Annotated in this window: 53 protein-coding genes (1 of these 53 running past the window's edge); 25 read left to right on the top strand and 28 right to left on the bottom strand. The window is 44.0% G+C overall.

Features of this window, described 5'->3' with window-relative positions; genetic code table 11:
* Positions 1-233, top strand: part of the annotated coding region (locus BCU12_RS15965; protein ID WP_133153889.1) for a CBS domain-containing protein (this coding region is incomplete at its 5' end). The annotated region extends 539 nt beyond the left edge of the window; 233 of its 772 annotated nt are in view.
* Positions 234-297: 64 nt separating this feature from the next.
* On the opposite strand, the gene BCU12_RS15960 is transcribed toward BCU12_RS15965, so the two are convergent.
* Genes BCU12_RS15960 through BCU12_RS15950 form a run of 3 tightly spaced genes read right to left on the bottom strand, consistent with a single transcriptional unit; the run spans position 298 to position 2,229 of the window.
* Entirely contained in the window at positions 298-1,071 is a 774-nt protein-coding gene (locus BCU12_RS15960) for an aminoglycoside phosphotransferase family protein (protein ID WP_102405249.1), read from the bottom strand.
* Positions 1,072-1,100: 29 nt separating this feature from the next.
* Positions 1,101-1,535 (bottom strand): VOC family protein, encoded by a 435-nt coding sequence (locus tag BCU12_RS15955; protein ID WP_102405248.1) that lies wholly within the window; start codon positions 1,533-1,535, stop codon positions 1,101-1,103.
* A gap of 28 nt (positions 1,536-1,563) precedes the next feature.
* Entirely contained in the window at positions 1,564-2,229 is a 666-nt protein-coding gene (locus BCU12_RS15950; protein ID WP_241909850.1) for a hypothetical protein, read from the bottom strand.
* A gap of 148 nt (positions 2,230-2,377) precedes the next feature.
* Between BCU12_RS15950 and BCU12_RS15945 the strand changes: the two genes are divergently transcribed.
* Positions 2,378-2,953 carry a hypothetical protein gene (locus tag BCU12_RS15945; protein ID WP_102405246.1) on the top strand — a complete coding sequence of 192 codons (576 nt, stop codon included), beginning with the start codon at positions 2,378-2,380 and terminating at the stop codon, positions 2,951-2,953.
* 42 nt (positions 2,954-2,995) lie between these two features.
* Here BCU12_RS15945 and BCU12_RS15940 read toward each other — a convergent pair whose 3' ends face one another.
* Both BCU12_RS15940 and phhA read right to left on the bottom strand, forming a co-directional pair.
* Positions 2,996-3,331, bottom strand: a complete 336-nt coding sequence (locus BCU12_RS15940) for a 4a-hydroxytetrahydrobiopterin dehydratase (protein WP_102405245.1) — start codon at positions 3,329-3,331, stop codon at positions 2,996-2,998.
* Complete coding sequence (gene phhA / locus BCU12_RS15935; protein ID WP_347231989.1) at positions 3,321-4,136, bottom strand: phenylalanine 4-monooxygenase; 816 nt, start codon at positions 4,134-4,136, stop codon at positions 3,321-3,323. The genes BCU12_RS15940 and phhA overlap by 11 nt, the downstream gene beginning before the upstream one ends.
* Positions 4,137-4,336: 200 nt before the next feature.
* Here phhA and BCU12_RS15930 point away from each other — a divergent pair, with 200 nt between their 5' ends.
* The gene (locus BCU12_RS15930) at positions 4,337-6,319 is read left to right on the top strand and encodes an acetoacetate--CoA ligase (protein WP_102405244.1); all 1,983 of its coding nucleotides are present in this window, start codon (positions 4,337-4,339) and stop codon (positions 6,317-6,319) included.
* A 53-nt stretch (positions 6,320-6,372) separates the two neighbouring features.
* Here the strand turns inward: BCU12_RS15930 and BCU12_RS15925 are convergent, their stop codons facing one another.
* Positions 6,373-6,954: a methyltransferase domain-containing protein gene (locus BCU12_RS15925; RefSeq protein WP_102405243.1), complete on the bottom strand. Its 582-nt coding sequence runs from the start codon at positions 6,952-6,954 to the stop codon at positions 6,373-6,375.
* Positions 6,955-7,092: 138 nt separating this feature from the next.
* Between BCU12_RS15925 and BCU12_RS15920 the strand changes: the two genes are divergently transcribed.
* Entirely contained in the window at positions 7,093-7,971 is an 879-nt protein-coding gene (locus BCU12_RS15920) for a LysR family transcriptional regulator (RefSeq protein ID WP_102405242.1), read from the top strand.
* Between the two features lie 239 nt (positions 7,972-8,210).
* Positions 8,211-9,110, top strand: a complete 900-nt coding sequence (locus BCU12_RS15915; protein WP_102405241.1) for a cation diffusion facilitator family transporter — start codon at positions 8,211-8,213, stop codon at positions 9,108-9,110.
* 36 nt (positions 9,111-9,146) lie between these two features.
* Here BCU12_RS15915 and yddG read toward each other — a convergent pair whose 3' ends face one another.
* Positions 9,147-10,025: an aromatic amino acid DMT transporter YddG gene (yddG, locus tag BCU12_RS15910; protein ID WP_102405240.1), complete on the bottom strand. Its 879-nt coding sequence runs from the start codon at positions 10,023-10,025 to the stop codon at positions 9,147-9,149.
* A gap of 158 nt (positions 10,026-10,183) precedes the next feature.
* On the opposite strand from yddG, the gene BCU12_RS15905 reads away from it, so the two are divergent.
* Positions 10,184-10,804 (top strand): DUF1294 domain-containing protein, encoded by a 621-nt coding sequence (locus tag BCU12_RS15905; RefSeq protein WP_102405239.1) that lies wholly within the window; start codon positions 10,184-10,186, stop codon positions 10,802-10,804.
* Between the two features lie 211 nt (positions 10,805-11,015).
* Positions 11,016-12,500, top strand: a complete 1,485-nt coding sequence (gene nagE, locus BCU12_RS15900; protein ID WP_102405238.1) for an N-acetylglucosamine-specific PTS transporter subunit IIBC — start codon at positions 11,016-11,018, stop codon at positions 12,498-12,500.
* A 120-nt stretch (positions 12,501-12,620) separates the two neighbouring features.
* Here nagE and BCU12_RS15895 read toward each other — a convergent pair whose 3' ends face one another.
* The 5 genes from BCU12_RS15895 to BCU12_RS15875 all read right to left on the bottom strand — a co-directional run bounded on the left by BCU12_RS15895 (position 12,621) and on the right by BCU12_RS15875 (position 18,122).
* Complete coding sequence (locus BCU12_RS15895) at positions 12,621-13,922, bottom strand: HAMP domain-containing sensor histidine kinase (RefSeq protein ID WP_102405237.1); 1,302 nt, start codon at positions 13,920-13,922, stop codon at positions 12,621-12,623.
* Complete coding sequence (locus BCU12_RS15890) at positions 13,906-14,580, bottom strand: response regulator transcription factor (RefSeq protein ID WP_102405236.1); 675 nt, start codon at positions 14,578-14,580, stop codon at positions 13,906-13,908. Before BCU12_RS15890 ends, BCU12_RS15895 begins: the two co-directional genes overlap by 17 nt.
* A gap of 208 nt (positions 14,581-14,788) precedes the next feature.
* Complete coding sequence (locus tag BCU12_RS15885) at positions 14,789-15,826, bottom strand: trypsin-like serine protease (RefSeq protein ID WP_102405235.1); 1,038 nt, start codon at positions 15,824-15,826, stop codon at positions 14,789-14,791.
* 139 nt (positions 15,827-15,965) lie between these two features.
* Positions 15,966-17,099, bottom strand: coding sequence for a glycine cleavage system aminomethyltransferase GcvT (gene gcvT / locus BCU12_RS15880; RefSeq protein ID WP_102405234.1), 1,134 nt, complete (start codon positions 17,097-17,099; stop codon positions 15,966-15,968).
* 399 nt (positions 17,100-17,498) lie between these two features.
* A complete protein-coding gene (locus BCU12_RS15875; RefSeq protein ID WP_102405233.1) occupies positions 17,499-18,122 on the bottom strand; it encodes an XRE family transcriptional regulator in 624 nt (207 codons plus the stop codon).
* Between the two features lie 385 nt (positions 18,123-18,507).
* Here BCU12_RS15875 and BCU12_RS15870 point away from each other — a divergent pair, with 385 nt between their 5' ends.
* From BCU12_RS15870 to gcvP, 3 genes are all read left to right on the top strand, one after another.
* Complete coding sequence (locus BCU12_RS15870) at positions 18,508-19,803, top strand: serine hydroxymethyltransferase (protein ID WP_102405232.1); 1,296 nt, start codon at positions 18,508-18,510, stop codon at positions 19,801-19,803.
* A 48-nt stretch (positions 19,804-19,851) separates the two neighbouring features.
* Positions 19,852-20,232 carry a glycine cleavage system protein GcvH gene (gcvH, locus tag BCU12_RS15865; protein WP_102405231.1) on the top strand — a complete coding sequence of 127 codons (381 nt, stop codon included), beginning with the start codon at positions 19,852-19,854 and terminating at the stop codon, positions 20,230-20,232.
* Positions 20,233-20,357: 125 nt separating this feature from the next.
* Complete coding sequence (gcvP, locus tag BCU12_RS15860; protein ID WP_102405230.1) at positions 20,358-23,234, top strand: aminomethyl-transferring glycine dehydrogenase; 2,877 nt, start codon at positions 20,358-20,360, stop codon at positions 23,232-23,234.
* Between the two features lie 75 nt (positions 23,235-23,309).
* On the opposite strand, the gene BCU12_RS15855 is transcribed toward gcvP, so the two are convergent.
* Positions 23,310-24,233 carry a DMT family transporter gene (locus tag BCU12_RS15855; RefSeq protein WP_102405229.1) on the bottom strand — a complete coding sequence of 308 codons (924 nt, stop codon included), beginning with the start codon at positions 24,231-24,233 and terminating at the stop codon, positions 23,310-23,312.
* A gap of 402 nt (positions 24,234-24,635) precedes the next feature.
* Between BCU12_RS15855 and BCU12_RS15850 the strand changes: the two genes are divergently transcribed.
* The 3 genes from BCU12_RS15850 (at position 24,636) to BCU12_RS15840 (ending at position 26,894) form a co-directional block, all read left to right on the top strand.
* Positions 24,636-25,586 carry an AraC family transcriptional regulator gene (locus tag BCU12_RS15850; protein ID WP_102405228.1) on the top strand — a complete coding sequence of 317 codons (951 nt, stop codon included), beginning with the start codon at positions 24,636-24,638 and terminating at the stop codon, positions 25,584-25,586.
* Positions 25,587-25,681: 95 nt separating this feature from the next.
* Positions 25,682-26,539, top strand: a complete 858-nt coding sequence (locus BCU12_RS15845; RefSeq protein WP_102405227.1) for an NAD-dependent epimerase/dehydratase family protein — start codon at positions 25,682-25,684, stop codon at positions 26,537-26,539.
* Complete coding sequence (locus BCU12_RS15840) at positions 26,529-26,894, top strand: Mpo1-like protein (RefSeq protein ID WP_102405226.1); 366 nt, start codon at positions 26,529-26,531, stop codon at positions 26,892-26,894. Before BCU12_RS15845 ends, BCU12_RS15840 begins: the two co-directional genes overlap by 11 nt.
* A gap of 93 nt (positions 26,895-26,987) precedes the next feature.
* Here the strand turns inward: BCU12_RS15840 and BCU12_RS15835 are convergent, their stop codons facing one another.
* The 4 genes from BCU12_RS15835 to BCU12_RS15820 all read right to left on the bottom strand — a co-directional run bounded on the left by BCU12_RS15835 (position 26,988) and on the right by BCU12_RS15820 (position 32,141).
* A complete protein-coding gene (locus tag BCU12_RS15835; protein ID WP_102405252.1) occupies positions 26,988-27,464 on the bottom strand; it encodes a peptide-methionine (S)-S-oxide reductase in 477 nt (158 codons plus the stop codon).
* Positions 27,465-27,609: 145 nt separating this feature from the next.
* Complete coding sequence (locus BCU12_RS15830) at positions 27,610-28,839, bottom strand: extracellular solute-binding protein (protein WP_102405225.1); 1,230 nt, start codon at positions 28,837-28,839, stop codon at positions 27,610-27,612.
* A 36-nt stretch (positions 28,840-28,875) separates the two neighbouring features.
* Positions 28,876-30,846, bottom strand: coding sequence for a methyl-accepting chemotaxis protein (locus tag BCU12_RS15825; RefSeq protein ID WP_102405251.1), 1,971 nt, complete (start codon positions 30,844-30,846; stop codon positions 28,876-28,878).
* A gap of 116 nt (positions 30,847-30,962) precedes the next feature.
* Entirely contained in the window at positions 30,963-32,141 is a 1,179-nt protein-coding gene (locus tag BCU12_RS15820) for a benzoate/H(+) symporter BenE family transporter (protein WP_102405224.1), read from the bottom strand.
* Between the two features lie 88 nt (positions 32,142-32,229).
* Between BCU12_RS15820 and BCU12_RS15815 the strand changes: the two genes are divergently transcribed.
* From BCU12_RS15815 to BCU12_RS15800, 4 genes are all read left to right on the top strand, one after another.
* The gene (locus BCU12_RS15815) at positions 32,230-32,793 is read left to right on the top strand and encodes an XRE family transcriptional regulator (RefSeq protein WP_102405223.1); all 564 of its coding nucleotides are present in this window, start codon (positions 32,230-32,232) and stop codon (positions 32,791-32,793) included.
* 180 nt (positions 32,794-32,973) lie between these two features.
* Entirely contained in the window at positions 32,974-33,654 is a 681-nt protein-coding gene (locus BCU12_RS15810; RefSeq protein WP_102405222.1) for a PEBP family protein, read from the top strand.
* Positions 33,655-33,660: 6 nt separating this feature from the next.
* Positions 33,661-34,704 carry a YHYH protein gene (locus BCU12_RS15805; protein ID WP_102405221.1) on the top strand — a complete coding sequence of 348 codons (1,044 nt, stop codon included), beginning with the start codon at positions 33,661-33,663 and terminating at the stop codon, positions 34,702-34,704.
* A 53-nt stretch (positions 34,705-34,757) separates the two neighbouring features.
* A complete protein-coding gene (locus BCU12_RS15800; RefSeq protein ID WP_102405220.1) occupies positions 34,758-35,345 on the top strand; it encodes a hypothetical protein in 588 nt (195 codons plus the stop codon).
* 149 nt (positions 35,346-35,494) lie between these two features.
* On the opposite strand, the gene BCU12_RS15795 is transcribed toward BCU12_RS15800, so the two are convergent.
* Both BCU12_RS15795 and BCU12_RS15790 read right to left on the bottom strand, forming a co-directional pair.
* Positions 35,495-36,364, bottom strand: coding sequence for a delta-class carbonic anhydrase (locus tag BCU12_RS15795; RefSeq protein ID WP_102405219.1), 870 nt, complete (start codon positions 36,362-36,364; stop codon positions 35,495-35,497).
* 394 nt (positions 36,365-36,758) lie between these two features.
* Positions 36,759-37,388 carry a putative adhesin gene (locus tag BCU12_RS15790; protein WP_102405218.1) on the bottom strand — a complete coding sequence of 210 codons (630 nt, stop codon included), beginning with the start codon at positions 37,386-37,388 and terminating at the stop codon, positions 36,759-36,761.
* Positions 37,389-37,771: 383 nt separating this feature from the next.
* Here BCU12_RS15790 and BCU12_RS15785 point away from each other — a divergent pair, with 383 nt between their 5' ends.
* Both BCU12_RS15785 and BCU12_RS15780 read left to right on the top strand, forming a co-directional pair.
* Positions 37,772-38,659: a PA4780 family RIO1-like protein kinase gene (locus tag BCU12_RS15785; RefSeq protein WP_102405217.1), complete on the top strand. Its 888-nt coding sequence runs from the start codon at positions 37,772-37,774 to the stop codon at positions 38,657-38,659.
* Between the two features lie 224 nt (positions 38,660-38,883).
* Positions 38,884-40,998: a methyl-accepting chemotaxis protein gene (locus tag BCU12_RS15780; RefSeq protein WP_102405216.1), complete on the top strand. Its 2,115-nt coding sequence runs from the start codon at positions 38,884-38,886 to the stop codon at positions 40,996-40,998.
* A gap of 112 nt (positions 40,999-41,110) precedes the next feature.
* On the opposite strand, the gene BCU12_RS15775 is transcribed toward BCU12_RS15780, so the two are convergent.
* Complete coding sequence (locus tag BCU12_RS15775; RefSeq protein WP_102405250.1) at positions 41,111-43,669, bottom strand: DUF294 nucleotidyltransferase-like domain-containing protein; 2,559 nt, start codon at positions 43,667-43,669, stop codon at positions 41,111-41,113.
* Positions 43,670-44,034: 365 nt separating this feature from the next.
* Between BCU12_RS15775 and BCU12_RS15770 the strand changes: the two genes are divergently transcribed.
* Complete coding sequence (locus BCU12_RS15770) at positions 44,035-45,495, top strand: DUF3360 family protein (protein WP_102405215.1); 1,461 nt, start codon at positions 44,035-44,037, stop codon at positions 45,493-45,495.
* A 214-nt stretch (positions 45,496-45,709) separates the two neighbouring features.
* Here the strand turns inward: BCU12_RS15770 and BCU12_RS15765 are convergent, their stop codons facing one another.
* From BCU12_RS15765 to BCU12_RS15755, 3 genes are all read right to left on the bottom strand, one after another.
* Positions 45,710-46,099, bottom strand: coding sequence for a GGDEF domain-containing protein (locus tag BCU12_RS15765; protein WP_102405214.1), 390 nt, complete (start codon positions 46,097-46,099; stop codon positions 45,710-45,712).
* A gap of 12 nt (positions 46,100-46,111) precedes the next feature.
* Positions 46,112-46,648 carry a CHASE3 domain-containing protein gene (locus BCU12_RS15760; protein WP_102405213.1) on the bottom strand — a complete coding sequence of 179 codons (537 nt, stop codon included), beginning with the start codon at positions 46,646-46,648 and terminating at the stop codon, positions 46,112-46,114.
* Between the two features lie 341 nt (positions 46,649-46,989).
* Positions 46,990-47,430 (bottom strand): Lrp/AsnC family transcriptional regulator, encoded by a 441-nt coding sequence (locus BCU12_RS15755; RefSeq protein WP_102405212.1) that lies wholly within the window; start codon positions 47,428-47,430, stop codon positions 46,990-46,992.
* A 113-nt stretch (positions 47,431-47,543) separates the two neighbouring features.
* Here BCU12_RS15755 and BCU12_RS15750 point away from each other — a divergent pair, with 113 nt between their 5' ends.
* Entirely contained in the window at positions 47,544-48,128 is a 585-nt protein-coding gene (locus BCU12_RS15750; RefSeq protein ID WP_102405211.1) for a LysE family translocator, read from the top strand.
* On the opposite strand, the gene BCU12_RS15745 is transcribed toward BCU12_RS15750, so the two are convergent.
* Positions 48,125-48,997 carry a LysR family transcriptional regulator gene (locus tag BCU12_RS15745; protein ID WP_102405210.1) on the bottom strand — a complete coding sequence of 291 codons (873 nt, stop codon included), beginning with the start codon at positions 48,995-48,997 and terminating at the stop codon, positions 48,125-48,127. The genes BCU12_RS15750 and BCU12_RS15745 overlap by 4 nt on opposite strands.
* A gap of 129 nt (positions 48,998-49,126) precedes the next feature.
* Positions 49,127-50,206 (bottom strand): helix-turn-helix domain-containing protein, encoded by a 1,080-nt coding sequence (locus tag BCU12_RS15740; RefSeq protein WP_102405209.1) that lies wholly within the window; start codon positions 50,204-50,206, stop codon positions 49,127-49,129.
* Between the two features lie 245 nt (positions 50,207-50,451).
* Here BCU12_RS15740 and BCU12_RS15735 point away from each other — a divergent pair, with 245 nt between their 5' ends.
* The 3 genes from BCU12_RS15735 to fghA all read left to right on the top strand — a co-directional run bounded on the left by BCU12_RS15735 (position 50,452) and on the right by fghA (position 53,637).
* Positions 50,452-51,063: a LysE family transporter gene (locus BCU12_RS15735; RefSeq protein WP_102405208.1), complete on the top strand. Its 612-nt coding sequence runs from the start codon at positions 50,452-50,454 to the stop codon at positions 51,061-51,063.
* A 434-nt stretch (positions 51,064-51,497) separates the two neighbouring features.
* Positions 51,498-52,646, top strand: coding sequence for an S-(hydroxymethyl)glutathione dehydrogenase/class III alcohol dehydrogenase (locus BCU12_RS15730; RefSeq protein WP_102405207.1), 1,149 nt, complete (start codon positions 51,498-51,500; stop codon positions 52,644-52,646).
* Between the two features lie 151 nt (positions 52,647-52,797).
* Positions 52,798-53,637, top strand: a complete 840-nt coding sequence (gene fghA / locus BCU12_RS15725; protein ID WP_102405206.1) for an S-formylglutathione hydrolase — start codon at positions 52,798-52,800, stop codon at positions 53,635-53,637.
* Positions 53,638-53,811: 174 nt separating this feature from the next.
* Here the strand turns inward: fghA and BCU12_RS15720 are convergent, their stop codons facing one another.
* The 3 genes from BCU12_RS15720 to BCU12_RS15710 form a co-directional block, all read right to left on the bottom strand.
* The gene (locus BCU12_RS15720) at positions 53,812-54,213 is read right to left on the bottom strand and encodes an OsmC family protein (protein WP_102405205.1); all 402 of its coding nucleotides are present in this window, start codon (positions 54,211-54,213) and stop codon (positions 53,812-53,814) included.
* A 131-nt stretch (positions 54,214-54,344) separates the two neighbouring features.
* On the bottom strand, positions 54,345-55,322 hold the full coding sequence (locus BCU12_RS15715; RefSeq protein WP_102405204.1) for a Gfo/Idh/MocA family oxidoreductase: 978 nt from the start codon (positions 55,320-55,322) through the stop codon (positions 54,345-54,347).
* 75 nt (positions 55,323-55,397) lie between these two features.
* Entirely contained in the window at positions 55,398-56,375 is a 978-nt protein-coding gene (locus BCU12_RS15710; RefSeq protein WP_102405203.1) for an integron integrase, read from the bottom strand.
* A 237-nt stretch (positions 56,376-56,612) separates the two neighbouring features.
* Here BCU12_RS15710 and BCU12_RS15705 point away from each other — a divergent pair, with 237 nt between their 5' ends.
* On the top strand, positions 56,613-57,239 hold the full coding sequence (locus BCU12_RS15705) for a hypothetical protein (protein ID WP_102405202.1): 627 nt from the start codon (positions 56,613-56,615) through the stop codon (positions 57,237-57,239).
* Positions 57,240-57,671: the final 432 nt, after the last annotated feature.

Below are 57,671 nucleotides of genomic sequence, written 5' to 3'. Positions count from 1 at the left end.
ATGAAGAAGTACCGTCGGTTTCGCCTGACGATGCTATCGAGACCGTTTTACCAGAAACAATGTCTTGTGATTATTCACTGCCTGTTGTTGATGAAGATGGAAACCTTAAAGGTGAACTAGAACGTAGCGCGGTTGCAGAAATTTTTGTCGATAGCACAGCCGAGTCTGAAGCGGACCAAGAAGAGATTCCGAATTCAGAAGCCGCTGACAGTAAGGTACAAAAAGCCAGCTAGACCTTGCCGAAATTTGAGAATCACCAAAACGCTATCGCACTGTCGATAGCGTTTTTCTTTTCCACTAGCTTAGAACACGCTCAGTGATCTCTTTTCTATGTTCAGTGAGATACTCGATATCTTCAAGGTAAGCAAGGTGGTGACCATCACTCATATTACGTTGAAACTGAAGGTTGCCAGCTTTCGCTTCAGCAAACATATAGTCCACTAAAGATTGAAGACGTAAAACCATTGTATCGACTAACTGCAATCGACCTTCTTCTGAAAGCCCATAACTATCACAAAATAGTTTTGCTCGCGCTATTTGCTGTTCTATTGTACCTAGCTTGTCATTTTCATCGGTTTTAAAAGGTGCCCAGCAATAGATTGAAAATGCCACATCCCATAGCCTAGAGCCTGGGTGAGCGGTGTCAAAGTCGAAAACGCCGATCACCTTATCTCCGTTTAAAGCAACGTTATAGGGCGTAAAATCTCCGTGGCATACCACCTGAACCGGATCGACCTTAGGTAGCATCCAAATCATGTTGTCGAGATTATGATTTTTCACAAACGATGTTGAAACATCATGCAACTTTCGCAAAATAACGCCTGCTGACATGATGGCTGTTCGAGAAGCGATGGCACCCGTCAAAGGGTAGTTGTAAGTATCCCCTTCGACAAAACTCAATGTTTCACTCTCACTCGAGATACCCAATACGTGAGGAGTTTCAACAACCCCTTCTTCTTGATAGTGTTTTAGCAATTGATGAACACTTGGAGTCCAGTCATTACGAGGGCGAACAACATTATCTCCATGTCGATAAATCGCTTCTACTCGACCACCTACGAGCTCTTCCAATATTCATCCTCCTATTTTAAAATCAAGCTCTATTCTAAAATCAAGCTGCCGTCTTCATTGAACTGCCAAAAATCCGCATACGCTATTTCCCATAAATACCCGTCAGGATCAGAGAAATACCCGCTATACCCACCCCAAAAAACCTCTTGAGCTGGCTTTTCCAATGTCGCGCCCAGTTCAACGGCCAGCTTGAGTATCTCATCGACTTCGTGTTTGCTGCGTGTATTGTGCGCTAACGTAATCCCAGAAAACCCACCATGTCCAGCAGTTTTGCCAAACTCCTCAGATACATCTTTGGCCAATTCTTCGAGTGGGTACAGAGCGACACAAACGCCCTGAGTCTTATAAAAAGTGATGCTATCTTGCGAAAATGTCGAGCTCTCAAACCCGAGTCCTGTATAAAACTTTCGAGAACTCTCTAAATCGCGAACGCCTAGCGTAATGATGCTGACTCTTGGTTCCATGGTCTCTCCCTTGACTGATTTAACGTTGCTAGCGATAAAATGTTTCACCACTCTTTACGTCTAAATAAATTTTGTCGGCTTGCTTCATGCCACCGCAATAGACAAAGTACACTTCCCTTTCACTGTGGCGAATCGATCGTACCCACCCTCCTAACTCTTCGAAATCTAATGGAGTACAGGTGTCAGATTTAAGCAGTTCATCGGTCGCTTTTAGGAATGCAACCTCGTAGGTAATAAAGTCATCAGATTTATCGATATACGCCATCAACGTATCATGCCGTTCTTCTTCAGTGATCATCGGTGGCTCTTCAACCAAGGCTTCCATTGGTATCCACTCTGCTATTTCTTCACCGCCATCTTCATAAACGTAATAGACCGATATTCTTCCCCAGCCATCTCGCTGTTCTAACAAAGTGACCTTGTCTCCGCGGTACAAAACGCTCTCAATAAATGCTTCATAAACTGGTTGCTCACGTACGCCCAATTTTGGCGTGTTCACATAGTACTCGGTGATCACTTTTGGCATTTCAACGGGTTCTTCAGCCACTTCCTCTTTTTCAGGTGCTACTTCTTCTTCCACCATCGAAGACATGTTTTGTTCTTCTTGCATGGGAAGCCAGTAGAACAGATAAAAACCGGCTCCAGCACCTGCTAAACCCAGAACAAGCATTAAGATCATTATTATTTTTTTCATTAATCAAACTGACCTAAGTAGTGAATTCATTTATTTTCAAACAATTAGAACGATAAACCTTTTTGATACCCCGATTTCATGCTCACTGAACAACCATCTCAAGATATGCTTTCTATAATCTAAAGAGATATTCAACTGAATGTGTTTTATGCGACCAAAATGGCTCTTATTTACTTTATCGACGGCTTTGCTTATCTCTTTACCTAAAGAAGCAAGTAGCCAGCACTGTATTGAGGCTCAATGGAACATAGCATTGAAGGAGCAGGCGCGTATTGAAAATTGGTACAACATACAAGCTTCGCGCTTCAATCATCTCTACTCACAGTACAAACAACAAGTTCTTCTACATAAAGAGTTTAGTTTAGATGAACTTGTCTCACTTTGGCGACCAGATGCGACTGACTTTCACCTCAAGCTCACACAACAAATCGAACTATCATCACTGCATGGCAGCATGTTAGAAAAAGAAATAAAAGCGCTTCAGGTAGGTTTACCGGACGTAGAAAAAATCCGAACAAAGTGGAATCAATTCTCAGAGCACTGTCAATCTATGTCATTGAATATAAATGCGCTATCCAGTATGCATTATGTTAATTCAAATCGAGTCCTGATGAATGAGATTGAACTGCTAAAGGCAAAGCTGACAGAATTACAAAGGCTGTACATGAAGGAAGCGGAAACTCTTTCAAAAGCTCAGCTCATCGCGGATGGTAAACTAAACTAAAGGGAGAAGGAGACCCTGCCCCCTTCCCTATAAACGCATGAACTAGCTAAGCGATAGTTCATCGCACTTAGCGGCACAAATAAAATCGTTCTTGTGTAAGCCTCTTATAGAATGACTCCACCACGAAACGGTAACTTTTCCCCATTCAAGCAGCACGGCTGGATGGTGCCCTTCGACTTCGGCCAATTCAGACACTCTATTTGCAAACGCCCATGCAAGTTTATAGTTCTTGAATTTGTAGACTTTTTCTAACTGAGGCACCTCGTCAACATGGATAAGGTTCCAATCGACTAACTGGCGTAACAACCCTTGCTGCTCTTGGTCAGTCAGAGCAATAGAATCGATACTGCATGCCTCGCACTGCATGTTATTTAGCATCTAAAACTTCCTTTTTCTCAAATAATGGAGGGAATAATCCCGCTAACATCGCTTTATCAACACTGTTCATAATTTCATTCATGTTCAAGTGGTAAAGCGTTTTTAGATCTTCGATGACAAAGTAAATAGGCTGCATAATATCTATGCGATAGGGTGTTCGTAGAACTTTATCCAAGCTAAAAACGTCATGAATTGGGTTAGCACTATCTAGCGCATAAACCGTCTCACCTGGAGAGGATAAAATCCCTCCGCCATAGATTTTATTTTCGCCCTTTTCCTTTAATAAGCCAAACTCTACAGTAAACCAATACAGGCGAGCCAAATAAACGCGTTGTTCATGGTTGGATTGTTGGCCCAATGCACCATAGGTCTGAGTGAAGTGGGCAAAGTCAGGGTTGGTTAGCATAGCGCAGTGGCCAAATACTTCATGGAAGAAATCTGGCTCTTGCAAATAATCAAACTCTTCACGTGATCGTAAAAATGTCGCGACCGGAAACTGTTTATTAGCGAGCAGTTCAAAGAAGCGATCAAAGCTGATGAGTGCAGGAACAGGCGCCAACCTCCAACCGGTTTGCTTAACTAGGGTCTTATTAATCTCTTCAATTTGAGGCACTCGATCTTTGGGTAAGTTGAGTATGGACAGGCCATCAATGTAGGCTTGGCATGCTCTATCTTTCACCAACGGATACTGCCGAGCATATAGGTCAGCCCAAACACTGTTTTCCTCTTCGCTCCATTCGACTCTTCCTTTGTCGTCGACGAGTTTTGAATGATAATGATTCATAGCTCCGCCTGTTGTTTCCATCCTACTTTTAGCCTATTTCTTAACTCGTCCAAAGCAAAGACCCCACGAAGTTTTCAAACCCTAGCGTCTTGTAACATTTTATTTACATTTGTAAAATTTAGCTTAAGATTCAATAAAATGCTGATGGCACTCATTTGACACAGAGTCATTTAGCTACAACACTTATCGAAGCAAATTTCGATCGCATCTTTGAGGTTCTAATGTCAGCAAGCCACGCAATTTGGACGCCTACTCTTGAAAGAATTAATGAATCAAATATTCATCAATTCATTCAACATATTAATATGCAAGGCGAAGCGATAGAGGACTATGAGTCACTTCATCAATGGTCGATCAACGACACTAAGCAGTTCTGGTTAGAAATATGGCAATATTGCGATGTCATTGGTTACAGAGGCGACTGCATCTTTGGCGAAGGTATTGCGCGTTGGGGCGATTTTTCTCCCTCTAGAGATACGATTTGGTTTCCTCAAGCTCAGCTTAATTACGCTGAAAACCTTCTTTCATTTGCGTTCCAGCAACCCAATGAAATTGCTATTTGGTTTAGAAATGAGCAAGGGGACTCAACCCAGCTGACATGGCAAGAATTGTGCGACAAAGTTTCAATCATGCAGCAATGGTTAAAACAAAATGGGGTCGAACGAGGCGATGTTGTCGCGGGATATTTACCCTACCTTCCTGAAACCGTGATTGCCATGCTTGCAACCACAAGCCTTGGAGCTATTTGGACCGCTACCTCACCGGACTTCGGTAGTGATAGTGTCATAGAGCGCTTTGGACAGGTAAAACCTAAAGTGCTTTTCTGCTGTAACGGTTATCAATTCAATGGTAAATCATTCTCTCTAAAAGAAAAAAACCAGAAAATCGTAAAGGCTCTGGATCATTTAGAATGCGTGTGTGAAATTGTTTACGATCAATCCTCTCAGCGCGATATTGAACATCAAGAACACTTTTCAGATTGGGACTCCATTTTAGCCAATTACCTGCCAAGAGGCATTCGTTATCAACGCGTTGCTTTCAATGACCCACTCTTCATTCTTTATTCCTCTGGAACAACAGGAAAACCTAAATGCATTGTTCACTCTGTTGGAGGGACAGTTCTAAACCATCAAAAAGAACACCAACTCCACTGCGATATCCAACCACTTGACCGTGTTTTCTACTTCACAACCTGTGGCTGGATGATGTGGAACTGGCATGTATCTTCATTGGCGAGCGGCGCAACTTTGGTCATTTATGACGGCAGCCCTATGTACCCCGACTCTTCACAACTTTGGCAACTGGCTGAAGAAGCACAAGTGTCGTTGTTCGGTACATCCGCCAAGTACCTTCAAGCTTTGGAAAAAGAAACATATCGACCAATAGAGCAATGCAACCTCCCCCACCTTAAGACGCTGTGTTCGACCGGTTCAGTACTCTACGCGTCCCAGTTTGACTTCGTATACGAGGCGATCAAACACGATGTGCACCTAGCCTCTATTTCTGGTGGAACAGATATCTGTGGATGCTTTGTATTAGGAAGCCCAATCACACCTGTGTATCGAGGAGAGTGTCAAGTGAAAGGGCTTGGCCTTGATGTCGCGGTGTATAGTGACAGCGGAGAACCTTTAGATGAAGCGCGTGGGGAGCTGGTTTGTCGTAACAGTTTCCCCAACCAACCAGTTGGATTCTGGCACGATTCAGGTGAGCGTTACCATTCCGCTTATTGGGATCGCTTCCCTAACACCTGGCATCACGGAGACGATGTCTGTTTAACCTCAAACGGCGGGATGATATTCTTTGGCCGAAGTGATGCAACGTTAAATCCCGGTGGGGTGAGAATTGGCACAGCAGAGATTTACCAACAAGTGAATCAACTGGAAGCCATTCAAGACTCAATTGCGGTTGGTCAGAAAATTGAAAATGATGAGCGTGTATTGTTATTCATTCAGTTGGCACAAAATGAAGACTTAACCGATGATCTTGTTACCATGGTGAAACAAAGGCTCAAAGAGAAGTGCTCACCAAGGCATGTCCCATGGCGAATTTTTACGGTTTCAGATGTACCAAGAACGAAATCTGGCAAACTTGTCGAGCTTGCAGTAAAGCAAATCGTTAACGGGCAAGAAGTGAAAAATAGAGAAGCAATTGCGAACCCAGAAATACTTGATGATATTGCGAGACTGATAACCGATAAAGGCTAACACGTGTATCGCTCAGCAATACCAACAAGATTCTTAGAGGAATTTGTGTTTCTTTACGCTTTCTTGGCAACGCCCATGAGTACTGATCGTTTGCCATTTTTAGTATCAATTTCAAACGCTTTTGTTACGGCGACCGATTCAAACCCAACACTTGTCAGTACATGCTGAACTTTGGTGGCATTTAGCCCAAAATCACCGATGCTCTCTTCAAGCCAATCCCAGTGAATGAACAATCCATCGTTATCGAGAATAGAATAAATCACGTCCGCCGTTTCAGAAAAGCTAGGTAAGAATCCACAAACAGATGATGCAACAACTAGGTCAAATTGATTACGAAAAGCAGGGTGCTGAGCAACAAGTCCACGAGTAAGCTCATCCACAACGGGTTCTACGTTTGGCAACTCTTTCATGTCAAGCTGCTCAATCATCGCTTCTGAAGAATCGAGAGCGACGATATCTTTCGCAACAGTAGAAATCTTCTGACTTAAAAGGCCTGTGCCACAACCAAAATCAAGAACATGTTTGCCTTTTAGATTCGTCTGTTGTGTGAGCAATTCAAATACGTGAGAAGCAAACTCAGAAGTCGATTGTTCTGATTCCCAAGTTTTCGCGTATTCATCCCATTCATTCGCCATCATGATCTCCCTGTAAAAATCTTTCATTAGGCAATAGCTTCAAGAGTAAACCAAAATGCGCCGCGAAGGTACTTATTCAACAGACAAATTCACAATATTTGTATATGATTCATAGACTCGTCTCAGATTGTACAACAAATGAACTTATCTCAAATTGAAGCTTTTTGCCGAGTCGCTGATACAGGTTCTGTCTCTGAAGCGGCCAGACAACTTGAATGCAACCGCACCAAATTGAGCATGTCGATTAAAGCGCTGGAAAAAGAGCTATCAACGGAACTGTTCATTCGTAGCGGCAATAACCTCGAACTGTCTGAGGCCGGTAAAGCCATATACAAGGATTGTGAAAATCTCATTGTCACCGCTTCAAGAATCAAACAAACCTGCCTTCACGCATCTGGGGAATTTAACGCAGAAGTGTGGATAGCTCGCGATGACTCTTTACCTGACGCATTATGGCAAGAACTGGCCCACTCAATGAATAACCGCTTCCCTGCCACGTCTTTTAACATCATTCTGGCATCCAGTGGCGACCTATCGAATTTAGTGGAAACACAACAAGTCGATTTTGCCTTTGGCGTTGACTACGAGCGTACTGACGATCCTCGAATCACCTACCAACCATTGGGGAAGATTAGAATGATGTCGGTGTGTAAAAGCGATCACTCACTATGTAAACTCGGACGAGTTTCTGATGATGTGCTGAGAAATGAAATGCAAGCGGTGATGGCTTACTTAAACGAAAAGGACAATCCAGAGTTGCAGCCCTTCTCTCTTCGGCACATCGGATTTTCAAGCTTTGACTATATGCTTGCAACCATTTTGACCGAGAAAGCATGGGGGGTACTTCCAGAGCCCTTGATTCGACATCATTTACGACAGCAAGAACTGTCGGTGATTAAGCACACTTATGGATTAACACAAGAAGACTACTGTATGTTCACATCGGCTGGCATGTCTGAACACCCAGGTATGGTTTGGCTCGCGGATAAACTGAGCGACTACCTGTTTGATTTCTAACTATCGAATTTGTCACCCTGCGCTCTATCTCACGCGAAACTCTGAAAGATAAAATTGAACAATCGGCGACAAAACAGCCAGCGCCAGTATAATTGGCAGAAAGAAATATTCATAACCATTTGATATTAAACACCTTTCAATATCCACCTTTACTATCGTCACTTTGAACAACGTAATAACCATTGCTATAAAACCACCAACAGCCAGAATGAAGAGGTGTTTATAGCCTGTGAGTTTTTATGTGTGCCCAAACAAACCTAAAAGAAAAACAAGTTCTTAGCTTCTCAGCCCTGCTTGCTTTAGCGTTTGCTCTGGTTGGTCTCACATTAGGTTGGTTCGTTGGTTCACTGGTCATCATGTTCGATGGTGTCTATTCTCTCATCAGTTTGCTGTTAACTTTATTGTCACTAGCCGCTTCTCGGTATATTCAAACGCCCTCAAAAAGTACGTTCCCTCTTGGCAAGGCCATTCTGGAACCGGTTGTTATTTCAATCAAAGCAGTCACCATTCTCATTATAGTTGGCTACTCCGTTTACTCTTCTGCATTGGCTATGTTTGATGGAGGAAGAGAGGTTGATGCTTCGATTGCAACATTATTTGGCGTGATCAATGTTTTAGGTTGCGGTTACGCGTGGTGGTACATTGCGAATAAAAGCAAAAAGTTCTCGTCTGGGCTAATCAAAGCCGAATCTAAGCAGTGGCAAATGGATACTCTACTCAGCGTTGCCGTAACTGTTGGCTTTGTTGTAGCTTGGTTGATCACTTTGACTGAGTTCTCGCACTACGCCGTGTACGCCGATCCTATGATGATGCTTTTAATGGCCGTGTATTTCATCAAAGTGCCACTCGATATGCTAAAAGACGCGATGAAAGAGCTATTGAACATGGCGCCAAACAAAGAGCTTTGCTCTACAGTCGATAACAATATTTGTGCGGTTGATAAAGAGCTAGAGAAAGGGCTAGACATCGAACTAGCGGCCGTGACTAAAGTAGGCAACGAGCTGCGGGTAAGTGTCGACATCCATTCAAAGAACGCACAAATCAACACAATAGAGTTGGAAAAAACACGGAGTGCATTAACTAAACGGCTATCTAAGCTTCCTTTGGATCTTCAACTCACGATGAACTTAGCGAGCTGAACCTTGAAGCGGCAATTCAATACTTAGCCGCATCTTTTAGTGTTCTCTTGTAAACCACCAACAGATCAACGAACCAACCGTTACCATTGCCACGCCTTGCCAGAACGTCGCAGCGAGACTAATCCCTAATATCATTGAGCCAATCAGGGTAGAGAGGACAGGCGTAAAGTACGATAGGGATGCCAGAAACACCATATTCCCGCGTAATATTGCGATATTCCACAATGCATAGCCACCGCCAATGACCACTCCCGCTAGCAGAAGATTCAAGGTCGCTGGAATCGTAAATTCCATGCCTTGTTCATCACTAAACAAATACTTCACCCAAAGCGTCGTCGCCGTTAATACGAAAAAGACCACAATGGCATTTTGCCCTTTGGCGAGCCCTTTCGTTACATTGCAGTATATTGCCCATATAAATGCACCGACAAAAGCCATGCTGTAGGTTGTCGGGTTGGTCGCGATATTATTGCTAAGCTGAGTAAGAGTTAACTCCCCTTCACCGATAACAGCCCAAACAACACCTGAAAGTGCGATCAACACACCTGGATACACAAGATAATGCGTGGGCTTCTTGCTCACCACAACGGCTAGCAATACCGTTAATGCTGGCCATAGATAATTAATAACCGCCATTTCCATTGCTTGATGCCGGTCATTTGCCATTCCTAACGCTAGCGCTAAACAGATTTCATAGCTAACAAATAGGACCGATCCAACTAGTAAGTAGCTCCGCGAAAATCGATTAAGTTTTGGCACGCCCATCACCAAGATCAAAAATACGGATGCGACAGTATAAATAAGTGCTGCGCCAGCAATCGGACCAAAATGCTCCGCTACCGTTCTGGCAAGGCCTATGAGACAACTCCACAAGAAAATGGCGGCCACACCGCATAAGGTATATTTGTACTGCATGGGTATAATGAGTCCTTTAAAGGGGTAATCTAAACGATGACGAGCATAATTACGTGCAGGGTTATAAGCAAGGTTAGATGCATCGGTAAAGCACAAGCACTGATACGTGACCTATACTGAATAGTGAGAATGTAAACATTCGGTCTTCAGGTCTCGACATGATACTAAAAGGCAAAATATCAGAGCGTTATGAGCATAAACAGTATGGGTACATTACCCCTGATTCGAATGCCATGCGCATTAAATATCATTTTGATGATATTAAAGGTGACCCAACGCTTTTAGTGCTAAACGAACGTGTGGTTTTTAAGCTATCAAAAGACAAAGACGGTCATACTTCTGCCATAAAAATAGATAGACTTCGCCATCTGCACCCTCTTCTCATTGTCTCAGTTTGGTTTTCTGCAAGTCTGACGGGTTGTGTTTGGTATTTCAACTACCCAATTGATGTGCTGACTTATTATACCTTCATCAATTTGCTGGTCATTTTAGTTGCCTGGTTGGATAAACGAGCAATAAAGCTGAACAAGCCAACCACCAGCGAAAGCAGCTACTTACTGCTCGCATTGTTTGGTGGGTGGATCTGCAGTCTCATTTTTCATTATGCCTGGCATTTAAAGCAAAAATCTTTCTTATACCAAGTGTTACTGTTCTTCATTATTGCCAGTCATGTTGCTTTGTTTGGATGGACACTGACAACGCAGGGCACTGCTTGGCTCGATGAGCAATTGCTCATAATCAAACCTGCAATTGTCTATTTGAAAGGCCTACTCTCATAAGAGGTGGTATCTTTTTCCTGTCACTCTACCAACTCTCTACTCCTCACAACCACACCCTAGAAACTTGAGTCTATTAACCTGACTCTGTTAAACCTGACGCTTATAAATTCAGAAGAACAACATTAAGAATTCTTAATGAAAGCAAAACGCTCTCTTAATCCTCACCCATTTACTCTAATGGGGTAAATTACAATAAATAGAGGAACTTAAGGTGAACATACTAGGATATTTACAAAAAATCGGTAAAGCACTCATGGTGCCTATTGCCGTGTTACCTGCCGGCGGCTTGATGCTAGGACTAGGTTATGCCATTGACCCTTCAGGCTGGGGAGCAAACAGCGCTCTCGCCACCATATTGGTATACGGTGGTAAAGGGATAATGGATAACCAAGCGTGGTTATTTGCTGTTGGTGTCGCTTATGGATTGGCAAAAGATAATAATGGCGCCGCTGCTCTATCCGGCCTTCTCGGGCTGCTCATCATCGAGATGATTGTTGGCAACATTAATGTTATCTCTCAGATAACAGGTGTTCCCGTTGACCAAATGAGTGAAGCACAGGTAATCGCGTCAGGCGCCGCCGTGAGCGCCTTTACTGGCATTATGATGGGCATTATTGCTGCGACACTTTACAACCGTTTCCACACCATTCAATTGCCAGCCGTTCTCGGGTTCTTTGGCGGTCGTCGATTTGTCCCTATCATCACATCACTGGCAGCGATTACGGTCAGCTTAGCGATGGTTTACATTTGGCCTGTCGTTTATGGATCGTTAGTTAACTTTGGTATCGCAATCTCTGAGCTAGGCGCGACTGGTGCTGGTCTGTATGGCTTCTTCAACCGTTTATTGATTCCTGTTGGCCTGCATCATGCGTTAAACCAAGTATTCATCTTCGATCTCGTGGGTATTAATGATATTTCTAAATTCTGGTCGGGTACCGGTGAGCTTGGTATCACGGGTATGTATCAAGGCGGATTTTTCCCGGTCATGGGCTACGGTTTACCTGCCGCTTGTCTTGCGATGTATCACTGTGCAAAGCCAGAGAACAAGAAAAAAGTAGGCGGTATTTTAGGTGCTTCAGCGTTTACCGCTATTTTAACGGGTGTAACAGAACCTATAGAATTTGCGTTCATGTTTGTCGCGCCTGTTCTATACGTTATTCACGCTCTGCTTACCGCTCTATCGCTTTACATTGCCGCGAGCATGCAGTGGATTGCTGGCTTTACGTTCAGCGGTGGGTTAATCGACTTTGTTCTGTCTTTCAATCTACCTTTAGCCATGAAACCTTACATGCTTATTGTTCAAGGTCTATGCTTTGCAGCGCTTTACTACTCCGTATTCCGATTCGCGATTGTAAAGTTCGATCTAAAAACGCCAGGTCGTGAAGACGATGAGACCACTGAAGTAGAAGCCGTTACGTCAGATATTAAAGCTTCACAATACCTCGACGCATTGGGCGGTCACGCAAACATCAGTAGCATTGATTCTTGTATTACTCGTTTGAGATTAACACTAAAGGATGTGTCGATTGCGGATGAAAAAACACTGAAAGCAATAGGTGCTTTGGGTGTCGTCAAAATTGGCAGTAACAACCTACAGGTCATTGTCGGTACAGAAGCGGAACAAATAGCCCATGCAATGAAGCAAATTCCAGCTAATGGCGGTCAATCGGGAGAAAACATACCAGTACAATCCTAGCCACCTAAAATAAAAAGCCGAAACCACCCTTTCGGCTTTTTGTCCAAAGCATCTGTCAGTTAGTCAAAACGATATTGAAACCGCCAGAACTTCCCCCGCCCGACCCAAAAAGAAACAATATCAACATGCCTCGCGATCAAAGTAGATTCTTGTTCTCAGCCCTGGGTTATTATCTCTGAAAATTAGAGAGGCATTATGTCTCTTAACGACTGCATCAACTAAAGACAATCCTAGGCCATTTCCTTGTTCGCTTCGGCTCTTATCAGCCCGATACATAGGACGGCAAACATTCAGTTTATCTGCATCCGAAATACCGATACCGGAGTCCGAAACAACCACTCCAAAATGATCAATGACAACTTCAACATTGCCGTTTTCTGGCGTGTACTTTACGGAATTCTCAATCAAGTTGAATACTGCGCGAAACAACAATGAACGATCACCCACAACAGTGCACCTCTGATCTTCCCGAAACGACAGTGTTAAACACTTTTGCTCAGCAACGGGAGAAATAAACTCCATCGCATCCATGGCGATCATCCCTAGATTGACATGTTCTGTTTCTATCGTTAACTGGCCACTGTTTAGCTTCGCTATTTCTAACATGCTGTTAAACGACGATAAAATGAGCTCCAATTCATCATGGCATTGGGATATTTGGTCTTGTTGGCGCTCAGTAATATCAGATTGAGCTAACATATCTTCTAGCCTGAGCTTTAATCGCGCCATCGGAGTTCGCATATCGTGCGCCATCCCAACCGTCAATGATTTTAAAGACGCCTCATTAAGCGCCATTTGCTCAATCATGAAATTAAGGTGGATCGCGATAACGTCAAACTCATCATCTTGCGCCGTCACGGCTATCTTTACATCGCGCTCGCCACAAAGCACTCGATTCATCGCTTTGTTGATCACCTCAATACGTTTTAAAAAAACAACGGTAAAAAAAAGGGCTGCGATGAGCATGATAGCAACGGGAAGAATGATACCTGACAACACCATTGGAATAAGAGACTGGCGAAATGCTTCAACGCTTTTTACATCAATCCCTATCTCAATATGATGATTATCATCGACAGGAATGAAGGTGCTTCGATTCATGGGCAACGTAATCACAGGATAGGTTTGTACACTGTAGACGGGGTCTATTTGTTCGTGTAAATAAAAGTAGAATGGCGTGTTGGTCATCTGCTTCGTTTTCAGTAAGCGTTCAACTTCCCCTTTCCCTTGCTTGGCCACAAAACGAAACTCTAATATTTCATCATTAAGCTGCTTGGTTAACTGCTGCCGATGAAAGGTATCTGAATCTATGTACACCTGCCGAAGTACCACTATGTTAATCACCGCAATCAATACAAAAAGACAGACTAACGTTTTGAATATAGACGAACGAGTTAACGTGTAATCATCGACGAAGGACATACCCTGCCCCTCTCACCGTATGCAGTAAGTCATTGCACCCAGCACTTTCAAGCTTTCTTCTCAGATTGGCCATGTGAACATCGATAACATTGGTTTTCGGGTCGAAGTGGTAGCTCCAAATGCTCTCAAACAATCGCATCCTAGAGACAACCTGTTCGTTATGCTCGACAAAATATTGAAGAAGTTGAAACTCTTTAGGTTGAAGCGACAGTTCGTGATCATGACAAGTTACGCGATGCGCTTTTAGGTCCACCTTTAGACAATCGTAGCTAAGGACGTTCTGAATGGGCTCTAACCGCTGAGTACGATTAATGATGATATCCACACGTGCAACCAACTCTGCCAAGGCGAACGGCTTAATCAGATAATCATCACTCCCAGCTTGTAATCCAATAACGCGATCTTCCACACTGTCCATGGCACTGAGAAATAAGACCGGGAGATCTTCAAGGGTTGCTTTGATTGCCGACAGCACTTTCATCCCATCTAAATAAGGCAACATTCTGTCCAGCACGACCAAATGATACTCACTGCTTAATGCCATCATTAAGCCTTGTTTACCATCTGAGGCTTCATCAACAGAGTAGCCGTGCTCTTTCAAACCTTTAGCAATGAACTCTCGCGTGGTTAAGTCGTCTTCAATGATCAGGATTTTCACTAGATCTCCCAGTTCGTGTAAGAACGCTTATCGTATTCGGTAGAAGGCAGATATAAAAATGGCTCGCGTGACTAATGCGAGCCATAACGGTTTAGGGGGTAAACCGCTTCGTGTCTGTTAAGACCCAGACAGTATGACAAACCTAGGATGAAGGTTTGATTATTAGAACATTAAGAATAGTTAATGTTCGATTGTAAATAGCTGCCAATTAACTATTTCGTAAGATCTTTTGGCGAGAGCCCAACAAAAGAGACATGATAAATAAAGTAAACCAACCTAATGCACCGCCGCTTGAACTTGAGCCAGAACTTCCCGATGTTGAGGGGCTTAACGCGGAACTACGCTTAGCATCGGTTGCGATGTAATTAGCTGCCACATTACTCGCTAGTACATTATCAATCCAGCCGTCACCGTTAGTACCAAAATCATAGATCTCAGTGAATACCGAAGTGATCGTTCCGGTACCGCAACTGGTCGGCCCAAAGCTTGTAACACCAACCTGCACCCAATCATTTGCACCACGTTCCCAATAAACAGGGCCGCCGGAGTCACCATTACAGGTACTATTATTCAAACCAGAAGTCGCATTGTAGGTACCACTAAAACACAAATGGCTATTTTGAATATCTGCTGCAAAGAAACTATCACACACAGCATTCGTTTCATACGTCAGTGTCGTTTCTAATAGGGGGCCAACCGGGTTAGATGAATCCGTTGTTCTCCCATGCCCTAAAGCCTTAAAAGTGTTCGCTGCATTTCGATATGTTTCGTCCGCTGGACGTTGAATAGCATCACTAGCTGCATTGATATTATAAGGAGAAGCGAGCTTAATAATCGCAATATCGTTAACTAACGACGAATTGTTGTAGCTAGGATGGTAATAGAACTCTTCCGCCATTATTCTCTGAATATTACCATTTGGAAAATCACTCTCATCTTCGAGTTGAGGGACAACCGATATAAACAGTGCCTTGCTTTCATCGAATTTGCCATCATCAAAAAGGCAGTGGGCCGCCGTCAAAACATATTGTTCATTCAATAACGTACCACCGCAGAAGCTCCCTACACCATAAACACCATCATAATTTATACGATCATAAAACAAGGTAGCGATTGAAGGAAACTCGGTCACAGACGCATTTGAACCATTAACAATGTAGCTAGTTACATCTGTTGCAGTGGTATTAAAACTAATCGAAGCACAGCCCAACAATAAGCCACTTAAGAAAATTCGGTTTTTGTTCATCAAGCAATCCTTCTTAACAAAACATAGTTTTAGTGAATATTTCCCTATAGTACCCAAGTACGTGTACTGAAAAAACACTAATAACAAAAAACCCTCAGAATGAGGGTTTTTATCATCAATTCTCTACACTGAGTATAAACTACCCACGATAGTAACGTTGAGGAACAAATGGCATTTTTTCAACCGTCATTGGCAGTTTCTTGCCACGTACTTCCGCAAACAGCTCAGTCCCAACAGCCATCAGGTCAGCTCGTACATAAGCCATTGATACTGGCTTACCTGCATTTGGGCCTGCAGTACCGCTCGTTACAATGCCCACTTTATTGTCTTCGGCATCAAACAGCTCAGCTCCTTCTCGAACTGGCGCTTTTGTTTGGCCAATTAAACCAACGCGCTTGCGAGTCACATCTTTAGTAATGATCTGGTTCAAAATGATGTCGGCTCCAGGGAAACCACCGGCGCGTTCGCCATCGGTACGACGAACTTTTTGAATGCCCCACAATAGACTTGCTTCTACTGGTGTCGTGGTTGCATCAAGATCATGACCATACAAGCATAGACCGCATTCAAGACGTAATGAATCACGAGCACCAAGACCAATCCACTCAACTTCCTCAAAAGAAGTCAGTTTACGAGCCAAAGCTTCTGCATGCTCAGATGGCACAGAGATTTCGTAACCATCTTCACCCGTATAACCACTGCGGCTGACAATACACTCAACGCCGTCAACGTCTAATGTTCTCACGTCCATGAAAACCATGTCTGCCACTGCAGGTTGAAGTTGTGACAGTACGCTCACCGCTTTTGGCCCTTGTAATGCTAATAGAGCGCGGTCTTCAATGATCTCTAGCTCAACCTCTGATGGCAGATGAGCTTGTAAATGCGTGATGTCTTGCTCTTTACACGCTGCATTCACTACAACGAATAGATGATCACCTAAGTTAGCAACCATCAAATCATCCATGATGCCGCCTTGTTCATTGGTGAAGAACGCGTAGCGCTGATTGCCTTTAGGCAAGTCGATAATATCGACAGGAACAAGCGATTCCAAAAATGCCGCCGCTCCTTCTCCGTGCAGGCGAAGTTGGCCCATGTGAGAGACATCGAATAAACCTGCCGCATCACGAGTATGCAAATGCTCTTTTTTAACCCCCAACGGGTATTGAACTGGCATATCGTACCCAGCAAACGGGACCATTTTTGCGCCTACTTCTACATGCAGTGCATGCAGTGGGGTCTTTAGCAGTTCTTGATTCAATTGTTCTTGAGTCATTTTCTTCTCCGTGATGCCAGACATCATGTCTCTAGATAGTATCTAAATGATAGTGTGTGAGTGACACTCTATTAATGTAGCCAGAATTTATACCGCTATGAGGCTATTCATTAATAACTGATATGCCAGTGAGCTTTCCACTGTCCACACATGAACAGCGGGAAATCTTGTTTCCTATAATAAACAAGCATGGCAGCATTTCCAGCTTTAACAACTTTCACACAGCTCAAAGTGTGACATTTAACAAACTAATTACAATATTGCAGGCAAATAAAAAGCGACTATCTGACCCATACCGGATCAAATAGTCGCGCTCATTCTTAAATTCATCAAATAGAAAACGATTGCTTTCACTATAGGAAATGATGAGAAAAAATTCTCAGTCCATTTAACAGGCTATTATTTCGCCGTCACCCACAAAATATGTGCGTCTTCTTTACTCGTGGAAACCAACATATGCCCCATATTCGCATCGTAATAAACGCTATCACCTTCGCTCATAGCGACAGGTTCATAGAACTCAGAATAGAACAGAACATCACCAGATAAGATGAGTAAAAACTCTTCGCCATCGTGTCTTACCCAATCAGCGTACTCGTCAAAATTACGCGCGTGCACTCGACTTTTAAATGGCATCATCTTTTTATTAGACAGTTGCGTGGCGAGCAATTCGTGTTCATACGTCGGCGTTGGATGGGCTTTCCCTTCGCCTGAACGAGAAATATCCCTGCGACCTGTTGCCACCTTTTTCCTTGGTGGCTCAAAGAGTTGCGGCATATTTATTTGCAAGCCAACGGCCAGTTTTTGCATCGCTTGGAAGGTGGGAGAGATCTGTTCGTTCTCTATTTTGCTCAGCGTTGAACGTGCTAACCCCGTTCTTTGGCTCGCTTCTTCTAAGGTAATACCTAGCTTAGCTCGAATGTCTTTAATTCGTTCACCAAGCTTCAAAGGCTCAATGTTCTGGTCCGCTGATTCTTTAGCCAACGTTAAAGATGGGTACTCGTCATAGATGTCTTCAGACATGCTTGTCCCTCTACTAATTATACTTCCTGTCTGTGAATATTCATTGTTGCATGAAGCCGCCTTTTTATTAAAGACCAAGGTGAGAAATAAAGCGTGCTCTTGGTAACAGAATTGGAAACCAGGTTTCCTATAGGAAATTTTTGATTGATTGTTCTTCGTGCTAGAGGTATGTTATCGACTTGTTAGATGAAGAGATGCAGTTTTTGATTTGGCAAAGTCTGGTTTTCATGACGAAAGCACAAATCAATTTTACCCATTTTAGGGACATATTCGCGCTGTCATAGCATCAAGTGAAACGACTTAGATGGTATAGCAGTTACAAACGAAAGAATGAGCAAGCAACAACAATAACGCAAGCTTGCTATAGAATTGGAAGACCTCTGCCATGAACAAAACGTACTCGAACCACAGCCTAGACAGTTTCTTTACAACCAATCTTGGTGCGACTGATGATGCCGTATTTGCAGGTATTCAGGCTGAAAACACGCGCCAAAATGAACAGATCGAGCTTATCGCTTCTGAGAACATCGTTTCTAAAGCGGTCATGCAGGCCCAAGGCACATGTTTAACGAATAAATATGCGGAAGGTTATCCAGGTCGCCGCTACTACGGTGGCTGTGAACACGTTGATACAGTCGAAGCAATCGCTATTGAGCGCGCCAAAAAACTCTTCAACTGTGAGTACGTGAACGTTCAGCCTCACTCTGGCGCACAAGCGAACGGTGCCGTTAAGTTAGCACTTCTTCATCCAGGTGACACCATTCTAGGCATGTCTCTAGACGCAGGTGGGCATCTTACTCACGGTGCACGTCCGGCTATGTCTGGTAAGTGGTTCAATGCGATTCAATATGGTGTTGACCGTGAAACACTAGAAATTGATTACGACGCCGTTCTCGAACTGGCAAAAGAGCACAAGCCAAAGATGATCATCGCAGGTGGCTCTGCGATTCCACGCACTATCGATTTTGCTAAGTTCCGTGCGATTGCTGATGAAGTCGATGCCATCCTTATGGTTGATATGGCTCACATCGCAGGCCTAATTGCGACAGGCGCTCACCCAAGCCCACTTCCTCACGCACACGTTGTGACCACAACAACGCATAAAACACTGCGTGGCCCTCGCGGCGGCATGATTCTAACCAACGATGAAGCGATCAATAAGAAGATCAACTCTGCGGTCTTCCCTGGCCTTCAAGGTGGCCCACTCATGCACGTCATCGCAGCAAAAGCAGTCGCATTCGGTGAAGCATTAGGCCCTGAGTTCTCAACGTACATTGATTCTGTTATCACCAATGCAAAAGTACTGGCTGAAGTATTACAATCGCGTGGCTGTGACATCGTGACAGGTGGCACTGATACTCACCTAATGCTGGTGGATTTACGTCCCAAAGGCCTGAAAGGAAACAAAGCGGAAGAAGCTTTAGAGCGTGCAGGGATCACATGTAACAAAAATGGCATTCCATTTGACACAGAAAAACCTATGATTACATCGGGTATTCGTTTGGGTACACCAGCAGGAACCAGTCGCGGTTTCGGCAGTGAAGAATTTAAACTCATCGGTGAGTGGATTGGCGATGTATTGGATGGCCTTGTAGAAAGCCCTGAAGGTAACGCTGAAGTCGAACAGCGTGTGCGTAAACAAGTGAAAACACTTTGCGCTCGCTTTCCACTGTACCAATAAGAATTGAACCACATTTTAAAACTAATAGTTATTTTTGGAGATTAAGCAATGGATAACACACTGAAGTTTGCAGATAGCCACGAGTGGGTTAAAGACAATGGCGACGGTACAGTAACGATCGGTATTTCTGAGCACGCTCAAGAGATGCTAGGCGATGTCGTGTTTGTCGACTTACCAGAAGTTGAAGACGAAATTGAAGCAGGTGAAAGCTTCTCTTTGGTTGAGTCTGTAAAAGCAGCGTCAGACATTTATGCACCAGTAACGGGTGAGATTGTTGAAATCAACGAAGAGCTTGAAGACAGCCCAGAGTTGATTAACGAAGAATCTTACGAAGGCGGCTGGATTGTAAAAGTAAAACTTTCTGACCCATCAGAGCTTGATAATCTTAAAGATGCTGAAGAATACCTAAACTCAATTGAAGACGAGTAATTAGGAAAATAAATTAAAGCTGCCCTGATGTTATTCGACAAGGGCAGCTTTTTTTCAAGATGGACCTTAAACACAAGACTTCAATAGTGAAGGCGCGCCATCTGATAGAGAAAGGTAAAGGAACAATGACTGAATTACTTCACAGCCCATTACTTGCAGATCTGGGCACACAAAACGAATTTGTTGCACGTCACAACGGTCCAAACAAAGTCGACCAGCAGAAGATGTTAGAAGCGATTAACGCGGCTAGCCTTGACTCTCTTATTGACGAAACCGTCCCAGCACAAATTCGCGTTGAAAAACCAATGACGCTAGAAGCGCCAAAAAGCGAAACAGACATGTTGGTTGCGATGAAAGAATTCGCGAACAAGAACCAAGTTAAGCGTACCTTTATCGGCCAAGGTTATTACAACACCTTCACGCCAAACGTTATTCTGCGTAACGTCCTAGAAAATCCAGGTTGGTACACAGCGTACACGCCTTATCAGCCTGAAATCTCACAAGGCCGATTAGAAGCTCTACTGAATTTCCAACAAATGGTGATGGATCTAACGGCAATGGACATTGCTAACGCATCACTGCTTGATGAAGCCACCGCCGCGGGCGAAGCGATGACGCTTTGTAAGCGCGCAGGCAAAAGCAAAAGCAAAGTCTTCTTTGTTGCCGACGATGTTCATCCACAGACGCTAGAAGTTGTCAAAACTCGCGCAGAGTACATTGGATTTGAAGTCTTAGTTGGCGCATTAGAATCTTTACCAGAGCAAGACGTGTTCGGTGCCTTGGTTCAATACCCAAGCACAACAGGTCAAGTTCAAGACCTCACCGATCTAATTGCTAAAGCACAAGCGAACAAAACACTCGTGACTGTGGTTACCGACCTACTCGCTTCCACTTTGCTTAAACCAGCAGGTGAAATGGGCGCAGACGTTGTTATCGGTTCGTCTCAACGCTTTGGTGTTCCAATGGGTTACGGCGGCCCTCACGCGGCATTTATGGCCACTCGCAACAAGCACAAGCGTACGATGCCAGGTCGTATTATTGGTGTCTCTGTTGACTCAAAAGGCAACCAAGCCCTTCGCATGGCAATGCAAACGCGTGAGCAGCACATCCGCCGCGAAAAAGCAACGTCGAACATCTGTACTGCGCAAGCTCTACTAGCGAACATGGCTTCTTTCTACGCGGTGTATCACGGCGCTGAAGGTCTGCGTACTATTGCTCGTCGCACTCACCATATGACAGCCATTCTTGCCTCTGGTCTTAACAAATCTGGCTACGAGTTAGCGCACAACAGCTTCTTCGATACAATTACGTTGAACACTGGTGACCAAACCGACGCACTTTACGCAAAAGCTCAAGCTGCTGACATCAACCTACGTAAGCTTCCGAGCCAACTGGGTATCAGCCTTGATGAAACAACAACGATTGGTGACGTGAACGATCTATTCTCTATCTTCAGCGTCAATGAAGATGTGAACGCACTGTCTGTTGAAATCGCAGCAAACGAATTTGCCGCCATTCCAGAAAACTGCCGTCGTGAATCGAAGTACCTAACGCACCCAGTATTCAACACGCACCACAGTGAAACGCAGATGATGCGTTACCTGAAACAGCTAGAGAATAAAGATTTCTCACTGACTCACGGTATGATTCCACTGGGCAGCTGTACGATGAAGCTGAACGCTGTTGCAGAAATGATTCCTGTCACTTGGCCTGAGTTTGGTGAAATCCACCCATTCGCGCCACTTGACCAAGCAGCGGGTTACACAGCTCTTGCACAAGATCTTAAAGAGAAGCTATGTGAAATCACCGGTTACGACGATTTCTCACTTCAGCCTAACTCTGGTGCTTCTGGTGAATACGCAGGTCTCATTGCGATTCAGCGCTACCACGCAAGCCGTGGCGAAGGTCACCGAAACGTGTGTCTGATCCCAAGCTCTGCTCACGGTACGAACCCAGCAACGGCTTCTATGGTTTCAATGAAAGTTGTTGTCGTTAAGTGTGATGACGATGGCAACATCGATATGACTGACCTAGCTGCTAAAATTGAAAAACACTGTGAGAACCTTTCAAGCATCATGATCACTTACCCATCGACGCACGGCGTCTATGAAGAACAAGTGAAAGAAGTGTGTGAAATGGTTCATGAGGCTGGTGGCCAAGTTTACCTTGACGGTGCAAACATGAATGCGCAGGTTGGTTTGACTTCGCCAGGCTTTATTGGCTCAGATGTCTCTCACCTTAACCTGCACAAAACGTTCTGTATTCCACACGGTGGCGGTGGTCCGGGTATGGGTCCAATCGGAGTTAAATCGCACCTTGCACCTTTCCTTCCTGGCCACATTGAAAATGGCTCTCAAGGTACGGATTACGCGGTTTCTGCCGCTGATTTAGGCAGTGCTTCTATCCTTCCTATTTCATGGGCTTACATTGCTATGATGGGTGAACCTGGTTTAACAGAAGCAACAAAGGTCGCAATTCTAAACGCGAACTACGTAATGGAAATGCTTCGCCCGCACTACCCTGTTCTTTACCGTGGCTCTAATGGCCGCGTGGCGCACGAATGTATTATCGATATTCGTCCACTTAAAGAAGAAACGGGCATCAGCGAAGAAGATATTGCTAAGCGTCTAATGGACTATGGCTTCCACGCGCCAACCATGTCGTTCCCTGTTGCAGGCACATTGATGGTTGAACCTACGGAGTCAGAAGATCTTGAAGAACTAGATCGTTTCTGCGAAGCAATGATTGCGATTCGCCACGAGATGAGTGCCGTTAAAGACGGTAAATGGCCACTGGATAACAACCCACTTGTGAACGCACCGCACACACAAGTTGACCTGTCGAGCGATGAGTGGGATCGACCTTACTCTCGTGAACTCGCTTGTTTCCCATCATGGGCAACGAAGCAGTCTAAATACTGGCCAACAGTGAACCGTGTCGATAACGTTCATGGTGACCGCAACCTAATTTGTTCTTGCCCAAGTATTGACCACTACCAGTAATCAATAGCAACTCAAGTTAAACATAAACAAAAGGCGAGCCATGATGGTTCGCCTTTTCTATTGAATAATCAGCCCTTAGCTTTCTATCACTTCTCGCCGCTTCCACAAACGCCCGTCAATCGCGGATAACCCCAACGCAATTAATGTCATACCAAAGAAATGAATCAATTGAAGCGATTCATTAAGAAACATCGAACCGAGCAAAATCGCCGAGACTGGAACAAGTAAAGTGACTAACAGCACATTCGTCGCACCTGCGACTTCCAAAATTCTAAAATAAAGTACATAGGCGGCAGCCGTCGAAAACACCGCAAGCGCTGTCATAGAAACCCATGTTTGCGTACTTACCGTTGAAAAATCTAATTGCCCATCAATCGTCAACGTGATGGGAATAAGAATTAACGTAGACGCCGTAACCTGCCCCGCTGCGGTCAAGATTGGATTAATACCCATGGTTTTAAACCGGCGCCCAAACACGCCCGCAAACGAGTATGACAACGCCGCACAGATTATCGCCAGTTGCGCCATCAGATTACCCTGCCCGCTTAGCGCTGGTAATCCAATCATCACAACCACACCAACAAATCCGACAACGACACCAACAAGCTTTAATGGCGTCACACGTTCGTCAGGCAATAATAAACCAGCCACCACCACAGCAAATATAGGTGTAGAGGCGTTAAGAATAGACGCTAATCCCGATGCAATTTGAGTCTGCCCTAGCACAATAAGAGTAAATGGAATCACATTGTTTAACACGCCCATGCCTAAAAATGCTGCCCAAATCTTTAGATCTTTGGGAAATTTAATGCCAACGATGAACGCGAACACCCACAACGCTATCGCCGCCATTCCAACTCGAAGCGTTACAATAGTCAGAGGTGGAAGTTCATTCACAACAACACCAACAAAATAGAACGAGCCCCCCCAAAGCACTGAAAGCAAAATCAACATGCCCCAAACTCGAGCCGTCATAGAGGTATTAATACCCGATGTCATACTGAAACCACGCTATGTGAAAGAAGTGTTAATAGCTGTGATAATAATGGAACTGAGTAAATGAAATCATCGGGTAACTCACAGGCTAGCGATCGCAATGCGATTGATTTGCCTTAAAAAGTAGAATTTCGCTGACTCTGCTGTGTTCCTGTCGTTGATTGCATTGTGTGGTCACGCCGCGTTTGAAGCGTTTGAGTCTATAGATCATTAAAGTGATTAGGTCAAAATCCAAAGCGATGAATTCAATTATCGAAAAGAATCGACCCCGTGTTTTCACCCTATTCTCACAATCGTTATGGGGCTATTTTCGTCTCATAAAGGCATTGATTCCCATTCATTATTCAATGAATATAGACATCAACTCATTAACACGATCAATCTATTCAGGGACTCACAGCAACGATGATGTCAACACCTAGCGATGCCCTTAGCCGGTTTGTGACACAGCTTGACCCATCAAGCGAAGTATTTGCTCAAGTAGAGCTCCGTGCCCCTTGGGGTATCAGTGAAACGCATTTGAATTCGGCTTATTTTAGCTATGTGCAAGAAGGAATTTGCATCGTCGAAATAGATGGGCAGCCACCCGTTACCGTGTCATCCGGCCAGGTGGTGATTTTGCCTTACGGTCATGCGCACCAAATCAAAAGTGAACAGAGCGTTCACTGTATGCCTGCCGACCAAATCTTCTCAGGTAAATCCGTTCATGAGATAGAAAGCATGGTGATAGGAGGAGATGGTGAGCAATGCCTCATGCTATGTGGCACGTTTAACTTTGCGCCCATCCAGTATTGGGGGGAAGACTCGTTGATAGGAAGCTTGCCCAGTTTGTTCGTTGTCGATGCTCCAAAAAATAGCCGGCTCGCGCATTTGTTACTTTGGTTGTACCAAGAGAATAATCAGAGAATCGCCGGCCAAACCCTCGCTCTCGATCATTTAATGCACCTTTTATTGTTGGAAATGCTACGTAATTTACAGCAGTTTAACCACAACCCGAGTTGGATGATTGCATTAGGTAATGAACGCTTAGCGCCGGTTATTCTCGCTATTCAAGAGCAATACTCTAAAGATTGGACCGTGGCTGAACTTGCTGATATTGCGGCCATGTCTCGTTCCGTTTTTTCTGAGCGATTTAAAGTGTTAACAGGCACCACGCCCCTATTGTTCTTGCGACAATGGCGATGCTTCATCGCTGCTCAATTCCTCGCAAATGGCAATGCCTCTATAAAGCGCATCGCAGAAAGAGTGGGATTTCAATCTGCAGACGTTTTCATCCGTAATTTCAAACAATTTCATCGCTGTACTCCCAAGCAATACGCTCAGCAATACCGGCTTGAAATCGACGAAAAATCTTGATTTATCGACAGTAAAACCTTTGTTACCCCTGCGCTCTATTCATCATTAAGTACACATATTATGGTCATTCAATCAATGACCATAAGGAACAGACTATGTCTAAACGAGTACTGATTACAGGCGCAACGGGGAACATTGGCACAGCGGTCGTCAATGAATTGATCACTCACCAATATCAAGTTGCAGGGCTGGCGCGCAGTGAAAAAAGTGCAGCGGCCTTGGAAGCTGTTGGAGCCGAGGTCGTCGCGGGAGATATTAACCAGCCTGAATTATGGGTTTCAAAGCTCGATCAGTTTGATGCCATTATTCACCTTGCCTGTGGTTTTGGCGAGGATATGGCCCAGGTTGACCAGCACCTCACTTCCAGCATTGCGCGTTATTCTGAATCCCGATCAAATCCACTTGTTATGATCTATACCTGTGGCTGCTGGGCCTATGGCAATCATTCTCTACCCATTACTGAAAATGACGCTAAACACTCCGTTGCAGATTTTCAATGGATGGTCGATGGTATCGATTTCCTTAATCAGCAGAACAATATCGACTGTAGAGTGATCAGTCCCGCGAATGTCGTAAAACAAGAAGAGCAGTTTATTCCCGATATACTGCGTTGGGAGTTAGAACAAATGGGTTCGGTCACCATTCCAAACTCATTTAATCTTGACTGGTCTTTGATAGAACGAACCGATCTTGCCACCCTGTATCGACTCGTGCTTGAGCAAGGCATAAATGGGCATGAATACATTGGTGCGGGGATCGAATCGGTCAGTGTTGCTTCTTTGGCGAAGAAAATTACCGACAAAAAAGCACAAGTTGTACCTATCCAAGAATGGGTTGAGCGTTACGGTAGTTGGGCCGAAGGCTACGGGTTAACACAAACATTCCGTAATCAAAAAGCCAAAACAGACTTAGGCTGGGAGCCTGTCTTTACGGAGATCGCTGATGAAGTGTAACGAATTGCTGAACTGGCAGTGGCAAGGCTATCATCAATATCATTGTTCGAAGGTTAATCTTGCCATTCACTTGGTCGCTGTACCAATGTTTATCTGCGCGTCTGTATCATTAATCTTCGGTCTGTTTTTGATGAACTTACCTATTTCGCTTGGGGCAATAGGCGCGTTATTACTTTCCATTATCTTACAAGCCATTGGCCATAAAAAAGAACGTTTGCCTCCGGAAAAATTCACAGGCGTAAGCAACTTTGTTCTTCGGTTATGCTTTGAGCAATTCATTACTTTCCCAAAATTCATTTGGGTGAGCAGCCTTAATCACTTAAATAGAAATGTGGATAAAAACAACAGGCTTTAACGCGTTATCATTGATTGTATCATTGCTGCCAGGTTTTGAAGTCCACTTAAAGGAAACCAAAAGCCTAGCAGTCTCTGTACACTGAGCGCTCCGTTACCCTTGTTTGTATTTATGAAGAAGGTTGAGAGGAATATGACAATAATCATTTGGCCGAAGCGTTAGGCGGTCTTGATGCTCCTCATCACTCTTCACGTAGTTCGTCAGTGGCAGCACCTCCACCGCAATTTGCGCACTGTTTACCTGTCCGTTAATGAAGTTTTTTGCGATCTCTAGATGCTCTACATTTGTACTATAGACCCCAGTTCGATACTTCTCGCCAACGTCTTCCCCTTGCTGGTTTACACTAAACGGGTCAATGATTTCAAATAGATAATCCATCAGTTGCTCTACCGATACACGCTTAGGATCAAACTGCGTTTTTACACATTCAGCGTAACCGTCGTAATCTCCTTCGGTCGTATCAGATTTACCGTTGGCTCGGCCCGCCTCCGTCGAGATTACACCGGGCAGATGCCTCAAAAACTCTTGAACGCCCCAAAGGCAACCACCAGCAAACACGATTTCTTCCATATAAAACCTTTCATTAATTTGGATGTGAACAGTATCAACTGAACGAAAAAACTTTCCGATGTACGCCGACATTTTCTGTAACCTATAAACAAAAAGTGATGACACTCTGTCATCACTTTATCCCGTTCTACCGTTGGATTTTAGTCTAAGGCTTGTACCACGCCTCAAGCCCTTGTTGTAAACGGTCAGCGGCATCTTGAGGAGCCATCGCCCCATTTATAACCCCTACACTGGTTTCCCAAATTTCTAACTCTAAACTTGGTTCACCTCGATTCAATATTTGATAGGAATTTCGAATTGTGGAATCACACTCGTCTCGCCAAGCTATCATCGCATTTGCCGTCGGATCAACCACATCGATAAAATGATTTGATAATGAGAAGAATCCAGGTAATGCATTAGTAAAGATACCAGCAAATTCTTCGCTCGCCATCCAATTAATGAATGTCAGTGCTTCTGCTTGATTTTTTCCATTGGCATTAATACCGATTCCTATGTCGGTGTGGTCACTGATAAAACAGTCATCTCCACTATTTGCAACGGGCGGTCTAAATACACCAAGATCAATTTTACTATTAAATGCTGAGATATCCCACGATCCTGCAGGATAGACAGCAGCTTTTCCGCTGCCAAACATCTCAATAGAATCACCATACCCACGCGTTTGATAGCCTTCACCCATATACGCCCCCCAACGGCTTAATTGTTCAAAAACGGCGGTATATTCAGGCGACGACAGTTTCCCTTGACCTGAAATCAGAGAGAAACGTCCGTCCTCACCATTCCAATAATTGGGACCTACATTTTGAAAGCCCATTGTAGCGGCTTCCCATTTATCATTGGTCCCCATTGCTAAGGGCACATACTTGCCACTGCCATTTACCTTTTCTAATGCGGCAAAAAACTCATCTACCGTTTTGGGTTCTGTAATACCAAGTTCTGAAAAAATGGTTTTATTGTAAAAAAAGCCATGTATCACAGACGCTAAAGGCAAGCAAAACGTTACAGCTCCATCATCCGTTTGCCATGCTGATTGTGCAAAAGATGGAAAATTCTCCATTCCATCAACATCCGTTAAGTCGACAAGGTTTCCAGCTTCAAACAATTTTAACGAATCATCGAAGGGACGACATGTGATGATATCCCCTGCATTGCCTGCCGCTAGTCGACTGTTTAACTGGTCATTATAATCTGTCGCGACGGTATGCCGATACTCAACTTTAACCTCAGGGTGCTTAGCATTAAACGCAGGTATGATTTTTTCATTCCAGATGGCGCCGTCTTCTCGCCAGCTTTCTATGACCAACGTTCCACTATGAACGGCTGCAGAAAAGAACATCACTAGGAACAGGCCTATTTTCACAAAATATCTCATAACACTCCCTACCTTTTAATTCTCAACAGCTCTCGTCTAGAGCTTAAATTTATGGACAAGAGTCCGTTGTTGTTGCGCAAGTTGCGCCAATACATCACTGACTGAAGACGCTCCTCTTGCCTCGTTTTCAGTTTCAATCGCCACTTCAGAAATTTCATTAATGGTTCTGGCTATGTCTTTACTTACTGTAATTTGCTCTTCAGAGGCATGAGAAACTTGCATACTCATTTCATTAATGGACTCCATACGTTCAGCCACCGATTTGAGTGTTTCATCCGTCACCCGGCTTTGATTCACACACTCTTTTGTTTTGTCTTGACTGGTATTCATCACTTGAACGACTTGTTCTGAGCTTTCTTGCAATCGTTCTATCATCGTTTGAATTTCCACGGTCGATTTTTGAGTCCGGTTTGCCAATGTTCTTACTTCATCAGCAACGACAGCAAAACCCCGTCCATGCTCACCGGCTCGCGCAGCTTCAATCGCAGCATTTAAGGCTAGTAAATTGGTTTGTTCAGCGATACCTCGAATAACATCTAGGATACTGCCAATATTGTTGCTAAATTCTTCAAGCTTATGGGCGATATCCACTGCGTCATTGATCGAATCAAATAATTCTTCAACTAAGATCAAACTGCTTGCTACTTGATCTCGGCTTCGTTGCGTACTAGTGTTCGCACTTTCAACTTCCACTTGCGACTGCTCGGTTGATCTGAATACTTCAGACACACTCACTTCCATCTGCGAAATAGCCGCTGCAACCAGTTCAATTTGTTGTTTCTGCTTGGAAACCCTCGACATTGTGGTATCGCTGATATTGGAAGCATTTTGTGCTTCCTCAGCCAAACTGTCTGAGCCAGTGTTAATCTGAGAAAGTACGTTTTTCATTTCTGATACAAGTTGGTCGATGGAATTAGAGAGTTCACCAAATTCACAACTTGATTGGTAATTTACATGATGAGTCATGTCCCCTTGTGTCATTTTCCGAAGAACCCTATTTATCAAGCTCAATGGTTTATGAATCGCTTTCGATGTTAGGTAACCAATTGCGGCGGCGACTAAAGCAGAGAGCAACGTCATTAATATGATCATTCTTTCTGCTTCGCGAACAGATTCGGTTGCAACCAAGCTAGAAGAGTCCACTTCTTCAAGCGCCAATGTCGCTAACTGATCAACGGCGGTTTCCATTGAACGAGTATTTTCCTGCGCTTGTTGAATTAAATTTCTAATCTCCGATTGCAGTTGTTGATGTCGAATCATCAATGGCAGCATTCCTTTATCAGAAACACCTGCATCTTCCAATTTCGCCACCGTTTTTTCAAAACGAGCAATAACACCTTGACTGACTTTAATTTTCCCTATCCCTTCTTTAGCGCGACCTACGTTATTGGTAAATGTCTCAACGAGCTTATTCAAGTCCATATCAGGACTGGCAGCGCGTAACGTTCTTAAATCTCTCTGAACTCCACTGGTTAATCGATCAACCTTGTTACTTTGAGATCGACTGTCGCTTACTTTATCAAGTAAAAGTAATGTCACCTTTTGAAAAGCGTCTTCATATTTTACAAATACTGATCTGGCTTCGTTTAGTAGCTGGTTAAGTTCGATCGATTGAACGTGTTGGCTCATAACGCGCTCAGCAACAGAAAAATACGTTTCTGACAAATGAGCAATCTCATTGACTTGACTGTTTTGTTCGGTCGCAGTACGAATGCTTTCAAGTTTCGAAAGGAATTCATCTTTTTGATTGCGGAAAGCTGATTGAATTGGCGGAAGCGCTTCTACGTCTGAATAAGTTATAAACTCTAGGAGACTTCGTTGACTCTTGAGGAGTGTAATTTGAAGCTGGGAAGTTTCAGCAAGCAATGGCGTTGCGCGATCTGTAATTTGCTGAACATGGGAATCCACCAACACGAGTTTTAGGTAACTACTGCCCCCAAGTAATGCAAGCAGTAGAAACATGATTAGGTAGCCACCAATGATTCGCTGGACAATACTGAACTTCATTCCCAATCCCCAATGCATACACTATCAATAAAAGTAGACGAGTATTGAATGTAGGTCACATTTATTTGGCGATTTCTCTTATTTTTATTGAACTGCCGTCATCCATTTCATTTCGCTTATCGGATTTTATATACCACTCGCCCACTTTGTAGCCCATTGAATCCGCAGCAAAGTAGTCCCAAACATAGCCCCCAAAATGCACTACCAATACCAAGCAAATCGATGCCTGATGCCGTGAACAGAAACGTAAACAGTGCGGGCTCTCGGAATTGGCTGTCCGCCATCGACACCGATAGACAATTCAACAGCGTTGGCATCACGGCAAGGCCAGCAACCGTGATCACTATCGCTGATGGCACCGCACTAAATAAAGAGACAAACGACATCCCCATAATTCCTGCTAGTAGATAGAACACTCCCATGGCGACACCTGCCATATAGCGTGTTTTAGGATCTTCATCCGCATTTGGCCCCATGCAAATTGCCCCAGTAATCGCGGCAAGATTGAACGCAAATCCACCAAATGGTGCCAGTAACAGCCCAGTCACCCCTGTTGTGGTAATGATTTTTGAAGAATCCACCTGATAGCCATTTGCTTTCAGCACAGCAAAACCAGGAAGATTCTGCGACGCCATAGTCACAATAAAGAGTGGAATCCCTACGCTGAGCAATGAGAATAGTTCGAAGTCAGGGGCAATAAACACTGGCGTTGTCAGACCGAATACAACGTCACTCACGTTCAGTTTCCCCATGTTTGCACACATCAAAAGAGCAACAATAAAAATGCTCGGAATCAGTAAATTCTTCAGCCAAGTTTTCGCTAAAATAAACATGGCTAGCATCACTAGAACGATTTGCGTTTCCTGCATTAAAGAAGAGAACACGCCTAGCCCAAACTGTAACAAGACGCCCGCTAACATTGCAGAGGCAATCGCGGTCGGAATCTGTTTGAGCAATTTCTCAAATACACCCGCTAAGCCCACCAATGTGATTAGCAAAGAACTGAACAAGAAAACGGCCACAGCCTGATTCATCGATAAACCATCAAGAGAGGTGATCAGCAGGGCGGCGCCCGGGGTTGACCATGCCGTGATGATCGGTTTCTTGTATCGTAATGAGAGCAATATTGTCGTCGCCCCCATACCAATCCCTAACGCCCAAAACCAAGAAGCGACCTGCTCATCTGTTGCTCCGGCACTCATTGCAGCCTGAAATATAATCGCGGCTGCACTCGCATAGCCAATAAAAACAGCAATAAAACCGGTACTAATATGTGAAAGCTTTAGCTTGGTCATGTTCATTTCCTTTAATGTGCGTTATAACGTCCATACAATTAACCTAGCATTTGTGCGCTATAACGCACAAGTTATTTATTGAGAAAAAATGGAAACAGAAATTAGAGTCAGCGATAATTTGAAACGCTTACGCAAAGAGAAGGGTTGGAGTCTCGACAAAGCAGCGAAAGCGACGGGGGTCAGCAAGGCCATGCTCGGTCAAATCGAAAGAGGCGAATCGAGCCCGACTGTGGCAAAGCTTTGGCAAATAGCGTCAGGGTTTGATGTTTCCTTTTCCAACTTTATTTCAGTCAGTACCGACAGTGAGCTAACCAGCCTTTTTAGAGACGCCAACCAGTTAAGGCGAGAAGAGTACAACGTTGGCTTTTTCGTGAGCCTGCTATTTCCGTTCGAGCCAGCATTAGGGTTTGAAATATTTGAACTTACCCTCGCACCGAACTACCAACATGAATCAGAAGCCCATAACCTTGGTGTCACAGAACATATCATGTGTATCTCAGGTGAAATGTCGATTTTATTTGATGAGAAATGGCACGCGTTAAGCGCCGGACAAGCCGTTCGATTTAATGCTAATCAACCTCACGGGTATAAGAATACTGGTCAAGAAAACGCTGTATTCCACAATGTCATACATTATCCAAGCAAGGTTTGATCCCAACTAATACTCAGTGAAGCATCGTGAAGCGGTAATAGGAAACATTGCATACCGCTTTCCTAGCTCTCATCACTTCTCACTGACATCGTTTATCACTCTCTAACCTGCTCTTTTCTCGCACAATTGCCATTTGCCAACTACTATCAATGAAACACTTCTAGGCAGTAGATAGGCGTCATGACACTACAATCCCGAACATTTACTCATTCGATATTTTTCCTTGTTCTTCTTTTAGTTTCCCCTTTTTCTACCGCAAGCGGCACCGCACAACTCGTTGAGATACAAGCCGACATCTGGGCGGATAACTGGTTTGCTCTTTATTATGAAGACACGTTGATTAAGGAAGACTCTGTCTCGATAACAACGGAGCGGTCTTTCAATGCAGAGTCTTTTCAATTTTCCGCAGCATTACCAATGGAACTCAGCTTTATCATCAAAGATTTTAAAGAAAATGACACTGGCCTTGAATATATCGGAAGTCGTAAACAACAGATGGGCGATGGTGGTTTCATTGCTCAGTTTAAACAAGTAACAAACGGGTCGATACTCTTGGTGTCCGACACCAATTGGCGATGTCTTGCTACGCACATTGCTCCACTCAACAAACAATGCGAAAAATCTAGAAGTCCCTCCGAAGAATGCAAAAATGCCATAACCCCTGAGCCTGACGGGTGGAAGAACAATTCGTTCGATTACAGTGATTGGCCTGAAGCACAGCAATTCTCCAAATCGGAAGTGAGACCTAAGGATGGATACGACCGCATAACATGGGACAAGCGTGCGCAATTCATCTGGACTTCTGATATTGAATCGGACAATACGATTCTGTGCAAAGTCACGCTGAGCGCTCAGGAGTGATGACCTTTGGAGACTGCCAGAAATCTTTCGACCGTCATTACCATTTCAACGTTGCTTTCGTTAGCTCTATGCTCTGTAACCGTTAACGCAAAGGAGAATCGAGGGAAAAAACCACCAAATAAAAACGGCAAACCATCTCAGTCAATCAGCTTACCTTCAACGCATATTGAAAGCATTGAATGTACGCGTGTGAAACAGTCTATTATCGACTCTGGTTTCACCCAAGTGTCAGTCGTCTGTGACAACGACTATGCCTACGTTCAATCCGACACCTACCCTAGTCACAATGTCATGAATGGCATTACGGGTACGAATGAACAAATACCCGTGCCAGCACTCAATTACATCGCTCCAATTAAGCTTCACCCACAATTATCCTCTCAAATAACCACCATTGACGCTGCACTTGGTATTGCAGTAAACGGCGTGCCCATCTACGACTATTCGGCGCAAGGGGAGCTTGATGTTGAGCGCTACAACGCAAAAAAAGACACGGTTAAGCTCGGGCAACTCGATGACTGCGGTGGTCATGCTGGGCGAGGAGACGATTATCACTATCACGCTAAACCGACTTGCATGATCAATACCATGAACAACAAGGCTGATGAGCCCATCATCGGTTGGGGCTACGATGGTTACCCTTTATTTGCGGATAACAACCCGAACGGGTCTGATATTCCACAAGGCACTCTTGATGTGTGTAATGGCATTGAAGATCAGCAGTTCGGTTATCGCTACCATACCTCGCCAAACCCACCCTACATTATCCAATGTTTGGTCGGAGAGGTAGATAGCTCTATTTTACCAAGAGTCGCTCCGCTTAAAGGGCCAAAAACACGCTCGGATCTCAAGCCCCCAAGAGAGGGAGTCACTGATTTAATCCACTATGAAGATGAAAATGGCACTCGCACGTTACGCTATCGCTACCAAGGAGCAGAGTACTTCTCTAGTTACACGCCTTCTAAAACCAGAAATCACTGCTTCGATTTTAAGCAGAAAACGATCAGTAATGGTGGGAAGCTGGAAACTGGCACGTTTTGCCGTCAATAAATAGCGTCGATTTTCAGCAAAGAAATTGGACACAGACTAAGGATAATCAACGGATGAAAACACACCGAATAAGGCAGTTAGCGCAATCCATCTCATATTTACACCCAGTAAAGATGCTGAACACTCTATGGCTTCGTCACCTTGTTGTCTTGCACCTTCTCATTATCGGGCTGATTTCTTCAAATCATGTGTTCGCCCACACTCCCAACCAAACCGCCGCGCAAGTCATATTACGCGATGGTCAAATTGAGCTTAGGCTATACGTAAATATGGAAAACTGGCTGGCACGCCTACAAGATCATCAGGCGTGGCTAACGGGAGAACATTCACTCCTATTAACGGAAGAAGATATTCACGACCCAGCTTTAAGTGACAGACTCGCCCAACTATTGGAAAAAGAGAGTCAGATCCAGTTGAATCACACTCGAATTTCCCTCAGTACAACCGCTGTAGACGACAACACAGACCCTGGTCATCGCACAGAATTCCGATTCTCTGGTTCGCACGCTATTGTGACTGTCAGTTCGTTGGAAATATCGTTCCCTCACTCTTTAGGAGAAGTTCACTTGTCTGTCGCCCAGCCAATATACGAGAACGTAGCACAAGGTGAATCTCAAAATATTTCACTCAATGCACGTTAATTGCGTCAGTTCATCTGAAGTGTAAAGGAGTCGTTCGTTGAGTTGTACGTTTTACTGACTGATCAGCACTTACGTATAGGTTGCTTGGTAATAAGACTGCGAAATAAAAAAGACAAGCCAAGGCCTGTCTTTAGTCTGCAGAAAATAGCTTATTGTTCGGCATCAGAGAGCAGTTTAGGGTTAGTCACTAAGTTTCTCACACCATGACCATAATCCTCATTAAAAGCGTTCCCTTCACACCATTGCCCGACAGTCTTAATGTCCACTTTCTTCACCCCAGGGCGCACGCTCCAAGTCACTTGAAAGGGCGACCCCGCCTCATTGTAGCTAGGCCCTGTAGTTGAACCCGCATATTGAATGGGTGAGCCGGTGTCCGTCGGAATATTTATGGCTTGGTGGTATCCATCCACATTTTGGTGCTTCGTCAATGTTGTAAAGTCTGCCCCGCTAGGATCATTGATAAGAACATATACTTGAGTCTCTACGCGCAGTTGTGGATTGCCAATCGCATCGTTTAAACAAGCGCCAAGTGTCGCGCCAGGGTCAACCTGCGCAGTTGAGTATACGTAGTGAACTTCAATCGTATCACCCACGTCGAGCCCGCCATGATTACTTGGGCAAATCTTGCTGTCTATGGGTGTGAGCTCACTTGGGGTTAATTCACCCGAATACTGATACCCACTTTGAAACCCACGCCCATCTCCATTGCCCGCATAAAGCGTAAACTCCCCGCCTTTGTGCTCCGCGTTCTTGTGGAAATGGATATTACACAAATTCATTTGTGTCGAAGTTGGCGCTGCAGAGAAGATCCTAGAGTTTTCTCCGCTGATGTTGTCGATATCTCGCGGTGATTGCGGCCCAAAGCCTTTCCCATCGGTGTTCGTCGCAAGCGCCTTTCTTTGCTCTGCAATAACCTTGTCTGAAACCGGCGCGTGTGTCTGGCTGTCTGACGATTTTGCGTTCACCAGTAGTGATGACAGTGCAACCAAAGTGCACGCAGTGTAAATCCTTTTATTCATTCTTATCCCTATTAATATCTGTGTCTGTTCGATACGTATTCTATTCACTCGCCGCTTCTCGGTGACAGTCGTTCCCTCTAAAACAAGCGTGTAAACAATACCGTTGGCTAAAACATCGTTACCTATATATTCAACCGCTTAAATTCAATCGCATGAATTCAATTACTTAGTCACTTCACGATCGACCAGTCTAGCCTTTTCTAACTTAGTAATGGGCGGTGAGGGAGTCCAACGCAATGGTTTAAATATCCATCTGATTACGAAAGCAGTTGTAACTCCTTGCAAGAGAATATTGTTCTTTGGAATCGAACGCTCATAACCTGATAGTCAACGAAAGCGGTCCAAACAATAAGGACGACCATCTGGCCGTCCGCTCTTTAGTAAAATGTCACTCTTAGTCGAAAATTGAGGTGCCACGGGGGATAGGCTCTTGCTGACCCGAGTTCGGTTTGTCTGCAAATCCACGACAAAATGAGCAATGGATATGGTCATATTTAAGCCCTGCCTCTTGCACGGCTTTCACCGTTTCATAGAAAGTGGGTGCTGTCCCACAAGAGCGATTTCGTATGGTCAATACATCCATTTGCACAGTGCCGTTGTGCTGCATTAAAAAGCTCTGCACAGTATCATCGTCCAGCTTCAATACATCACGATAGTACGCTTCTAAATCATGCATCCCTTTTGCAATATAGGCATAGGTTTCTGACTCCGTGCTGCTTTGATACTTCGAAAGAACATAATCATAGTCCAATGCTGAATTGCTTATCACCTGCCTTGGCTCAACGTAGCCTGACGCTAACTTTCTGATATCCATGGCACCACCTTGAGTAAAGCCATGCTCACAGTAAAAAGAAAAATTCTGGCCGTACTTTAGCTTAATTGGTTTCTTATTCGACGTGCATCCATGGGCGCTAATGATTAGGTGTTTTGACGTCGCCTTTCCTTTTGACTTAGACCACAAGTAGAGATGTCTGCCAATTTCATGTTTTGCAAAAATAGCCCCTTTTGGTACCTTCATCGTCATATGCACTGTCCCTGTTTATCTGCGTTATTGATTGTTCTCAACCTTACCCGTCACGCTACAGCCTAGTGTAAGGTTACTAATTCATTGATTGTTAATTATATGTAACCAGCGGCATCAAACTGGCGAATCATTTCGTTGCATATAAAAGTTGTGATGTGGAATCCAAGAAGAAGGGTGTTCTATAAAGGCAATACCTCCTTATAGCGACCTAGCAACGCAACTAATGATCAGGGTCTCTCGTTTTTTTTGCGAAACTTGTATTGTTCATTCGCCGATTGTTCTCACCTCCCAAAGGCACTATTTAGTATCAATTAGCTACGAAATACTTAATTTTTTGTCGATTAGACATTACATCTTCGAGTTAACTAGCGTATAACGACGCTATGAAAATACCGAAAAGAATACAGCCTTTAGTTGACGATGGTTTAGTCGACGAGGTAACTAGCCAACTCATGAGTGGCAAAGAAGCCGATGTGTACATTGTACGCAGCGGCGAAGAGATCCGCTGTGCCAAAGTGTACAAAGAGGTCACGCAGCGCAGCTTCAAAAAGGCCGTTGCCTACCGAGAAGGACGTAAAGTCAGAAACAGCCGCCGCGCGCGCGCGATGGAAAAAGGCTCTGGCTTTGGCCGAGATCAGCAAGAAAAAGTGTGGCAAAGTGCCGAAGTAGACGCGCTGTATAAACTGGCTGCGGCGGGTGTACGTGTTCCTGAACCTTATGGTTGTTACGATGGCGTGCTTCTCATGGAGCTTGTTACAGATGATGAAGGCTATGTCGCACCTAGGCTCAACGATGTGATGATGTCAGAAGAGCAAGCGCTTGAAGACCATGCGGTCATGATGACGTATGTCGTTAAAATGCTGTGTGTGGGTTTAATTCATGGTGACTTGTCTGAATTTAATGTGTTGGTTGATGAATATGGGCCAGTAATTATTGATTTGCCTCAAGCCGTGGATGCCGCTGCAAACAATAATGCCGAGTGGATGCTCACCCGTGATATCAATAACATAAGAGATTATTACGCGCAGTTTGCTCCAGAGCTAGCGACAACAGAGTATGCCAAAGAGATCTGGGCAATTTTTGAGAAAGGTGATTTGAAACCTGAAACCAAATTGACTGGCCAGTTTGTCGAACAAGACATTGAAGCTGATCTTGCCGCCATCATACAAGAGATCGACGATGCTCGACGCGAAGAACAATTTAGAAGAGAGCGCATTAAAGAAGCAAAAGAGGGTGTCGACGAGAGTAAATTCAATTGGGCTGAAGACTGATTTAGCTTAGTTGAAGCAACACCTATTCAATTCGCGTCACCACTATTGGTTGACGCGTTTAAATCACTTCCTCTGTCAATTCAGCTAAAGTTTATATAACCGAATTTACCTACTCATTACTTGTGTTTTCCTCTTCAATGCTCGTACCTTGTAACTAAGTCCTCAACTGCTAACTTTAAAGCTAACCATCTCTTTATTTATTCAGCATTAACCGAAGGTTAGTTATGAAGCATTTATCGATCAGTACTAAGCTGCTTTGGATTACATCGACGCTATTTTTGTCGATCGTTCTCCTTCTCTCCATCTCCTTGTGGTGGACACTGAATGAGAAAAACGCTCAAATGGCGAGCCAAGTTCAGCAAGGTATTCACTTCGAAATACAAGCCAAGCTCTCGTCAACGGCAGGGTTATACGGTGAAAAAATTGCAGGGTTTATTAATAGCGCTTATCAAATCCCCTATTCTATTGCCGCTTCGATTTCCGAAACGTCCGAGCTCTCTTTCAGCTCAAGAGATGCTGTAGAGGGGAATCTCGGTGCGACATTGAACAATAGCCCTCACCTGTCGGCTATTTACGCTCAATTTGAACCCAATGGATTTGATGGCGATGATGCTAACAACCTCCAAAACACCACGCACAGTGTGCCAGATGTCGGTAGCTTAGAGCTCTATTTTTATCGAGAAAGTGACGGCAGCGTTGTACAAGAACAAGTCGAAGATGCTGGCGAAAAATACGCCAATGAGGTTGACGAGTTTGGTTTACGAGAAGCGGAATGGTACTTATGTTCTAAAGATAACCTTAAGCCCTGTGTAATGGAGCCTTACCTTGAGGAAGTGAATGGTCAGAAAATCATGATGAGTTCGCTTGTCGCTCCCGTCATCAAACAAGGCCGTTTCTCTGGCGTAGTAGGGGTAGATATTCATCTTCCCACTTTCCAACTATTAATCGATGAGTTATCTCAAAGCCTCTATGGGGGCAACGCAAAGGTGACCTTGTTAAGTGAACGAGGACTCATTGTGGCAGCCAGTCACTACGATCAAAGAGGTCGCCCGTTAAGCGAGGCTATTCCAGCTGGATTGGTCCAAGCTTTAAGCTCTCTTCATCAAGGTAAAGGTTATTTTGAAGATGATAGTGAAATTGCCGTTGCGTACAGTATTGATATTCCCTTAGCAAATAGCAGTTGGTCACTGATCATAGAAGTGCCAATTCAAGAAGCCTTTAGCACGGCTAATGTGTTGAGTGCTTCCATGCAAGAAATGGCGAACTCATTGGGAAGGCTGCAGATGATTATAGGATTTGTCGTTTCCGTCATTGCGATCATCAGTATTTCTATTGTCATTAAAGGGATTGTCGCCCCAATCAAAACCATTCAGTCTCGGGTTGAAAACCTAGCCAGTTCAGAAGGTGACCTTACCCAATCAGTGACCATCGAATCCCACGCTGAACTTATCGCACTTAGTCGCGGCTTTAACTTATTTATAGACAAGCTTAAAACCTTGATCATCGAACTGAAAGGGCTAGCGGATCAATCACAGAATGTCAGTGCTTCAACCGCGACCATCGCCCAACAAACTAGAGACAGCCTTAATGATCAGAACCGTGAAATAGAGAATGTTGTCACCGCAATGAATCAAATGAGTGCAACCGCTTCAGAAGTGGCTAACGCATCAGAGCAAACCGCAAGTGAAACCGAAGATATGTCGAAAAACCTCAAGTCTTGCGAAAACAGCTTAGTATTGGCAATGGAACATGTTGACACTATGTCTAAAGAATCGATTGAAGCGAAAGAGGCGGTAAACAAAGTGTCTGATAGCAGCAACAATATAAGCTCGATTGTTGAAGTGATTAGCTCAATAGCCGAGCAAACAAACCTCCTCGCTCTCAATGCCGCCATTGAGGCAGCCCGAGCTGGTGAACAAGGTCGAGGTTTTGCCGTGGTTGCCGATGAAGTTCGATCTCTTGCCTCTAAAACTCAAAGCTCTACCGATGACATTACTAAGCTTATCCACGCACTCCAAGTTGAAGTGAATAGTGCCTCGAAAGTCATTGAGTCAGGCACAGAAAAAGCTGAGCTCGCGGTATCACAAACTAACGAGGCTCTATCTTCTATCAGCGCTATCGTCGGTCAAATTGATACGGTTTCAAGCCAGATCACTCATATCGCAACAGCAGCAGAAGAGCAAAGCGCTGTGACCGAAGAGATAAATCGAAACATCACCGGTATATCAGATTCAACCGCTCAACTCGCACGCTTAGCTGATGAATCATTTGATAGTAGTAATCACCTATCAGAGCTTGTTCGGGCTCAGTATGAACAGCTTGATAGGCTAAAAACTTAATAGTCTCAAACCTAGAAATTAATACAAAGGGAGTCAATGAAATACAAAAGAAGAGGTGAACTAATGAGTTCACCTCTTCTATGTTTACGTCTGGTCATTCGGTTTAAACAAATTAGAAAAAGTCTCGTATTACTTTATCGCGGAAAATTGAAATGCGGCTTACTACGTTCTTTAGATTCTTCTGCTCAAGATAAGTAAGGTCATTAAGCGCCAATACATCATTCACTTTTCGTAGATCGGTATACTCTATAATCTGGTTCATAAAACGCAGGTGCCATATATGATCAAAGATATAGACCATTTCACGAAAGTCTTTCGCATCAATCTCTTCTTCCGCTAATAGCCCTTTTAGCCTCGCCATTGTATTGACTTCTCGAATGTCATTTCTTAGTGCGTAGAGCCTACAGAAAATCTCCATTGGTCTTAAACAATCCTTTAAATTCAACGACTCTCTACCGTCATGCTTTTCCGTTTTTATCTCATCATCGGTATTAAGCGGTACTTCATAAGACAAACAGTTTTGCGCGTAAATAGGTAAAAACTCTGGGTGCTGACGAAGTAAAAGTTGAATGTGTGATTGAATCGCATCAACCAAACGCGTTTCACCATAAGTCGCTCTAATATCAAAAAACACATTGAGTTCAAGAATGGAATCCGGCGAAGCTTGAGCAATCCAGTTACCAAAATTGGCCTGCCACTCTTTTTGGCTTAAACACCACTGGTGGTTAGATGCCATGATCAAACCATCACAATAGCTGTACCCCGCTTGATTAAGCATACCGCAGACTTTTTCTGCCAAATGTAGGAAGTAGCGTCGAATAGACTTCAGGTCAGTGTCGTCAGGCGTTTCAAAGACAATCGCATTATCTTGATCGGAGAACAGGGTCATATCATGGCGAGCATTACTGCCAAAAGAGATAAAAGAGAATGGTACCGGCGGCTGCCCAATATCTTCAATGGTCAGATCGATAAATCGGCAAATGGCCGCATCATAAGTGCTACCAATAAGACGACGAAGGTAGTCAGGGCGTGAGCCTACCTCTATCATTTCTCGGATCAGATCTGGCAGTTGATTAAGCGACTCCACCACTTGCCCATGACTCTGGCCGTTTTCAATTTCGGTCACAATGACACTACTGAGTTTTTGGTAATTACTCACCTGATTCACCGAACCAAAGCGACCACCGTAAATCTTACGTACGATCGGACGAAATGAGATCACATGACCTAACTTTTCAGATAAAAAGATCTTAGAGGTACTTAGAATGATATCGATCTGTTTCCCACTTTTGGTTTTTAGTTGCGCTTCAAACTCTCCGGGGTCGCTTTCATTATTAAACAGTTGCAATAGGTGTTGAATCACTTCTCTGTTTTGCGGGCTTTCGGCAAACAGCGCTTTCCAAATAGAATGGTCTTTTAACTCACTATCAGTATATCCAAGTAGCTGATGTAAACGGCTATTAGAAAAAATAATCTTGCCATCAGCTTCTAAAATGTAACCTTCATTGGAAGACTCTACTAGAGCGCGATAGCGATCTTTTGCTTCATGTAGCGCCATTTCAGCACGTTTTTTACGAATTTCAGTCGCTTTTGATTGTGAAAGTACATAACCCATCACACCAATCAAGCCTAAGGTAATAATAAAAAACACTCGATATAACGTCGCTTCTAGACGATCAATACCTTGCTGTACATCTTGAAAATAGACCCCTGTGCCAATGATCCATTGCCACTCTTCAATACCCTGAACATAAGTCATTTTTGGTGCCGTAATGTTTGGATCGTCTTTCCACTGCCACTGATACTCTAAAAATCCATGCTGCTTGGCTTTGACTAGCTTAGTGATCTCAACAAACACCGGAAAACCTGTAGTATTCTCGCTGTCTCTATAGTTGGTAAGGTCTTGCCCTGTTAAGTCATGTCGATATGGATGCATGATCATTTTGGGGTGCATATCAGTTATAAAGAAATAGTCTTTATTTTCAGTGCCGTAACGCATGGCTTTAATTTCCAAGGCTGCTTTTTTTTGCGCTTCCTCAGTTGACATCAAGCCATTCAACTCCTGAGTTACGTAACTATCTACAATACTCACCGCTGTGGATGTTAGCTCTTTAAGCATCTGCCTCTTTTGGCCACGCATTGAATCTTCAACCAACGGAACAATGACGTAGATAATTGAGGTTATGAACATCACAATTGCAATAATTGTCGGTAGGACAATACGAAAACTGAACGTATTCAAAGAGGAGTGATTCTCTTGGTGAGAGTGATGAAAACCACTAAAATAATCTTCAAGCTCACCCGCATCAAGAACTTCACGAATCTCTTCTGCATGCGCCGCGTCGTGGTATTTTGCTGTAAACGTACCGTTTTCAAAATCGGCCCTTAATGGCAAATAACCCGCATAGTCATCGCGAACATGGGTTTCAAAAACATCTTTGATTTGCTGATTGGTATATTTGTCGCCAAACTCTTTTACCGCTTCAGCAAGTGCCTCTTTACAGTGGCGAAAACGACGATGATCGTAAGGATCATAGTCCATATTACTGGACATTCTTAACGAGTGATCACCGCCATTATGATCAAAGAAACCATCAATCCATTTATGGATTTCTTCGGCTCGAATACCAAAAAGTTGCTCGGTGCGGTTAGCATGTTCGGAGATTTTCATTCTGTTTTTACCGGCCCACAGGATAATTGATAATTCACTCAAAAGTGTGCAGTGTGCTGCAATCTTATAAAAATTAGCGGCACTCTTCACCTGCTCCCTGACTATTGATTAATCTAAATCAATAAGTTCTGTAAATGCATTTTCTAGACTCATGATGAAGTCGTCGTTCGTATTTCATACGGGAACAAGAGGTTCCCGTTTATTTATTATCGAGCAACAGTTCATCCTATCTCCTCTTTATTACAACGATAAAGGTGCATGGTAGCGTCTGGGATGTCGCCCCGTATTGATCGAAGGTCAGTATGCCACGCGTAAGTGAGATAGAACGAAATGGGTTGGCTCGAAATCCTATAAGGAAAAAGTAGATGTCTAATAAAAGCAAGACTTTTTATAGAGATATGCGTCGTAAGGCGCAAGAGTTTGATAGCCGTGAAGAGTTTCTAAATCACGATCTAAAAATCATGAGTTTTAGTCGTTGGGGGATTCACTTACCTTCACGTGACTACAGTGTCGAGCTGGAAGACCTGGTACCAGCACTTGCCGCTACCATCGGTAAAGTTGTGATGGTCACCGCTATGGTTGCCGTATTTGCTGCGCAGTTTGGATTGTCTCCTGAGTTTGTCGCAGAGAACGTTCGCTACGAGTTGCTCATTGCAGGTGGTCTTTTTGTTATTTTATTCTCGGCAATTTTAAACCCTAACGCAAACCTGGCCGGTACCCATGGTCCGATGATTCCGTTAATACCCTTGATTGCCGCCGCTGGAGGACATCCACTGGCACTCGGTATTATGGTGTGTGTATTTGGTCTTGTACTCGCTTATACCAAAGGTGGCTCAAAATTAATGACCCTCACGGGGGTCGGTGTACGGGGCGGTTTACTTATCTACCTTGGTGCAGTGGGTTTGATCGGTCAAATCAACAAAACCGAAGCGTGGGCAGCGAGCTCAGACCAAGGGTACATTTCATTTGCTGTAATAGGCGTAACTTTGGCGGTTTACGCTTATCTGGCAAAAATCAATAAACGCTGGCTGGCGATCCCGCTATGTTCTTTGATTGCCGGTATTGTCGCTTATGCAATGGGGGCAGAATTTGCCTTCTCGACCGAGCCTGGCCTACCACATTTCAGCCCTTTCTACTGGTGGGGTGAAGACACAGGTTGGCAACTGGGCTGGCCGAACTTCGCTCACTTTGTTGCGGTAACGCCATTTGCACTTCTGGCCGTCGCGATGTGGTCTCCAGACTACCTTGGACATCGTGTATTCCAGGAACTTAACTACCCTAAAGATGCAAAAGGCGTTCTGATGGACGTTGATGACACCATGATGGTTGCTTCGATACGACAGGGGATTGGGTCTTTCCTAGGCGGTGGTAACCTAGCTTCATCGTGGGGGACCTATATGATCCCTGCCGCCATCGCTAAGCGCCCTATTCCAGGTGGTGCTCTACTCACTGGTGTGATGTGTATCGCTGCTGCGGTTATCGGCTACCCGATGGATCTCGCCATGTGGGAGCCTGTTCTGCGCGTTGCCTTGATCGTAGGTGTTTTCTTACCGCTACTTGAAGCCGGTATGCAAATGATCCACAAGCATAAGGACTCACTAAGTGCCGGTATCTGTATTTTTGCTTGTGCATTTGTAAACCCTGTTTTTGGTTGGGCAACAACAATGCTGCTCGATAACATGGGTCTTATCGGTGATCACGAGCGAGCTAAAGAACTTTCAAACAAAGACAAGTACCTTATCCCAGGTGCAGCGTTTGTCATCTGTGTTGGTTCATTAGCAGCCGTTGGTCAGCTTCCAGGAATACCGGCTCTTATTGGTAATTAATTTTTCACCATGCTTGGGCGCAGACACACTCTGCGCCTTTTGTTTTGCTTTCAAATGACTCAACCTAACATTATGCGTCTCTCACGTTTTTACTGTTGTATCAGCAACAGAGCCTTAATCCGTTTCATGTAGTTCCGACATCGATTTGACTGAATACTTAAATAGCGACTGTTAAGCCATCGCTCAAAAGCAGAAGGTGGCCGGAGTTATCTCTTTATACTTGTGGAGAGTATATGACGTAATCACATCCATCCGTTTTCTTTGCTTGAAACATCGCGACATCAGCGTAGTGAATAAGGCTATTACCATCATGACTATAGTCAGGGGATATAGAAACGCCAATACTGAGGGTAATATCAAGTAGCAAATCTTTCGCAGCAAACTTAGGTACAAAACCTAATACGATTTTTTGAACGACCAACTCAATTTCCGATTCCATATGAATCTGTTTAACAAGAATTACAAACTCATCTCCACCCACTCGAAATACCGATTCATTCGACCGAACCGCAGACGTTAAGCGCTTTCCAACTTCTATAAGAACCATATCTCCTACTTCGTGGCCATATTTATCATTTATAGGCTTAAACTTATTTAAATCAATATAGAATAGAGCCTATTTTGATTCAGTGACTCTAGAATGTGCCACTTCTTTAAGGATTTCGTTATCAAGCGTTTTTCTGTCTTTTAAGCCCGTTAATCCATCGTGAATCGACTCATAATGTAATCGCTCCGTCCGCTCATGGACTTGCGAGCTAATGGAATAGAAACTAGATAGTAATACGCCCATTTCATCTTTTGGAACACGATCTGAAATGCTTAATGCCTCTCCTTTTTTCATTCTCTCAGTATTAGTAAGGAGCACTTTCAATGGCGCAAATAAACGGTCGTGGACAAAAACATAGTTGATAATCGAAAATAAGGTAAAGAATACAATCTCAATAATCTGAATGAGTTGTATATACCCATCTAATGCATCTAGTCGCTTTGTTACTTTATCGATTCTCTCTTTCTGCTCAGAATTATTAGACGTCAATTTTTTTAGCCTATGTATCTCGCCCAAGGCTTCTAATCGACCAAGATGATAAGGCTCTAAATACTCTGGAGTGATCGTTAATAGGAATCCGCGCTGACCAATCTCCGCATCTTTCATGCACTAAGAAGCAACTGAAAATGGTAAATAGCACTATTGTTATGATTTACCCAACGAACTCTATCGTCACTGTGGGATTCAAGAAAATAAAACAGTATGGAATTGCCAATTGATGCAGCAAATAAAATAATAGTATGACTGCTAGCTTTAACCGTACACTCGTGGGTAATTTTAGTTCAAGCGTTTGACGATAAACTCGAAACAGGCGATGCAATCTACCATGTTCCCTAATAAACCTTTCGCTTAGTAGAGTCACTTGAGAAGTGCATAGTAGATTGAATGGATTATTTATCCGAACTGATTGAAATGACGAAAAATAGTATGAGTTCCTTAAGCTTCAGCTAACGTTCATCTTTCGGAGACCCCATGACCACCATGGTTGTTATCGATTTAACATGCTCACATTCCCCCAAAACATCAGCGTGAATGCGCTTGTAGCTCTGTAATGTACTGGTCTCGACACGCAAGAGGTATTCATTTGCGCCAGTAATGTTATGGCACTCCACCACTTCATCAACAAAACGTACATGCTCTTCAAATTCAAGCTGCGCCTTTTTGCTGTGACTCGCCAGTCCAATCGATACGTACGCGATAAAGCCGATACCCAATGGTTCACCATTAAGAATCGCCCGATAGCCTTTGATCACTTCTGTGCGCTCTAGTTCTTGTACACGTCGCAAGGTTGCCGACGGAGACAAGCCTACCCGCTCTGACAGCACAACATTCGAGATTCTGCCGTCTGCTTTTAGCTCTTGCAATATTCTTTCGTCAAATCGATCCATACCGTATTTCATTGCTCAGTTTCTTCCATATCACTCAATAAAAGCACAAAATTGCGTCAAATACTACTTAACATTGTGGGTATTGAGTCATCGAAAACAGACAGGAAATTTCAATGGAATTAGAACAATTAGGCGCATTATTGCTATTCGCGTTTGTCTCCACCTTCACCCCAGGACCCAATAACATCATGCTGATGACCTCTGGAGCAAACGTTGGTTTCGCACGCACCATTCCACATATGCTTGGTGTCTCTCTAGGTTTTGCTTTTATGGTGATACTGGTGGGAGTTGGATTAATGGGTATTTTTAACGCTTATCCCATCAGTCATCAAATCTTGAAGTACGTCAGTTTGGCGTATCTGATTTACTTGGCGGCAAAAATAGCGATGAGTGGAAAAGCAAAAGAAGTCGATGATTTTAAGCCGCTTAGCTTTATTGGCGCCGCAAGTTTTCAATGGGTTAACCCAAAGGGGTGGTCAATGGCGTTAAGTGCAGTGACCCTATTCAGCAGCGGCGGTGCATGGATTGAGCTTTGCATTATCGCCCTAGCATTTACCCTTGCCAACATTCCGTCTGTCAGCTTTTGGACTTACGCTGGGCAGAAGCTGCAGCACTGGCTGACCACGCCTTTTCGTATTCGCGGGTTCAACGTTTCAATGGCAGTGCTGCTCATCGCGTCAACCGTGCCAATGATCTAGTGAGTGAGCTTATCACTTAGAAAATCAATCAATAAGCGAACCTTGGGCGATAAGTTCCTATTCTGGGGATAGACCGCCCAAATGCCCTCTTTCTCATCTCTAAAATCACTCAACACTTCCACTAACTCGCCACTTTCTAAGGCATCGTTGACATAGTAATCCGGCAATTGAACTAACCCTAGATGTCGCTTTGCTGCATCAAGCAGCGAAAGACCGCTGTTGCATTTAATACGCCCTGAAACTCGAATGGGCGTTTCTCTACCCTGAACTCGAAAGCGCCAATGCTCAAAGGATCCCACCAGGCAACTGTGACGGTTGAGTTCGGATAGCGTATGCGGCTCACCGTTTCTCTCCAGATAATCGGGGCTTGCGCACACATACAGCTGGCGTTCTGACAGCCTTTTTGCAATCAGTGTGGAGTCTTCTAGGCGGCCTAAACGTATGGCCACATCAACACCTTGTTCGATTAAATCCAACTTCTGATTGCTTAGCGTGAGTTCGAGGTCGATCTGCGGGTACAAAGACAAAAACTGGTGGATAAACGGCGCCAGGTGGGTTTCTCCATAAGTCACCGGAGCCGTGACTTTTAACAAGCCTTTTGGTGATGTCTGCATTTGTGTCACAGCGAGTTCGGCTATCTCAAGACCTTCCACCAAATGCTTACATTGTTGGAAGTAGAGCTGCCCCGCCTCTGAAAGCGTGACTTTTCGTGTTGTGCGGTGTAACAACTTAACGGCCAACCGATCTTCCAGCGCAGAAACTCTTCGACTGACTTGTGCAACCGAAGTTTTGAGCTTTTTCGCCGCGGTTGTAAAGCTGCTTGTTTCCGCTACCGCCACAAACTCTGTGACCCCTTCCCAGTTCGCCATATGACACTGCCTAATTTCGTTTCACCAACACACTTTGATTATTGCATAATTTGATTGAATAGGTCACTTTCACAACCCATTTGAAGACAAAGTGTATTAATGAAGGAATACCCTGCTCCTTAGACGGTTCTATTTGGATGACGAAGTACGCGCTGATTTTGGTGTCATCCCAAAACGTTTTTTGAAGATCTTACATAGATAGCTCACATCCTGAACGCCGATTTCATCCGCTAAGTGTTGAAGGTTATGATCCGAATTCACCACTCGCCAATAGACATGCTGAAGTCGCATTTCTGCCCAATATTCACGGGCACTTTGATTAAGGTGTAAATGAAATAGACGGTCGAGCTGTCGACGACTTATCGCCAGTTTCGTTGCAACGTGATCAATGGTTTTAGACTCCGAAAGCCAATGACGCATAAGGCCAATGGCTCGGCTAACAGGGCGACTTGAGATAACTGGTACATCATTAAGTAACGATTTCAGCGCATGATTTGAGCTTCGAGCATCGTCCACCAACATATCCGCCAATCCCTTAAGCGCTTTAGCTCGCCCACAATGACGAGACAGTAACTCAACGGCGAGATCGATAGTAGCGCTGCCACCTGCGCAGCTAATTCTCGTGCTATCAACACTAAACAGTTTGTCAGTAGACACGTCAATGTTCGGGAACGCGGTTTGAAACTCTTGCCTATGCCGCCAGTGAACAGCGACTGTATGGCGGTCAAGCAGCCCTGCCTCGGCAAATAAAAAACACGCGTTATCAATGCTCACGAGCGTGACTCCCTTTTTCGAAGCCTGTGCAAGTACCCTTTGATATTGGTTCGCAAGCCGCTGGGACTGCCTTGCGCTTCTTCCACCAAACACCACTAGATAGTCATAATCGGCAAGATCGACCTCGTCAAACGTGGTTTCTATGGCAAGAGGAATACCGCTACTGGATAGAACGTGCTTTTTCTCCAATCCTATCGTGGACCAAGCGCAGTAATGCTGATTACTGTAGTCTTCTTCATCGGCTGAAAAGCGCAGCTTGTCGAGAAACCCACCAAACGGCAACATGCTAAAGTGATCCAGTGGCAGCAGCAGAAAGCGAACATCAGGATCACGAATGGCTGTGGCATCAATAGCACCCGTCGCGTCTCTTTCTTGATTGAAATGGTCTTGATCAATCAAGCTTTTCTTCTCGCTTAATCTATCCGGTTGACTCATGCGCACCTCCCTACTTTGGTCATTCTTATGTCTGACGTTTTTCTATGTCTTTCTCTTTCCATAGAACCGTAGCGCACGGGATTTTCGGCATCCATTGGTTGTGACCGTTACGTTTATGGGTATTGGTCCATAGCATCTAAGGTCCAAATATTACCGTAAGTGGTCTATTTTGTATCTTAAATATGTTCCATATTTGCCCTATCCTTTTGCTACTGAAGAGACTTTATACAAAAGTGAGAAACACGATGACACTCGACACCTGGCTGGTTTACTTGTTTGCAATCATTGGGCTTTCTATTGCGCCAGGGCCCAACGGGCTTCTAGCTTTAACCCATGGTGCGATGTATGGCCATAGGAAAACGTTGTTTACGATCACGGGGGGCGTATTAGGATTTGTCGTGTTACTCGGCCTTGCCATGTTTGGTGTTAGCGCATTAATTCTGGCTTCTGCTCACGCGTTACCTGTACTAAAATGGATTGGAGGCTGCTATTTGATCGTCTTGGGTATTCGGATTTGGCGCTCTCCTGCTCTTGAACTCAAGGCAACGCCAACGGGTAAACATGTGAGCCAGTTTGCTCTCTTTCGCCAAGGTGGATTGGCGGCCATCACGAACCCAAAAGTGCTGCTCTTTTTCGGCGCCTTTTTACCGCAATTCATCGATCCTAGCCGTTCGCTTGTGATTCAGTTCCTGATCATGGCGTCAACTCTCGCGGCCGTAGAGTTTATTGCTGAATATACAATTTCAAGAGTGGCGAGCAGAATTCGCCCTTGGCTAGAGCAGAAAGGTAAGACGTTTAATCGCATTTCTGGAGGCCTGTTTGTTTTCGTTGGTGCCAGTTTGCCGTTCTACAAATAAGCTTTCTTCTTTCCAAGTTTCAAGTGCCAAGCGTCAAGTTTCAAGTGAGAAGCATTGACGTACAGAGATCTGGTTAAACGAGTACCAAATACGCTGCTTCAAAGCAAACCACACTCAGTAGATCGCCTAACTATTACAAATACGTAAAAATCTTTTCCATTATCACTGGATTATAATCTCTCAAGAAAAACTTATACTAAGCCACATCATAAAGAACTGGCGTAGGGTACGAGACACCACTTAGGCGAATCCCGATATGTGGGTTTAGCGCTTTATATCGGTTTAGCACTAGAGATTAGCTCAACACCTTACATTGGTTAAAACAGTCAGCGAAGTGCAGCGCTCTCTTCTAATCTTAATCAGATAACTGAACTTAAGGTTGAAAGAGTTTAAGCAATACGCTGCTCGTTCAACGAACTAGATAGGACAACAAAATGGCGATTGAAATCAAACCTGGTCAAACTCATATCAAATCAAAAGCAATGGTTGCTTGGGCAGCTGGAGAGCCACTTAAACGTGAAGAAGTGGATGTTCAACTTCCTAAAGCAGGCGAAGTTCTTGTTCGCATCGTCGCAACTGGCGTTTGCCACACTGATGCATTCACACTATCAGGTGACGATCCAGAAGGTATCTTCCCATCTATCCTTGGTCACGAAGGTGGCGGTATCGTTGAGATGATCGGTGAAGGCGTAACAAGTGTTGAAGTTGGCGACCACGTTATCCCACTTTACACAGCAGAATGTGGCGAATGTAAGTTCTGTAAATCGGGTAAAACTAACCTATGCCAAGCGGTTCGTGAAACCCAAGGTAAAGGCCTAATGCCAGACGGGACAAGCCGCTTCTCTATCAATGGTGAAACGATTTTCCATTACATGGGTTGCTCAACTTTCTCTGAGTACACGGTTCTACCAGAAATCTCCCTCGCCAAGGTAAGCAAAGACGCACCGCTTGAAGAAGTTTGTCTGCTAGGTTGTGGTGTAACAACCGGTATGGGCGCTGTATTAAACACAGCGAAAGTTGAAAAAGGCGACAACGTTGCTGTATTCGGCCTAGGCGGTATTGGGCTTTCAGCCATCATCGGTGCTCGCATGGCTGGTGCTGACCGCATCATCGGCGTTGATATCAACGAGAGTAAATTCGAGCTAGCGAAACAGCTTGGCGCGACAGACTGCATCAACCCAACGAAATTCGACAAGCCAATCCAAGATGTTATCGTTGAGATGACAGACGGCGGCGTTGAGTACTCCTTCGAGTGTATTGGTAATGTAAACGTGATGCGTCAAGCGCTTGAGTGCTGCCACAAAGGTTGGGGCGAATCGGTAATTATTGGTGTTGCCGGTGCAGGTCAAGAGATCGCCACTCGCCCATTCCAACTCGTGACCGGTCGTGTATGGCGTGGTTCTGCTTTCGGTGGTGTTAAAGGCCGCTCTGAACTTCCAGAAATCGTAAACCGTTACATGGCAGGTGAATTTGGATTGCAAGAGTTCATCACTCACACAATGAGCCTAGACGAAGTTAACGACGCGTTCGATCTAATGCACAAGGGTGAGTCAATCCGTACTGTTCTGCATATGGACAGATAGGGCTAAGATTAGAGGGTCTAAACTCATAGGCCCTTAAATTGGTAAACCTAACAACCTTTCAACACTGAATAACGCCTTTGAGACTGAAATTTTGAGTATCTTAGGCGTTTGATCGTTTGATTACTTTCGTTCTCTACCTTTTGGAATCGTTATGACTATTGAAAACATTAGCCAGGCAAAAGTTGCTGGAGGATGGCATAAGCAGTTCTCTCATCAATCCAACACTCTTAGCTGTTCAATGCGTTTTGCCATTTTCTTACCACCTAATGCGACGAAAGCAAGTCCAGTTCCTGTGCTCTATTGGCTATCAGGTTTAACCTGTACGGATGAAAACTTCATGCAAAAAGCGGGCGCCTTTAAAAAAGCCGCTGAACTTGGTGTGGCGATTGTGGCCCCCGATACGAGCCCAAGAGGCGACGATGTTGCTGATGACGATGGTTACGACTTGGGTCAAGGTGCAGGGTTCTATTTAAACGCGACACAAGAACCGTGGTCACGTCATTACCATATGTACGACTATGTCACTCAAGAATTGCCAAGCATTATTGAAGAATACTTTCCGGTGACTTCTGTTAAGTCATTGTCTGGACACAGCATGGGAGGACACGGCGCATTAACTATCGGCCTCAAGAACGCGAATCAATACCGCTCACTTTCTGCGTTCAGCCCAATTTCGAACCCTATCGCTTGTCCGTGGGGCCAAAAAGCGTTCAACGCCTATCTCGGTTCAAACAAAGACGATTGGGAACAGTATGACGCTAGTGAACTGCTCCGTCGCGAGCAATCTTCGTTACCGATACTTGTTGACCAAGGGGACGCAGACAATTTCTTAGAAGAGCAGCTAAAACCACAAGTGCTCGTTGAGGCGGCGAATCAAAAAAATTCAAGTTTGGAATTACGCATGCAACCAGGCTACGACCACAGCTACTATTTCATCTCTAGCTTTATCGATGATCATTTAGAATTTCATGCGAAACACTTGTTGGCGTAAGACCGTTTCTGAGTATTGATCTTGCTGACTCATCGTTTGATCAAGACAACGTTCACTTAAACAAAAAGGCTTTACTCTTTCTTGCCCACCTATATTTGGTGAAGAAGATGAGTAAAGCCTTTGTCATTCAATGACGTTCTTCGTCACGCCTCACGTTAATGCAGACGGCTGTATCTATCCGATTATTTCCCAGCTGTGGGTCATTTCCATGCCTTCGCCTAACATCAAACAAACCGAACAATATTTCTCTAGTGAGTTTTTTGCGACCTTAGCAACGATATCAGCATCAAGACTCTCACCAGAGACTTCAAAGTGGATGTTTATTTTAGTGAAGATACGTGGTGCAGTTTCACGGCGCTCGGTCGTCAGTTTGGCCACACATTCTGACACCTTTTGCCCTTCTTCTTTCAAGCCATCAACCACATCGACTGAGCTGCATCCACCCGCGGCCATTAGCACCATTTCCATTGGACTTGGAGCCGTTGCACCGCCATTGCCATCCATCACAATGGAGTGACCTGATTGTGATTGCCCTAGGAATTTAAAATCTTCAATCCACTTTACTTCAGCTTGCATGTTTTTCTTCTCATTACTGGATAAATCTTACTGCGAAAGATAGCAGCTAATGCGGCATCTCAACAAGCATTAGCCCGCTTCTACCTCTCGACTCTTGTCTTTTATCTCTAGTCTCCTTGAAAGGAGTGAACTTAGCTGTCGGCAGGAAACACAACACCCGTCTGGCGACGAATCTCGGTTAACACCTTTGAAACAGTAAGGGAGCGTGATATTTCGTCTTCATTCATGGACTTGCTTTCGTACTGTTTCGCGAACGCTTCTGCTTCATAAAACATTCGATTTGCAACTTGCTCTACGCTGAGATCTTGTGTTTCTCCACCTCGGTTGATCTTGGAAATACGGTTACAAATTGAGATCATTTCAACCTGCAGAGCGGCCTCTTCTCCTTGAAACTCACTTGGCAGGTAAGAATCACTCGTTTTGGAATGGCAAATAGTGACGTCGAATTCTGGGTATTGGAAAATCACACTTCCATTTGCATCGACACCGGTATCAAGTAAGTACGCCTGAGCCTTAATCGACGTTGGTTCACCAAACAAAGCAATCGCTGCACCAACACAGTAATACCCAATGTCCATCACCGAGCCATTAGAAAACTTTGGATTGAATGTGTTTGGGTTTTCACCGTTTAAATACTTTGGATAGCGCGATGAATACTGGCAGTAACTGATCATCGCTTTTCGCAATCGGCCAATGTTCTTCAACTCTTGTTCTAGCACTTTAAAATTCGGAATATGCGGCGTCATGAAAGCTTCGAACAACATGACATTGTTTGCCTTTGCCGTTTGATAAAGCTGCTTTGCTAGTGTGTAATTTGACGCGAGCGGTTTTTCACAAATAACGTGCTTCCCTGCTTTTAACAGTTGTTCAGCCTGCGGAGCATGAAATGAATTGGGACTTGCAATATAAACCACATCAACAAGGTTCGACTTCGCTAACTCTTCGAAATCGGTAAACAGCGTTGGCGATGCGTATTTTTCAGAAAATTTCTGCGCGCTGTCCAAGCTACGTGAATAAACACCTGTAAGCTTGTACGAGCCTGTCAGTAAAGCGGCTTCAATAAATTGATCGGTTATCCAGTTGGTACCTATGATTGCAAGACGGATCATTTGGCTTCTCTATCTATAGAATGATAAAGAAGAATACGGTGTAAGCTTCGCTGAGTTCAAGCATTTCAGTCTTGTTTATGGGGATTGGACAAAAATCTGAGATAACGGGCTTCTTACCCCACTTGCGCCTCTATCGATGACGTGGGTATAGATTTGCGTTGTTTTTACGTCGGTGTGCCCAAGTTGCTCTTGAACTGTTCTAATATCTGAACCACTTTCGAGCAGATGCGTCGCAAAGGAATGCCTTAAGGTGTGGCAAGACACATTCTTACTGATCCCCGCCGACTTCGCGGCTTGCTTCACTGCTTTTTGAACACTTGACTCATTAATGTGATGTCGACGAGTCAGGTGGGTAACCGGATCAACAGCGCGCCTAATTGATGGAAATAAATACTGCCAATCGAGTTCCTTACTGGCATTTGGGTACTTTTTTGACAAAGCATCAGGTAACCAAACACCTGAATAATCATGCTGCAATTTGTCTTGCTGCCAAATCAATCTAACTTGCTCTTGTTGGTGCTCCAAGAGAGGAATTAACTCTTTCGCTAATGTGACCACACGGTTCTTATTCCCTTTTGCTCGCCAAACCCGAATGGCTGAATAATGAAAATCGATATCGTGAAATCGTAATCTCAAACATTCCATTAACCTCAGCCCAGATCCATACATGAGCTGGGCAGGCAAAAGGTGGCTTGAGCTAAAGTGAGCTAAAAGCCCCCCAACCTCTTTTTGTGTAAGAACCGTTGGAAGCTTTTTACTTTTGACCGATTTCCTAAATCTTAAATCAACGTCAATCGGCTTTAAAATGATCTGTTTGTATAGAAAAACGAGTGCATTTAAGGCCTGACTTTGAGAGCGCGCAGCTAGGTTTCGAGATGTGACAAGAGCAGATAGAAATTGTTCAACCTCGTATACGCCTAACTCTTTCGGGTGTCGTTTATCGTTAAATAGAATGAATTGATAAATCCACGATAAGTATGCGTCGATCGTCCTTATTGAATAGTGACGAGACACCATATATTCACGTATGTAGCTTAGAAACGGAGATTTCATTTATCGCCCAAAACACTGATTATAAACACAGTGTTAGACTCTAGTTTCAAAAAATGATGTTATACGGAATTATTCCGTAATCTGTGATGAGCGATAGGTTTAATCACACCTAATGCACTGATTTACATGACCATATGTTCTAGTATGAACTGTTCTTAGATAATTAGGTGGAATGACCTAGGATTCTTTAGCAGAATTTTTCCGTCTAATAAGCGTTATATTAATTGGGAGATAATAGTGACTTTTAGCTCGTTTCAATATGGCAAGTTTTGCTCAGATTTAGACTCATATCGCTTACATGCGCTTCTAGTCGAAGACTTTCTAGCGACACAAGTTACCGAGTTAAAAATCAAAATGCGGGATACAGGCTCTTTGCCAAGTGAAGTTACTCTTGAATCTCATGATGTTGACTTAGATGAAATCGAAAATATTTTTCCTTCAATTCAGCGTCGAGCAGAAGTAATAGTCTCTTATTCTGTTCTAGAGCATCAAATGCAGCAGTTATGTGAGACTTATGAAAACGCTATCGCTAGTCCAGTCAAACTAAAAGATCTCGCCTCTAATGGGATCATAGACCAATGTCAAAAGTATCTAGAAAAAGTAGCGCTCGTAAATTTCCCGAAAAATAATGAAGCGTGGAAAGAAGTACTATTTATACAGCAAATTCGTAACAGCCTAGTTCATGCTGATGGAACAATAAAAACAGGCAATAAAGTTCTTCGAGGTTACATAAAGCAAAGTGAACATTTAGATATTACAGATGATAACAAAGTTATTTTACAGTCTGGGTTTACAGTGCATTGTGTCGATACATACTGCCATTTTTTGACAGATCTTTATGTCAGCGTGAGCGGTGAAAATTAATATAACAAGGCGTTCAAGAGGGATTCTCAACGCTTGGCATTTTCAGTTTGATTTAGCTTTAGTGTTTACGGCACTATGGTTTAGGTTCGGTGGTGGCGTTGTTCACCCCTTAACGCGGCGTTAGTGGTCTAAGGCTTTGAAAAGTTTTGAGGTTAAAGCTTATTCGGTATTTGTCGCAATATTGTGTTACTGGCAAAGATCTTTATCGTTCAGGATCGCATGATGTTAATGTTCGATTTAGGGCTCTTCGTTTGGCCTAGTCAAATGTTGAGTTGTTACCTAAGTAAGTTCTACAAATATCTAGCATTGGCTCATGTAACAAGGGTTTGTGCCAATAATCAGTATTCAATGGCGAAGCCGCCCACTAACAAATTACTAAAGTGGACTTATCAACGCTCGGCACTTTCGGTTTGGAGTCTGGTATGCTCGGTA

Origin of the sequence: Vibrio sp. 10N.261.55.A7, from assembly GCF_002877365.1 — a bacterium.
GTDB lineage: Bacteria > Pseudomonadota > Gammaproteobacteria > Enterobacterales > Vibrionaceae > Vibrio.
Note: the sequence above shows the minus strand (reverse complement) of the source record. Positions and strands in the feature narration are given on the sequence as shown.

Coding starts and splice junctions, on each gene's coding strand:
- BCU12_RS15955 (WP_102405248.1), bottom strand. CDS start 1,535: ATGGAACCAAGAGTCAGCATCATTACGCTAGGCGTTCGCGATTTAGAG.
- BCU12_RS15950 (WP_241909850.1), bottom strand. CDS start 2,229: ATGAAAAAAATAATAATGATCTTAATGCTTGTTCTGGGTTTAGCAGGT.
- BCU12_RS15945 (WP_102405246.1), top strand. CDS start 2,378: ATGCGACCAAAATGGCTCTTATTTACTTTATCGACGGCTTTGCTTATC.
- BCU12_RS15940 (WP_102405245.1), bottom strand. CDS start 3,331: ATGCTAAATAACATGCAGTGCGAGGCATGCAGTATCGATTCTATTGCT.
- phhA (WP_347231989.1), bottom strand. CDS start 4,136: ATGGAAACAACAGGCGGAGCTATGAATCATTATCATTCAAAACTCGTC.
- BCU12_RS15930 (WP_102405244.1), top strand. CDS start 4,337: ATGTCAGCAAGCCACGCAATTTGGACGCCTACTCTTGAAAGAATTAAT.
- BCU12_RS15925 (WP_102405243.1), bottom strand. CDS start 6,954: ATGGCGAATGAATGGGATGAATACGCGAAAACTTGGGAATCAGAACAA.
- BCU12_RS15920 (WP_102405242.1), top strand. CDS start 7,093: ATGAACTTATCTCAAATTGAAGCTTTTTGCCGAGTCGCTGATACAGGT.
- BCU12_RS15915 (WP_102405241.1), top strand. CDS start 8,211: ATGTGTGCCCAAACAAACCTAAAAGAAAAACAAGTTCTTAGCTTCTCA.
- yddG (WP_102405240.1), bottom strand. CDS start 10,025: ATGCAGTACAAATATACCTTATGCGGTGTGGCCGCCATTTTCTTGTGG.
- BCU12_RS15905 (WP_102405239.1), top strand. CDS start 10,184: ATGATACTAAAAGGCAAAATATCAGAGCGTTATGAGCATAAACAGTAT.
- BCU12_RS15895 (WP_102405237.1), bottom strand. CDS start 13,922: ATGTCCTTCGTCGATGATTACACGTTAACTCGTTCGTCTATATTCAAA.
- BCU12_RS15885 (WP_102405235.1), bottom strand. CDS start 15,826: ATGAACAAAAACCGAATTTTCTTAAGTGGCTTATTGTTGGGCTGTGCT.
- gcvT (WP_102405234.1), bottom strand. CDS start 17,099: ATGACTCAAGAACAATTGAATCAAGAACTGCTAAAGACCCCACTGCAT.
- BCU12_RS15875 (WP_102405233.1), bottom strand. CDS start 18,122: ATGTCTGAAGACATCTATGACGAGTACCCATCTTTAACGTTGGCTAAA.
- BCU12_RS15870 (WP_102405232.1), top strand. CDS start 18,508: ATGAACAAAACGTACTCGAACCACAGCCTAGACAGTTTCTTTACAACC.
- gcvH (WP_102405231.1), top strand. CDS start 19,852: ATGGATAACACACTGAAGTTTGCAGATAGCCACGAGTGGGTTAAAGAC.
- gcvP (WP_102405230.1), top strand. CDS start 20,358: ATGACTGAATTACTTCACAGCCCATTACTTGCAGATCTGGGCACACAA.
- BCU12_RS15855 (WP_102405229.1), bottom strand. CDS start 24,233: ATGACATCGGGTATTAATACCTCTATGACGGCTCGAGTTTGGGGCATG.
- BCU12_RS15850 (WP_102405228.1), top strand. CDS start 24,636: ATGATGTCAACACCTAGCGATGCCCTTAGCCGGTTTGTGACACAGCTT.
- BCU12_RS15845 (WP_102405227.1), top strand. CDS start 25,682: ATGTCTAAACGAGTACTGATTACAGGCGCAACGGGGAACATTGGCACA.
- BCU12_RS15840 (WP_102405226.1), top strand. CDS start 26,529: ATGAAGTGTAACGAATTGCTGAACTGGCAGTGGCAAGGCTATCATCAA.
- BCU12_RS15835 (WP_102405252.1), bottom strand. CDS start 27,464: ATGGAAGAAATCGTGTTTGCTGGTGGTTGCCTTTGGGGCGTTCAAGAG.
- BCU12_RS15830 (WP_102405225.1), bottom strand. CDS start 28,839: ATGAGATATTTTGTGAAAATAGGCCTGTTCCTAGTGATGTTCTTTTCT.
- BCU12_RS15825 (WP_102405251.1), bottom strand. CDS start 30,846: ATGAAGTTCAGTATTGTCCAGCGAATCATTGGTGGCTACCTAATCATG.
- BCU12_RS15820 (WP_102405224.1), bottom strand. CDS start 32,141: ATGACCAAGCTAAAGCTTTCACATATTAGTACCGGTTTTATTGCTGTT.
- BCU12_RS15815 (WP_102405223.1), top strand. CDS start 32,230: ATGGAAACAGAAATTAGAGTCAGCGATAATTTGAAACGCTTACGCAAA.
- BCU12_RS15810 (WP_102405222.1), top strand. CDS start 32,974: ATGACACTACAATCCCGAACATTTACTCATTCGATATTTTTCCTTGTT.
- BCU12_RS15800 (WP_102405220.1), top strand. CDS start 34,758: ATGAAAACACACCGAATAAGGCAGTTAGCGCAATCCATCTCATATTTA.
- BCU12_RS15795 (WP_102405219.1), bottom strand. CDS start 36,364: ATGAATAAAAGGATTTACACTGCGTGCACTTTGGTTGCACTGTCATCA.
- BCU12_RS15790 (WP_102405218.1), bottom strand. CDS start 37,388: ATGACGATGAAGGTACCAAAAGGGGCTATTTTTGCAAAACATGAAATT.
- BCU12_RS15785 (WP_102405217.1), top strand. CDS start 37,772: ATGAAAATACCGAAAAGAATACAGCCTTTAGTTGACGATGGTTTAGTC.
- BCU12_RS15780 (WP_102405216.1), top strand. CDS start 38,884: ATGAAGCATTTATCGATCAGTACTAAGCTGCTTTGGATTACATCGACG.
- BCU12_RS15775 (WP_102405250.1), bottom strand. CDS start 43,669: ATGAAAATCTCCGAACATGCTAACCGCACCGAGCAACTTTTTGGTATT.
- BCU12_RS15770 (WP_102405215.1), top strand. CDS start 44,035: ATGTCTAATAAAAGCAAGACTTTTTATAGAGATATGCGTCGTAAGGCG.
- BCU12_RS15760 (WP_102405213.1), bottom strand. CDS start 46,648: ATGAAAGATGCGGAGATTGGTCAGCGCGGATTCCTATTAACGATCACT.
- BCU12_RS15755 (WP_102405212.1), bottom strand. CDS start 47,430: ATGGATCGATTTGACGAAAGAATATTGCAAGAGCTAAAAGCAGACGGC.
- BCU12_RS15750 (WP_102405211.1), top strand. CDS start 47,544: ATGGAATTAGAACAATTAGGCGCATTATTGCTATTCGCGTTTGTCTCC.
- BCU12_RS15745 (WP_102405210.1), bottom strand. CDS start 48,997: ATGGCGAACTGGGAAGGGGTCACAGAGTTTGTGGCGGTAGCGGAAACA.
- BCU12_RS15740 (WP_102405209.1), bottom strand. CDS start 50,206: ATGAGTCAACCGGATAGATTAAGCGAGAAGAAAAGCTTGATTGATCAA.
- BCU12_RS15735 (WP_102405208.1), top strand. CDS start 50,452: ATGACACTCGACACCTGGCTGGTTTACTTGTTTGCAATCATTGGGCTT.
- BCU12_RS15730 (WP_102405207.1), top strand. CDS start 51,498: ATGGCGATTGAAATCAAACCTGGTCAAACTCATATCAAATCAAAAGCA.
- fghA (WP_102405206.1), top strand. CDS start 52,798: ATGACTATTGAAAACATTAGCCAGGCAAAAGTTGCTGGAGGATGGCAT.
- BCU12_RS15720 (WP_102405205.1), bottom strand. CDS start 54,213: ATGCAAGCTGAAGTAAAGTGGATTGAAGATTTTAAATTCCTAGGGCAA.
- BCU12_RS15715 (WP_102405204.1), bottom strand. CDS start 55,322: ATGATCCGTCTTGCAATCATAGGTACCAACTGGATAACCGATCAATTT.
- BCU12_RS15710 (WP_102405203.1), bottom strand. CDS start 56,375: ATGAAATCTCCGTTTCTAAGCTACATACGTGAATATATGGTGTCTCGT.